At 71.6% G+C, this 43,966-nt stretch carries 40 protein-coding genes and 1 rRNA gene; 10 read left to right on the top strand and 31 right to left on the bottom strand.

The window, feature by feature from the left end; genetic code table 11:
- Positions 1–87: 87 nt before the first annotated feature.
- The 5 genes from der to aroH form a co-directional block, all read right to left on the bottom strand.
- Positions 88–1,566 carry a ribosome biogenesis GTPase Der gene (der, locus tag ABT254_RS45465; protein WP_351483604.1) on the bottom strand — a complete coding sequence of 493 codons (1,479 nt, stop codon included), beginning with the start codon at positions 1,564–1,566 and terminating at the stop codon, positions 88–90.
- Positions 1,567–1,645: 79 nt separating this feature from the next.
- Positions 1,646–2,338, bottom strand: coding sequence for a lysophospholipid acyltransferase family protein (locus ABT254_RS45470; protein WP_450753403.1), 693 nt, complete (start codon positions 2,336–2,338; stop codon positions 1,646–1,648).
- Positions 2,296–2,982 (bottom strand): (d)CMP kinase, encoded by a 687-nt coding sequence (cmk, locus tag ABT254_RS45475; RefSeq protein WP_351483606.1) that lies wholly within the window; start codon positions 2,980–2,982, stop codon positions 2,296–2,298. The genes ABT254_RS45470 and cmk overlap by 43 nt, the downstream gene beginning before the upstream one ends.
- Positions 2,983–3,132: 150 nt before the next feature.
- Positions 3,133–4,218: a prephenate dehydrogenase gene (locus ABT254_RS45480; protein WP_351483607.1), complete on the bottom strand. Its 1,086-nt coding sequence runs from the start codon at positions 4,216–4,218 to the stop codon at positions 3,133–3,135.
- A complete protein-coding gene (gene aroH / locus ABT254_RS45485; protein ID WP_099927817.1) occupies positions 4,215–4,577 on the bottom strand; it encodes a chorismate mutase in 363 nt (120 codons plus the stop codon). The genes ABT254_RS45480 and aroH overlap by 4 nt, the downstream gene beginning before the upstream one ends.
- A gap of 230 nt (positions 4,578–4,807) precedes the next feature.
- Here aroH and ABT254_RS45490 point away from each other — a divergent pair, with 230 nt between their 5' ends.
- Genes ABT254_RS45490 through ABT254_RS45505 form a run of 4 tightly spaced genes read left to right on the top strand, consistent with a single transcriptional unit; the run spans position 4,808 to position 7,241 of the window.
- Positions 4,808–5,467, top strand: a complete 660-nt coding sequence (locus ABT254_RS45490) for a hypothetical protein (RefSeq protein ID WP_351483608.1) — start codon at positions 4,808–4,810, stop codon at positions 5,465–5,467.
- A 25-nt stretch (positions 5,468–5,492) separates the two neighbouring features.
- The gene (locus ABT254_RS45495) at positions 5,493–6,077 is read left to right on the top strand and encodes a DUF6529 family protein (protein WP_351483609.1); all 585 of its coding nucleotides are present in this window, start codon (positions 5,493–5,495) and stop codon (positions 6,075–6,077) included.
- A complete protein-coding gene (locus ABT254_RS45500; protein WP_351483610.1) occupies positions 6,074–6,481 on the top strand; it encodes a Rieske (2Fe-2S) protein in 408 nt (135 codons plus the stop codon). The genes ABT254_RS45495 and ABT254_RS45500 overlap by 4 nt, the downstream gene beginning before the upstream one ends.
- A 22-nt stretch (positions 6,482–6,503) precedes the next feature.
- Entirely contained in the window at positions 6,504–7,241 is a 738-nt protein-coding gene (locus ABT254_RS45505; protein ID WP_351483611.1) for a nucleotidyltransferase domain-containing protein, read from the top strand.
- Here ABT254_RS45505 and ABT254_RS45510 read toward each other — a convergent pair.
- From ABT254_RS45510 to ABT254_RS45520, 3 genes are read right to left on the bottom strand one after another with little or no spacing between them, the layout of a single operon-like run.
- Positions 7,173–7,922, bottom strand: a complete 750-nt coding sequence (locus ABT254_RS45510; protein ID WP_351483612.1) for a nucleotidyltransferase domain-containing protein — start codon at positions 7,920–7,922, stop codon at positions 7,173–7,175. The two genes, ABT254_RS45505 and ABT254_RS45510, sit on opposite strands and share 69 nt — an antisense overlap.
- Positions 7,923–7,925: 3 nt before the next feature.
- A complete protein-coding gene (locus ABT254_RS45515; protein ID WP_351483613.1) occupies positions 7,926–8,948 on the bottom strand; it encodes an ADP-ribosylglycohydrolase family protein in 1,023 nt (340 codons plus the stop codon).
- Positions 8,945–9,661, bottom strand: a complete 717-nt coding sequence (locus ABT254_RS45520) for an NUDIX hydrolase (protein ID WP_351483614.1) — start codon at positions 9,659–9,661, stop codon at positions 8,945–8,947. The genes ABT254_RS45515 and ABT254_RS45520 overlap by 4 nt, the downstream gene beginning before the upstream one ends.
- A 133-nt stretch (positions 9,662–9,794) precedes the next feature.
- Here ABT254_RS45520 and ABT254_RS45525 point away from each other — a divergent pair, with 133 nt between their 5' ends.
- Positions 9,795–10,766, top strand: coding sequence for a DUF72 domain-containing protein (locus tag ABT254_RS45525; RefSeq protein ID WP_351483615.1), 972 nt, complete (start codon positions 9,795–9,797; stop codon positions 10,764–10,766).
- Here ABT254_RS45525 and ABT254_RS45530 read toward each other — a convergent pair.
- The 12 genes from ABT254_RS45530 to pyrG form a co-directional block, all read right to left on the bottom strand.
- Positions 10,649–12,064, bottom strand: coding sequence for an MFS transporter (locus tag ABT254_RS45530; RefSeq protein WP_351483616.1), 1,416 nt, complete (start codon positions 12,062–12,064; stop codon positions 10,649–10,651). The two genes, ABT254_RS45525 and ABT254_RS45530, sit on opposite strands and share 118 nt — an antisense overlap.
- A gap of 54 nt (positions 12,065–12,118) precedes the next feature.
- Positions 12,119–12,673: a TIGR03086 family metal-binding protein gene (locus tag ABT254_RS45535; protein WP_351483617.1), complete on the bottom strand. Its 555-nt coding sequence runs from the start codon at positions 12,671–12,673 to the stop codon at positions 12,119–12,121.
- Positions 12,670–13,632 (bottom strand): sigma-70 family RNA polymerase sigma factor, encoded by a 963-nt coding sequence (locus tag ABT254_RS45540; RefSeq protein ID WP_351483618.1) that lies wholly within the window; start codon positions 13,630–13,632, stop codon positions 12,670–12,672. Before ABT254_RS45540 ends, ABT254_RS45535 begins: the two co-directional genes overlap by 4 nt.
- Positions 13,633–13,732: 100 nt before the next feature.
- Positions 13,733–14,854, bottom strand: coding sequence for a pseudouridine synthase (locus ABT254_RS45545; protein ID WP_351483619.1), 1,122 nt, complete (start codon positions 14,852–14,854; stop codon positions 13,733–13,735).
- Complete coding sequence (gene scpB / locus ABT254_RS45550; protein WP_099927829.1) at positions 14,854–15,507, bottom strand: SMC-Scp complex subunit ScpB; 654 nt, start codon at positions 15,505–15,507, stop codon at positions 14,854–14,856. Before scpB ends, ABT254_RS45545 begins: the two co-directional genes overlap by 1 nt.
- On the bottom strand, positions 15,504–16,457 hold the full coding sequence (locus ABT254_RS45555) for a segregation and condensation protein A (protein WP_450753404.1): 954 nt from the start codon (positions 16,455–16,457) through the stop codon (positions 15,504–15,506). Before ABT254_RS45555 ends, scpB begins: the two co-directional genes overlap by 4 nt.
- 672 nt (positions 16,458–17,129) lie before the next feature.
- On the bottom strand, positions 17,130–17,711 hold the full coding sequence (locus ABT254_RS45560; protein WP_351483620.1) for a hypothetical protein: 582 nt from the start codon (positions 17,709–17,711) through the stop codon (positions 17,130–17,132).
- Positions 17,696–18,871, bottom strand: coding sequence for a ParA family protein (locus ABT254_RS45565; protein ID WP_351483621.1), 1,176 nt, complete (start codon positions 18,869–18,871; stop codon positions 17,696–17,698). The genes ABT254_RS45560 and ABT254_RS45565 overlap by 16 nt, the downstream gene beginning before the upstream one ends.
- A gap of 404 nt (positions 18,872–19,275) precedes the next feature.
- Entirely contained in the window at positions 19,276–20,391 is a 1,116-nt protein-coding gene (gene ald, locus ABT254_RS45570; RefSeq protein ID WP_351483636.1) for an alanine dehydrogenase, read from the bottom strand.
- 144 nt (positions 20,392–20,535) lie between these two features.
- On the bottom strand, positions 20,536–22,608 hold the full coding sequence (locus ABT254_RS45575) for a tetratricopeptide repeat protein (protein ID WP_351483622.1): 2,073 nt from the start codon (positions 22,606–22,608) through the stop codon (positions 20,536–20,538).
- 165 nt (positions 22,609–22,773) lie between these two features.
- Entirely contained in the window at positions 22,774–23,400 is a 627-nt protein-coding gene (locus tag ABT254_RS45580) for an NUDIX domain-containing protein (protein ID WP_351483623.1), read from the bottom strand.
- Positions 23,401–23,495: 95 nt separating this feature from the next.
- Positions 23,496–25,145 carry a CTP synthase gene (gene pyrG, locus ABT254_RS45585; RefSeq protein ID WP_351483624.1) on the bottom strand — a complete coding sequence of 550 codons (1,650 nt, stop codon included), beginning with the start codon at positions 25,143–25,145 and terminating at the stop codon, positions 23,496–23,498.
- A 469-nt stretch (positions 25,146–25,614) separates the two neighbouring features.
- On the opposite strand from pyrG, the gene ABT254_RS45590 reads away from it, so the two are divergent.
- From ABT254_RS45590 to ABT254_RS45600, 3 genes are all read left to right on the top strand, one after another.
- Positions 25,615–27,417, top strand: coding sequence for a glycoside hydrolase family 15 protein (locus tag ABT254_RS45590; RefSeq protein ID WP_351483637.1), 1,803 nt, complete (start codon positions 25,615–25,617; stop codon positions 27,415–27,417).
- A 66-nt stretch (positions 27,418–27,483) separates the two neighbouring features.
- Positions 27,484–28,866 carry an FAD-binding oxidoreductase gene (locus ABT254_RS45595; protein ID WP_351483625.1) on the top strand — a complete coding sequence of 461 codons (1,383 nt, stop codon included), beginning with the start codon at positions 27,484–27,486 and terminating at the stop codon, positions 28,864–28,866.
- A 150-nt stretch (positions 28,867–29,016) separates the two neighbouring features.
- Positions 29,017–30,660 (top strand): PucR family transcriptional regulator, encoded by a 1,644-nt coding sequence (locus ABT254_RS45600; RefSeq protein ID WP_351483626.1) that lies wholly within the window; start codon positions 29,017–29,019, stop codon positions 30,658–30,660.
- 10 nt (positions 30,661–30,670) lie between these two features.
- On the opposite strand, the gene ABT254_RS45605 is transcribed toward ABT254_RS45600, so the two are convergent.
- The 5 genes from ABT254_RS45605 to ABT254_RS45625 all read right to left on the bottom strand — a co-directional run bounded on the left by ABT254_RS45605 (position 30,671) and on the right by ABT254_RS45625 (position 36,087).
- The gene (locus tag ABT254_RS45605) at positions 30,671–31,807 is read right to left on the bottom strand and encodes a glycosyltransferase family 4 protein (RefSeq protein ID WP_351483627.1); all 1,137 of its coding nucleotides are present in this window, start codon (positions 31,805–31,807) and stop codon (positions 30,671–30,673) included.
- 364 nt (positions 31,808–32,171) lie between these two features.
- Positions 32,172–33,890 carry a DNA repair protein RecN gene (gene recN / locus ABT254_RS45610; RefSeq protein WP_351483638.1) on the bottom strand — a complete coding sequence of 573 codons (1,719 nt, stop codon included), beginning with the start codon at positions 33,888–33,890 and terminating at the stop codon, positions 32,172–32,174.
- Between the two features lie 148 nt (positions 33,891–34,038).
- Positions 34,039–34,944, bottom strand: a complete 906-nt coding sequence (locus ABT254_RS45615; RefSeq protein WP_099927840.1) for an NAD kinase — start codon at positions 34,942–34,944, stop codon at positions 34,039–34,041.
- On the bottom strand, positions 34,941–35,756 hold the full coding sequence (locus ABT254_RS45620) for a TlyA family RNA methyltransferase (protein ID WP_351483628.1): 816 nt from the start codon (positions 35,754–35,756) through the stop codon (positions 34,941–34,943). The genes ABT254_RS45615 and ABT254_RS45620 overlap by 4 nt, the downstream gene beginning before the upstream one ends.
- Before the next feature lie 7 nt (positions 35,757–35,763).
- A complete protein-coding gene (locus ABT254_RS45625; protein ID WP_351483629.1) occupies positions 35,764–36,087 on the bottom strand; it encodes a hypothetical protein in 324 nt (107 codons plus the stop codon).
- Between the two features lie 42 nt (positions 36,088–36,129).
- Here ABT254_RS45625 and ABT254_RS45630 point away from each other — a divergent pair, with 42 nt between their 5' ends.
- Entirely contained in the window at positions 36,130–36,477 is a 348-nt protein-coding gene (locus ABT254_RS45630) for an SCP2 sterol-binding domain-containing protein (RefSeq protein ID WP_351483630.1), read from the top strand.
- On the opposite strand, the gene ABT254_RS45635 is transcribed toward ABT254_RS45630, so the two are convergent.
- From ABT254_RS45635 to ABT254_RS45650, 4 genes are all read right to left on the bottom strand, one after another.
- Positions 36,461–37,339, bottom strand: a complete 879-nt coding sequence (locus ABT254_RS45635) for an ABC transporter ATP-binding protein (RefSeq protein WP_450753397.1) — start codon at positions 37,337–37,339, stop codon at positions 36,461–36,463. The two genes, ABT254_RS45630 and ABT254_RS45635, sit on opposite strands and share 17 nt — an antisense overlap.
- Positions 37,336–38,373 carry a FecCD family ABC transporter permease gene (locus ABT254_RS45640; protein WP_351483631.1) on the bottom strand — a complete coding sequence of 346 codons (1,038 nt, stop codon included), beginning with the start codon at positions 38,371–38,373 and terminating at the stop codon, positions 37,336–37,338. Before ABT254_RS45640 ends, ABT254_RS45635 begins: the two co-directional genes overlap by 4 nt.
- A complete protein-coding gene (locus tag ABT254_RS45645; RefSeq protein ID WP_351483632.1) occupies positions 38,370–39,413 on the bottom strand; it encodes a FecCD family ABC transporter permease in 1,044 nt (347 codons plus the stop codon). Before ABT254_RS45645 ends, ABT254_RS45640 begins: the two co-directional genes overlap by 4 nt.
- Positions 39,414–39,511: 98 nt before the next feature.
- A complete protein-coding gene (locus ABT254_RS45650) occupies positions 39,512–40,540 on the bottom strand; it encodes an HAD hydrolase-like protein (RefSeq protein ID WP_351483633.1) in 1,029 nt (342 codons plus the stop codon).
- A gap of 73 nt (positions 40,541–40,613) precedes the next feature.
- Between ABT254_RS45650 and ABT254_RS45655 the strand changes: the two genes are divergently transcribed.
- Positions 40,614–41,906 (top strand): DUF1015 domain-containing protein, encoded by a 1,293-nt coding sequence (locus tag ABT254_RS45655; RefSeq protein ID WP_351483634.1) that lies wholly within the window; start codon positions 40,614–40,616, stop codon positions 41,904–41,906.
- Positions 41,907–41,974: 68 nt separating this feature from the next.
- Here ABT254_RS45655 and ABT254_RS45660 read toward each other — a convergent pair whose 3' ends face one another.
- Complete coding sequence (locus tag ABT254_RS45660) at positions 41,975–42,715, bottom strand: hypothetical protein (RefSeq protein ID WP_351483640.1); 741 nt, start codon at positions 42,713–42,715, stop codon at positions 41,975–41,977.
- Positions 42,716–43,874: 1,159 nt separating this feature from the next.
- Positions 43,875–43,966 (bottom strand): 5S ribosomal RNA (gene rrf, locus ABT254_RS45665); the annotation flags it as partial.

A 43,966-nucleotide genomic window follows, 5' to 3' on the forward strand; every position in this document is an offset into this window, starting at 1 on the left:
GTTTTACTTCTCCTCTGTGGTCCCTCCCCCCCCGCCCGGGGGGGGGGGGGGCCCCCCCCCCCCCCCCCCCCCTCCCCCATGTGCCGTCTACTTCTTCTTGCTGCCGCGCTTCTCGCGCACCCGCACCGAGATGTGGATCGGCGTCCCCTCGAAGCCGAACTCCTCGCGCAGCCGGCGCTCGATGAAGCGCCGGTAGCCCGCCTCGATGAACCCGGAGGCGAACAGCACGAACCGCGGGGGCTTGGTGCCGGCCTGGGTGCCGAAGAGGATGCGGGGCTGCTTGCCGCCGCGGATCGGGTGCGGGTGGGCGGCGACCAGCTCGCCGAGGAAGGCGTTCAGACGGCCCGTCGGGACGCGGGTCTCCCAGCCGGCCAGCGCGGTCTCGATCGCCGGGACCAGCTTCTCCATGTGACGCCCGGTGCGCGCCGACACGTTCACCCGCGGCGCCCACGAGACCTGGCCGAACTCGGTCTCGATCTCCCGCTCCAGGTAGTAGCGGCGCTCCTCGTCGAGGGTGTCCCACTTGTTGTACGCGATGACCATCGCACGGCCCGCCTCGACGGCCATCGTCACGATCCGCTGGTCCTGCACCGAGATGGACTCGGAGGCATCGATCAGGATGACCGCGACCTCGGCCTTCTCGACCGCGGCCGCGGTGCGCAGGGAGGCGTAGTAGTCGGCGCCCTGCTGGAGGTGGACACGCTTGCGGATGCCGGCGGTGTCGACGAACTTCCAGGTGACGCCGCCGAGTTCGATGAGCTCGTCGACCGGGTCACGGGTGGTGCCCGCGAGCTCGTTGACGACGACGCGCTCCTCGCCCGCCACCTTGTTCAGCAGCGAGGACTTGCCGACGTTCGGGCGGCCGATCAGGGCGATGCGGCGCGGGCCGCCGATCGCGGTGCCGAAGGTCTGCTCGGGTGCGTCCGGCAGGACCTCGAGCACGGCGTCCAGCATGTCGCCGGTGCCGCGGCCGTGCAGCGCGGAGACGGGGTGCGGCTCACCGAGGCCCAGCGACCACAGATAGGCCGCGTCCGCCTCACCGCTCTGCCCGTCGACCTTGTTGGCCGCCAGCACCACGGGCTTGCCGGCCTTGCGCAGCAGCCGTACGACCGCCTCGTCGGTGTCGGTCGCGCCGACCTTGGCGTCGACGACGAACACGACGGCGTCGGCGGCCTCGATCGCGTACTCGGCCTGCGCGGCCACGGAGGCGTCGATGCCGAGGACGTCCTGCTCCCAGCCGCCGGTGTCGACGACCTTGAAGCGGCGGCCCGACCACTCGGCCTCGTAGGTGACGCGGTCGCGGGTGACACCGGGCTTGTCCTCGACGACCGCCTCGCGCCGCCCGATGATGCGGTTCACGAGAGTCGACTTGCCGACATTCGGCCGGCCGACGACGGCGAGGACGGGCAGCGGGCCGTGACCGGCCTCCTCGATGGCGCCCTCGACGTCCTCGAGGTCGAAGCCCTCTTCCGCGGCGAGCTCCATGAAGTCCGCGTACTCGGCGTCGCCAAGCGCTCCGTGGTCGTGCTGCTCGCCCGAGCCGTCGGAGTGGATGTGGTCGTTCATGAAGTCCGTACCTCGTCGTTCATCGTGGTGATCGGTGGACCATCCGGTTTCTCCGGGCTGATCCACTACTCAGTGTCGCCTAGCGACCGGTCAGTCGCCTGGCGTTTTCCAGGTGCGCGGTGAGCTGCTTCTGGATGCGTTCGGTCGCCTCGTCGAGCGCCTTGCGCGTGCGCCGTCCGCTGCCGTCGCCCGCCTCGAAGGGGTCGCCGAAGACGACGTCGATACGGCTGCGCAGCGGAGGCAGCCCCTTTATCAACCGTCCCCGCCGCTCGGAACTTCCCAGTACGGCGACCGGGACGACCGGTGCCCCACTGCGTACGGCGAAGTAGGCGAGGCCGGCGCGCAGCGAGGCGAAGTCGCCCTCGCCGCGGGTGCCCTCCGGGAAGATGCCGAGGACTCCGCCGGCCGACAGGACGTCCAGGGCCTGGGTGATCGCGCCGCGGTCGGCGACCGAGCGGTCCACCTTCAGCTGGCCGATGCCCAGCAGGAACGGGTCCAGCGGGCCGATGAACGCCTCCTTCTTGATCAGGAAGTGCGTCGGCCGGGGCGCCACGCCCATGACCATCGGTCCGTCGATGTTGTGGGAGTGGTTGACGGCGAATATCACCGGGCCGGTGGCGGGCACCTTCCAGGAGCCCAGCACCCGCGGCTTCCACAGCCCGTACATCAGTCCGACGCCGATCCGCCGCCCGACCTCGGCGCCTTTCTCGGAGGGGACGGAGGGTGCGGTCACTTTCCGGCCCGCTTCTCCTCGACGAGGGTGACGACGCACTCGATGACCTGCGCGAGGGTGAGGTCGGTGGTGTCCACCTCGACCGCGTCGTCCGCCTTGGCGAGCGGCGAGGTCTTGCGGGAGGAGTCGGCCGCGTCGCGCTTGATCAGCGCCTCGCGGGTGGCGTGCACGTCGGCGCCCTTCAGCTCGCCGCTGCGGCGGGCGGCACGCGCCTCCGGCGAAGCGGTGAGGAAGATCTTCAGGTCGGCGTCGGGCAGCACGGTCGTACCGATGTCACGGCCCTCGACGACGATGCCGTGCTCCGCGGAGGTGGCCAGCGAGCGCTGCAGCTCGGTGATCCGGGCGCGCACCTCGGGCACCGCGCTGACCGCGCTGACCTTGGAGGACACCTCCTGGGTACGGATCGGGGCGGCCACGTCGGTGCCGTCGACCGTGATCGTCGGATTGGCCGGGTCGGTGCCGGACACGATCTCGGCCTTGCCCGCCACGGCGGCGATCGCGGACGGGTCGTCGATGTCGATCCCGTTGTTCACCATCCACCAGGTGATCGCCCGGTACTGGGCGCCGGTGTCCAGGTAGCTCAGGCCGAGCTGCGCGGCGACGGCCTTCGACGTGCTCGACTTGCCGGTGCCGGCCGGACCGTCGATGGCGACAATCACGGGCTTGGCGACGCCGTTTTCCACGGGGGGACACCTTCCTGGTGCGGTGCGGTGGTGTGCGGGGCCGCGATGGTGCCCTGCACAAGGTTACTGGGTGCGGACCACCCGTCCGGACGAGTGGTCACTGGTCGCCGCCGGTCACTGCACTCCAGCCCGTCCGGCGTTTGAGGAGAACTACTGCCGGATCGCCCAGCCCCGCTCCCGCAGCGCCGCCGTGAGGACCGGCGCCGCCTGCGGCTCCACCATCAGCTGCACCAGCCCCGCCTGCTGCCCGGTCGCGTGCTCGATCCGTACGTCCTCGATGTTGACCCCGGCCCGACCCGCGTCGGCGAAGATCCGCGCCAGCTGCCCCGGCTGGTCGTCGATGAGAACCGCCACGACCTCGTACGCCCGCGGAGCGGACCCGTGCTTGCCCGGCACCCGCACCTGCCCGGCGTTCCCGCGCCGCAGCACGTCCTCGATGCCCAGGACACCCTCACCGCGCTTGGCCTCGTCGGAGGACTGCAGGGACCGCAGCGCCTGCACCGTCTCCTCCAGGTCGGCGGCGACGTCGGACAGCAGGTCGGCCACCGGCCCGGGGTTCGCGGACAGGATGTCGATCCACATCCGGGGGTCGGAGGCGGCGATCCGGGTCACGTCCCGGATGCCCTGCCCGCACAGCCGTACGGCCGCCTCCTCGGCGTTCTCCAGCCGCGCGGCGACCATGCAGGAGACCAGGTGGGGCATGTGGGAGACCAGCGCCACCGCGCGGTCGTGGGCGTCGGCGTCCATGACGACCGGGACGGCCCGGCAGTGAGAGACCAGCTCCAGGGCGAGGTTGAGCACCTCGGTGTCGGTGTCCCTCGTCGGCGTCAGCACCCAGGGGCGGCCCTCGAAGAGGTCACCGGTGGCCGCCAGAGGCCCGGACTTCTCGCGGCCCGACATGGGGTGCGTGCCGATGTACGCGGACAGGTCCAGGCCCAGCGCCTCCAGCTCGCGACGCGGTCCGCCCTTGACGCTGGCCACGTCGAGGTAGCCGCGGGCCGCGCCCCGGCGGATGGCGTCGGCCAGCACTCCGGCCACATGGGCGGGTGGCGCGGCGATGATCGCGAGGTCGACCGGTCCGTCGGGGGCCTCGTCGGTGCCGGCGCCGAGCGCGGCGGCCGTACGGGCCTGCTCGGGATCGTGGTCGGCGAGGTGGACGACGACGCCCCGCTGGGTCAGGGCGATCGCGGCGGACGTACCGATGAGCCCGGTGCCGATGACGAGCGCGGTTCTCACTGGGCGATGTCCTTGCGCAGGGCGGCCGCGGCGCCGAGGTAGACATGGGCGATGTCGGCGCGGGAGCGGTCGGACTCGATGTGCGCCAGGACGCGCACGACGCGCGGCATGGCGCCCTCGATGTCCAGCTCCTGGGCGCAGATCAGCGGTACGTCGACGATGCCCAGCTTGCGTGCGGCGGCCGCCGGGAAGTCGCTGTGCAGGTCGGGCGTGGCCGTGAACCAGATGCTGATCAGGTCGTCGGCGCTCAGGGCGTTCCGCTCGAGGATGGCGGTGAGCAGGGCCCCGACCTGCTCGTCCATGTGCCCGGCCTCGTCCCGTTCCAGTTGGACGGCTCCCCGGACCGCTCGTACCGCCACGGCTGCACTCCTCGCTGATGTACGGATCGGCTTTCGACCCTCCAGCCTAGTCAGGCCGCGGCGGACGGGTGCGCGACGCCCGCCCGCTGAGACGGCGGCTCCGATGCCCTGTCAATGTCACTGAATCGCCCCAATTTCGCTACTTGGGGCGGCTCGCCCCTGTGCGCCTCTTTACGTTGGGGCCGCCGGTCCGCTCTGATGGCAGGACACTCGCCTCGGGGGAGGCCCGAATGAAGCGCCCTGGACCGCTGCTCACCCTGCTCGCGGGACTGCTGCTCGGCCTGTTCATGTTGTCGCTCAACGCGACGACGGGGACGAAGAGCGCGTCGTCCACGTACAAGGAGAAGTCGCCCGCCGTCACGGCGTCACCGACTCCCTCGAAGACCACCGCGTCACCGAGCCCCTCGCCGTCGCGGGCGGCCGCGGCCCAGGGTGTCTACACCGGCCGTACCGACGACGACTCGTCCGCGGTGGCGGTCTCGCTGCGCGGCGGCAAGGCGATCGCGTACTTCTGCGACGGCCACAACATCGAGTCCTGGCTGAAGGGCGCGGTGAAGGACGACGGCAGCCTGAGCCTGACCGGTGACCACGGTGCGAAGCTGACCGGCACGCTGAAGGGCGGCAAGCAGATCCGGGGCACGGCCGAGGTCGGCGGCGGGCACTACGCCTTCACCATCGACAAGGCGAAAAAGCCGTCCGGGCTCTACCGGGCGAACAGCCAGGTCGCCGGCGCCCGGATCGTCGGCGGCTGGATCGTCCTGCCGGGCGGCAAGCAGGTCGGCATCGTCACCCGCGATGGAGAGCCCTCGGCCGCACCGGCCATCGATCCGGCGACGGGCGCGGTGACGGTCGGCGGACAGCGGCTGACGGCACACCCCGTAACTCCTTGATCCTCCTGACCTGGGAGACGACACCATGACCGTCGACCCGAACGCCGCGACCCAGAGTTTCCCGCCCTCCGAACCCGCCCATCGCGCCCCGAGCCCGGCCCGCTATCTCGTCCCGGCCCTCGTCGCCGCCGCGGTGGCCGTCGGTCTCGGGGTGTACGGCAAGGTCCACGATCCCGCCGGCACGGCCTTCAACCTGGCGGGGTTCAGCAGCACGGGCGCGGTGAAGTCGTGGCTGGCGTCGACCGCGTTCTTCTTCGCGCTCGTCCAGCTGGTCAGCGCGTTCATGGTGTACGGCAAGCTGCCGGGGCCGCGCTGGGCGTCGACGCTGCACCGCTGGTCGGGACGGATCGCGTTCCTGGTGGCGGTCCCGGTCGCCGTGCACTGCCTGTACGCGCTGGGCTACCAGACCTACGAGACGCGCGTGATGTGGCACTCCGCCCTGGGTTGCTTCTTCTTCGGTGCCTTCAGTGCCAAGATGCTGCTGCTTCGCTCCCAGCGACTCCCCGGCTGGCTGCTGCCGCTCGTCGGCGGGCTGGTCTTCACCGTTCTCACGCTCATCTGGCTGACGTCCGCCCTCTGGTTCTTCCGCACGTTCGGAGTGACGACATGACCCACCGCTCGACGCGGCGCACGGTTCTCCTCGCGACGGGCGCGGCGACGCTCGCCGCGGGCTGCAGCAAGTACGGCGACAACAGCGACTCCGGGTCCTCCGCGAACGCCTCCGGCGGGCAGGAGCTGGCGAAGACCTCCGAGATCCCGGTGGGCGGCGGCAAGATCTTCAAGGACGAGAAGGTCGTGGTCACCCAGCCGAAGAAGGACGAGTTCAAGGCCTTCTCGGCGATCTGCACACACCAGGGCTGCACGGTGGGCAGCATCGCGGACGGCATCATCCACTGTCCGTGCCACAAGAGCGAGTTCCGCATCACCGACGGCTCGGTGGCCGGCGGCCCGGCGCCGAAACCGCTACCCGCGGAGCAGATCAAGGTGGAAGGAAATTCGATCCGCCTGGCGTGAGCCGCCGCGTACGCTCCCGTCCATGCTCTCCGAGACCCTGGTGCGCGACCACACGATCTACAGCTGCGTCATGGGTTCGCGCGCGTTCGGTCTGGCGACGGACGGCAGCGACACCGACCGCCGGGGTGTGTTCGTGGCCCCCACTCCGCTGTTCTGGCGCTTCGAGAAGCCGCCGACGCATGTCGAGGGTCCGGCCGAGGAACAGTTCGGCTGGGAGCTGGAGCGCTTCTGCGAGCTGGCCCTGCGCGCCAACCCGAACATCCTGGAGTGCCTGCACTCCCCGCTCGTGGAGTACGTCGACGACACCGGGCGCGAACTCCTCGCGCTGCGCGGCGCGTTCCTCTCCCGCCAGGCGCACGAGACGTTCACGCGCTACGCCCTGGGCCAGCGCAAGAAGCTGGAGGCGGACGTCCGCACGCACGGCGCCCCGCGCTGGAAGCACGCCATGCATCTGCTCCGTCTCCTGATGAGCTCCCGCGATCTGCTGCGTACGGGCACCCTCACCCTCGACGTGGGCGACCAGCGCGAGCCCCTCCTGGCCGTGAAACACGGCGAGGTCCCGTGGCGGGAGGTCGAGTCCTGGATGAACCGCCTGGCCGCGGAGGCCGACGAGGCAGCCCGCCACAGCCCCCTCCCCGAGGAGCCGGACCGGCACCGCGTGGAGGCCTTCCTCCTCCGCGTCCGCCGCGCCTCAGCGCTCCAGCCGGATGCGTACGACGAAGTCGTGCAGGGCGTCGTACACGGCCGGGGCGTCGGGTAGCGCCGACGCCTCCTGCGCCGCGTCCAGCACGCCGTGCAGCTGCTCGACGTCGGCTCGCACGCGCGCTTGGTCGACATCGGCACCCCCGTGCTCCCGCTCCGCCTTCGCCGCGATCAGCTCCGGCAGGTAGGCGGGGGCGTCCACCTCCCCCAGCAGCGTGGGCAGATGGGCCTGCACCTCGCCGCTGCGCATCAGGTGGATCCCGGTGAGCAGGACCCGGAAGGTGTAGAGCAGCGGCTTGAGCTCACCGGTCTTCTCGAAAAGCCGCCACTGGGTGTTGGCGAACCCTCTGTAGTGGTGGGCGTGATGGCTGGTGAGCACGCCGGGCGCGAGCGCGGCCAGTTCGCGGTGCGGATCGGTCGTATGCACGACCAGGGGCGACAGCAGTTGCTCCAGCACATAGCCGTTGCGGCGCAGCATCAGCCGTACGAACTTGCGCAGGTCGTGGGTGACCAGGTCCAGCTCGACGCCGTCCCGGTCCCACATCCGGGACCGGGTCTCGTCCGGCTCCCACAGGCCCAGGAGGTCCGCGGTCGGCAGCAGGTGCACGCCCCGCAGGTCCACGTCCGAGTCGCGGGACGGGAAGCCGTAGAGGTGGGCGCCGGAGACGGTCGCGAACAGCACAGGGTCGGGCTGTTCGGCGACCACCGGCGTCAGGTCGAGGTCCAGGGCGTCGATCATGACTCAAGCGTCCCAGAGGGCCCCGAGCGTCAGCAGGTCGGTGCGGTATTCGATGCGGTCGGCCCATTCGGTGGGCCAGGCGTCGGCGCCGAGGTGCGCGCCCGCGAAGGCGCCCGTCAGGCAGGCGATGGAGTCCGAGTCGCCGGAGGTGCAGGCGGCCCGCCGGATGGCCGTCACCGGTTCGTCGGCGAACTGCAGGAAGCACAACAGGCCGGTCGCCAGGGCTTCTTCGGCGATCCAGCCCGCGCCGGTGGCCAGGCACGGGTCGGTCTCGGTCGAGGATGTGCGTACGGCGTCCTGCAGCCGGCCGAGGACCTCCAGGCACTCGTCCCAGCCGCGGGCGATGAAGTGCTCGGGGCTCGGGTCCTGACCGCGCGTCCACAGGTCGCCGAGCCAGGTGTGGTGGTAGCGGCTGCGGTTCTCCAGGGCGTACGAGCGCAGCAGGCCGACGAGGCCGGTCGGCTCGGCGCCCTGTGCGAGCAGCCGTACCGCGCGGGCGGTGAGGTCGGATGCGGCGAGGGCCGTCGGATGTCCGTGGGTCAGGGCGGACTGCAACTGGGCGGCGCCCGCGCGCTGTTCGTCGCTCAGGCCGGGGACGAGCCCGACGGGCGCGACCCGCATGTTGGCACCGCAGCCCTTGGAGCCGATCTGGCTGGCGTCCTGCCAGGCGCGGTTCTCGTCCTTCAGCAGGTTGCACGCCCGCAGGCAGGTGTTCCCCGGCGCCCGGTTGTTCTCCGGGGACTGGTACCAGTCGACGAACTCCTCGCGCAGCGGCCGCTCCAGCCGCTTGGGGGCGAGCACACCGCGGTCCATGGCCGTGCGCAGGCCGCGGCCCACCGCGAGCGTCATCTGTGTGTCGTCGGTGACGATCGCGGGCGTGGGCAGCCGCATCTGCCGCCACGGCCCGAACTTGGCGAGGATCGACGGCACGTCGTTGAACTCGGTCGGGAAGCCGAGGGCGTCCCCGAGCGCGAGGCCGGTCAACGCCCCGGTGGCTGCTTGCTTGTCGACGATGGTCGCGGTCATGCGGGGCGTCCTTCCCGGGACGGTCGGAGGAGGGGCGGGTGCAGCGCGGTGGCCGGGCCCGCCCGATAGAGCGCGGCGGGTTTGCCCCGGCCGCCGGTGAGGCGGGCGGCGCCCGGCACGGCTTCGACGAAGCCGGGCGTGGCGAGCACCTTGCGGCGGAAGTTGGGCCGGTCGAGAGCCGTGCCCCAGACCGTCTCGTAGACGTGCTGAAGCTCGCCGAGCGTGAACTCGGGCGGGCAGAAGGCGGTGGCGAGACAGGTGTACTCCAGCTTGGCGCCGACCCGTTCGTGGGCGTCGGCGAGGATCGTGTCGTGGTCGAAGGCGAGAGGACGGGCCGAGTCGTACGGCAGCCAGCTCGCCCGCGCCGCGTCGCTGCCGGCCTGCGGCTCGGGCGCGTCGGGCAGCAGTGCGGTGAAGGCGACGGACACGACCCGCATCCGGGGGTCGCGGTCGGGTTCGCTGTAGGTCCGCAGCTGCTCCAGATGCAGCCCGGTGACGTCCGCGAGGCCGGTCTCCTCGGCCAGTTCGCGCCGGGCTGCCGTCTCCGCCGACTCCCGTGGCTCCACGAAGCCGCCGGGCAGTGCCCAGTGACCGGCGTAGGGGTCCTGGCCACGCTCCACGAGGAGGACGTGCAGGGCGCCGTCACGGATCGTCAGGACGGCGAGGTCGACGGTGACGGCGAAGGGTTCGTAGGCGTACTTGTCGTACTCCATGGCACCGGACCTCCAACCCCCGGATCTTTAATGGTCATGTCGACTATAAACACGGGGTGGGTGCTTCCACAACCCCGAGGCACTTCCACAACTCGCGGGCTTCCGCGCCCCCGAGAGGGGTAACCGGCACCGCATGGGCGAGATCCTCGTGGGCACGTGCTCGTGGACGGACCGGGCACTGGTCGGCAGCGGCTGGTATCCGGCAGGGCGCAAGGACGCGGAGGGACGGCTGAGGCACTACGCCGAACGGTTCCCGGTCGTCGAGGTCGACTCGGCGTACTACGCACTGCCGAGCGCCCGCAACAGCCTCCTGTGGGCCGAACGGACCCCGGACGGCTTCGTCTTCGACGTGAAGGCGTTCTCACTGCTCACCGGCCACCCGACGCGGGATGCGGTGATGCCGGACGGGCTTCGGGCCGACCACCGGGATCCGAAGGTGCTCGACCAGGTGTGGGCACGCTTCACCGAGGGGATCGAGCCGCTGCGGGCGGCCGGGCGGCTCGGCAGCGTGCTGTTCCAGATGCCGCCGTGGTTCTCCCCCGGGAAGCGGGGCGGTGAGTTCCTGCGGGAGTGCGCCGAGCGGACCGAAGGGTGGCCGGTCTCCGTGGAGTTCCGGCATCCCGGATGGTGGCGGCCGGAGTGGGCGGAGGCCACGCGCGCGTTGCTGACCCGGTACGACATGACCGCCGTGGCGGTGGACATGACGCAGTCGCTTCCCTTGTCGATCCCGCCCGTCACGCCGGTCGCCGCGCCACGGCTGTCCGTCGTCCGGTTCCACGGGCGGAGCGCGGCCTGGGGGTCGGGGAGCAAGGAGGACCGGTTCCGGTACGACTACGGGGAGGACGAACTCATCGACTGGCTGCCCCGGTTGCGGTCGCTGGCCGGGCGGACGGAGCAGCTCCACGTGCTGTTCAACAACTGCTGCGGTGCCGCCGCGGTCCGCGCCGCCGAGACCATGAAGGGGCTGCTCGGCGGCGCGGAGTGGGCTCACACCCGCGTGTGTGACGGCGCGAACGCCGCCACCACCGCCCCCACTCCGGCCGCGCCGGCCGACACCCACAGGGCCGGTGCGCAGCCGTCCAGGAAGGACGACGGTGAACCGTAGCCGCCGTACTGCGTGAAGACCAGGGCGGCGACGGCGATGCCGAAGACACCGCCCAGTTCACGCAGGGCGTTGTTGACGCCGGCCGCGACGCCCGCGTCACCGAGGGGGACGGCGGAGGTCACCGCGTTGGCGACGCTCGGGAAGACCATGGAGATGCCGATGCCCGCGATGATCAGCGGGAGGACCAACTGCCCGTAGTGGACCCCGGGTTCGACCTGCCGGGCCAGCAGCGCGAGGCCCAGCGCCTGCAGGGCGAGGCCGCCGAACATGAAGGGCCGGGTGCCGAAGCGGTCCGCGAGGGCGCCCGCGACCGGGGCGACCAGCAGCGGCATCGCGTTCCAGACGAGGATGCGCACGCCCGCCTGGAGCGGGGAGTAGCCGAGCCCGGTCTGGAAGAGCTGCGTGATCATGAAGAGGGCGCCCAGCAGGGACCCGAAGACCAGGAAGGCGGCCGCGTTGGCGACGGAGAAGCCGCGGTTGCGGAAGTGCGCGAGCGGCAGCATCGGGTAGCGGGCTCCCCTGCGCTCCCAGAGGAGGAACGCGGCCACGGACACGATCCCGGCGGCCAGCGCGGTCAGCACCTCGGCGCTCCCCCAGCCCGCCTGCGGTGCCCGCACCGGCGCCCAGGCAAGCCCCGTCACCCCGACGGCCGCCAGCACCAGCCCCACGAGGTCGAGTTGGGGCCGCGTGCCGTAGCTCTCGCGGAGCCTGGTCGCGGCGAAGGGCAGCATCGCAAGGCCGATGGGCACATTCAGCCAGAAGATCCACTGCCAGGACAGGCCCTCGGTGACGGCCCCGCCGAGCACCGGTCCGGCCGCCACCCCGAGCCCGGTCACCCCGCCCCAGACGCCGATGGCGACACCCCGCTTCTCGGCCGGGAACGCCTCGCTGATCAGGGTCAGGGTGAGGGGAAGCAGTACGGCGGCACCGGCGCCCTGCACGACGCGCGCGCCGATGAGCTGGCCCGGGCCGCCCGCCAGCGCGGAGGCGGCCGAGCCCAGGGTGAAGACGGCGAGCCCGGCGAGGTACATCCGCCGCCGCCCGAACCGGTCGCCGAGCGCGGCGCCGGTCAGGGTCAGACAGGCGAAGACCAGGTTGTAGGCGTTGATCGTCCACTCCAGGTCGGACAGGCTCGCCCCGAAGTCGGCGCGCAGGGCGGGCAGCGCGGTGGCGACGACCACGACGTCCAGGGAGCACAGCAGCGCGCCGAGCCCGGCGAGGACGACGGTCCACACGGGTCGGTGCGGGGCCTGCTCTGCGGGTGGTTTGCGTACGGAGACACTCAGCGTGTCGGTCATGACGGGAGTTCCTTCCATGAGCTCTTGAGGTCGCTCACGGAAGGCAGACCACCCTCACCCCGGAAAGGAATCGCACCGCCCCAGAAAGGCCAGCAGGCGCGCCTCCGGCCCCGCCTCCAGCGGTACGGCCACGGGCGCGCCGAAGCGCACGCCCCGGTCCTCCGGCGCCACCACGCACCGCGCCACCGGCAGCAGCTCGGCCGCCAGCGGGCCGGGGATGGGCCGGGGCCGCCCGCAGGCCTGCGCCACGTCCCATCCGTGCACGGCGATCTCCACCGCTCCCACGGCGGCCATCACCCCTACGTCCAGCGGCAGTCCGCCCACCACCACTTGCTCCCCGGGTCCGGCCGCCCAGGCGCCGAGCACGGCGCACGCGCGCGTGCGGAAGGCACAGGCGAGGTCTCCCCCGGGGCGCATCGGCGTCAGCCCGATCCGCCCGCCCGTCAGCCCCTCGTGCAGGGCGTCCAGCGAATCGTCGAGATGCCCGAGCAGCTCTCCCAGGTCCCACGCGGCGCACGGGGTGCCCCGCTCCAGACTCCCGGACCCGACCGCGGCGACACTCCCCAGCGCGTAGGCGAGCGAACGCTCCAGCAGCTCACCGCAGTTCATGACAGCACCCTGGGGAACCCGAAGCGGTCGACCTGCGCGAGGTCGATGAAGGCCGTGATGCGGGCCAGTGAGCCGCCCGCCACGCTGAGCACCTGCACCGAGTGCGCCCGCAGCACGCCGTCCACCCCGCGCACGTACATGACGACGGCCGGCTGCCCGTTCGCACGCGTGGGCAGCATCCGGTAGCGGCCCTCTCCATGCCCCCTGGCCCGCAGGAACAGCAGCACGTCCTTCTTGCCGTGGAACCACTCCAGGTTGGGCGGCATCTCCAGCTCGACGCCGTCCTGGAGGAGGTCGAGCAGCGCGTCCATGTCGGCCCGCTCGAAGGCGGCCACGTACCGGTCGAGCACCTCGCGGTCCGCCGAGCCCTCGGGCTCGACGACGAGGTCCTCGTCGGGAGCGACCTCGTCGAGCCGGGCACGCGCGCGTCGGAGGCTGCTCTTGACGGCGGCCGTCGAGGTCCCGAGCAGCGAGGCGACCTCGGACGCACGCCAGGCCAGCACGTCCCGCAGGATGAGCACGGCCCGCTGCCGGGCGGGAAGATTCTGCAGCGCGGCGACCAGTGCGAGCCGCAGGCTGCCGCGGGCGGCCACCACGGTCGCCGGGTCGACCAGCGCGTCGGGCAGCGGCTGGAGCCACGGAACATCCGTCGCAGGGGTCCTCAGCGGCTCCTCAGGCGCCTGTGACGGCTCTCCGAGCCCCGCGGGCAGCGGACGCCTCGCGCGGCTCTCCAGGGCCGTCAGGCACGTGTTGGTGGCGATGCGGTGCAGCCAGGTCCGCAGGGACGCACGGCCCTCGTAGCCCTCGTAGGATCGCCAGGCCCGCAGATACGTCTCCTGCACCAGGTCCTCGGCCTCGTCGACCGAGCCCAGCATCCGGTAGCAGTGCGCGAGCAGCTCCCGCCGGTACGGGTCCGTCAGCCGGACGAACTCGTCGCGGTCCGTCGTCGTAGCAGGCATGGCCATTCCTCTCGCCGGTCACGAGTACAGACCGGCGGGGAACCGAAAACGAATCGGCCGGTCCCGGAGAGAGTCCGGAACCGGCCGTCGCACAGGGCTGCTAGAGATCGACTTCCTGCATCAGCATGCCGACCTCGGTGTTGGACAGCCTCCGCAGCCAACCCGACTTCTGGTCGCCCAGGGTGATCGGGCCGAACGAGGTGCGCACCAGCTTCTCGACGGGGAAGCCGGCCTCCGCGAGCATGCGGCGGACGATGTGCTTGCGGCCCTCGTGCAGGGTCACCTCGACCAGGTAGTTCTTGCCGGTCTGCTCGACCACCCGGAAGTGGTCCGCGCGCGCGTACCCGTCCTCCAGCTGGATGCCGTCCTTGAGCTTCTTGCCCAGGTCGCGCGGGATCGGGCCGACGATCGCGGCGAGATAGGTCTTCTTCACGCCGTACTTGGGGTGGGTCAGGCGGTGCGCCAGCTCGCCGTGGTTGGTGAGCAGGATGACGCCCTCGGTCTCGGTGTCGAGTCGCCCCACGTGGAAGAGCCGGGTCTCGCGGTTGGTGACGTAGTCGCCGAGGCACTGCCGGCCCTCGGGGTCCTCCATCGTGGAAACCACGCCCGCCGGCTTGTTCAGCGAGAAGAACTGGTACGACTGCGTGGCGACCGTCAGCCCGTCGACCTTGACCTCGTCCTTCTCCGGGTCGACGCGCTTGCCCTGCTCCAGGACGATCTCGCCGTTGACCTCGACGCGGGCCTGCTCGATCAGCTCCTCGCAGGCGCGCCGGGAGCCGTAGCCCGCGCGCGCGAGCACCTTCTGCAGCCGCTCGCCCTCCTGCTCGGCGCCCGGGAAGGTCTTGGGCAGCTTGACGTCCTTCTTGCCCGCGTACCGCTCGCGGTTGCGCTCCTCGGCCCGGGCGTCGTACTCACGGGAGCTCGCCGGAGCCGTACGGCCGCGCCCCGTGCCCTGGCCCTGCCTGGGGCCGCCCTTGGCGCCGCCGCGCGCCGAGGCACCGCGCCCCGACTTCGGGCCGTCCTGGGTGGCGCCGGGGCCCACGTCGTAGCGCCGCTCCTCCGGGCGGGGCTTCTTCGGCCGACCGCCCTGCTTGTCGTCGCGGTTGTTACCGGCGCCGCGGTAATTACCGCGGCCACCGCTGCTCCCGCCGCGGCCGCCGCTGTTGCCACCACGGCTCCCGCCGTTGTTTCCGCTGCTGTTCCTGCCGCTGCTGCTTCGCATCAAAGTTCCGTCTTGTCGTCTGCGTCCTCGGAATCCGGAGCGTCCGGATCGAACGACGGAACCCCTTCCAGTGTCTCGGCCTCGATCGCCTCCGCCTCCGGGAGGAAGGGCGCGAGCTCCGGGAGCTCGTCCAGGCCGCGCAGGCCCATCCGCTCCAGGAAGTAGTTCGTCGTCGTGTACAGGATCGCACCTGTTTCGGGTTCCGTGCCCGCCTCCTGGACCAGACCCCTCTGGAGCAGGGTGCGCATGACCCCGTCGCAGTTGACTCCTCGTACGGCCGAGACGCGGCTGCGGCTGACGGGCTGGCGGTAGGCGACGACGGCGAGGGTCTCCAGGGCGGCCTGGGTGAGCCGGGCCTGCTGGCCGTCCAGGACGAAGCCCTCGACGGCCGCCGCGTACTCGGGCCGGCTGTAGAAACGCCAGCCGCCGGCGATCAGCCGCAGCTCGAATCCGCGGCCCTGCACGGCGTATTCGTCGGCCAGCTCCCGCAGTGCGTCCCCGACCTGCCGCTTCGGCCGCTGGAGGATCTTCGCGAGGTGCTCCTCGGTCGCGGGCTCGTCCACGACCATGAGGACGGCCTCCAGGGCGGGCTTGAGGTCGAGGTCGGCGACGGTGCGCAGCCCTGCCGGGAGGCCGGTGGTGTCCTCGCTCACGCCTTGTCCTCCTTGGGTGGCTCGGGCGGTCGGTCGAATTCGTCGGTCACCATGGGCTGGGCCTCGCCCTCGCCGCCGGTCCAGCGCACGATCAGCTCGCCGAGCGCCGTCTCCTGGTCGAGGGCCACGGCCTTCTCCCGGTAGAGCTCCAGCAGGGCGAGGAACCGTGCGACGACGGTGAGGGTGTCGTCGGTGTCCTCGACCAGCGCCCGGAAGCTGGCCTCGCCGAGCTCCTTGAGTCGCGCGACCACGATGCCGGCCTGCTCCTGCACGCTGACCAGCGGTGCGTGGATGTGGTCGACGTACACCTGGGGCTTCGGCTTCGGCTGCATCGCTTTGACGGCGAGTTTCGCGAAGCCCTCCGCCCCGATGCTGATGACGACCTCGGGCAGCAGCTCGGCGTGATGGGGTTCGAGTCCGACGGTACGGGGATAACGCCGGGCCTCCTCGTCCAGCCGCTGGTTGAAGATGTCGGCGATCTGTTTGTAGGCGCGGTACTGCAGCAGCCGCGCGAACAGCAGGTCCCGCGCCTCCAGGAGCGCGAGATCGGCCTCGTCCTCGACCTCGGCGGAGGGCAGCAGCCGGGCGGCCTTGAGGTCGAGCAAGGTGGCCGCGACCACGAGAAACTCGGTCGTCTGGTCCAGATCCCAGTCCGGCCCCATCGCCCGGATGTGCGCCATGAACTCGTCGGTCACCTTGGAGAGCGCGACCTCGGTGACGTCCAGCTTGTGCTTGGAGATCAACTGAAGCAGCAGATCGAAGGGCCCCTCGAAGTTGGAGAGCCGAACCTTGAAGACACCGTCCCCGTCGGCCTCACCGGGGACGGCCTCCGCCCCCACACCCATTTCCTGGGACGCACCACCGGCCCCGTCCAGAGACCCGGGCGCCACGACTTCCGTCCGAGACTCGGATCCCGCCCCTGGAATCAGGACTTCCGGCTCGCGCACCATCTCCGGAGCCGCGACCTCCGCCTCTCGCACCACCTCGGGAGCCGCGGCCTCCGTCCAAGGCCCGGAACCCGGCCCCCGAACCACGACTTCCGGCTCGCGCACCATCTCCGGAGCTACGGCCTCCGCCGAACGCGCAGAGACCGCCTCCGGCCCCGCAGCGCCCGGCTCTGGGCCCGGCTCAACGTCCACGGACCGCCTCCCGGCGGCATCCTCCTCCAGCGGCTCGGAACCCGACCCCGGAATCGCTTCCGGCTCTCGTACCACCCCCGCGGCCACGGCCTCCGCCGAAGGCGCCGCCTCCGGCGCCACGGCGCCCGGCTCCGCGACCGGCTCAACGGCCACGGACCGCTGCCCGGCGACCGGCACCGGAGCCGCGGGATCCCGCCCTGGCTCACGAAACGGCGCCTCTGGCTCCGGGCCCGCGCCTCGCCGCTCGGCGACCGGCACCGGAGTCACGGGATTCGGGTGTTCGGACTCGGCCTCCGGGCTCGGATCCGGCTCGGGGGCGGCTGCCTCGGGGGTCGTCTCCGCAGGGGCCGGGTCCCCGGGAGGAGCCATCGGCTCGACCCGTGGAGCGCCCGGGCCCCGCCCCAGTGCACGCCGACGACCGCCGGAGGCACCGGCGCCGGGGGCGGGAACGTCGTTCGAGGTCATGGCCCCCGCAGGCTACCGCTACCGCCCGCGCAGTCGGCGTACGAGGATGCTCGCGTCCCCGCGGGACTCGAGGTCGGCCAGCACCACGGCGACCGCCTCGCGGACGATCCGCCCGCGGTCGACCGCAAGGCCGTGCTCACCGCGGAGCACCAGGCGGGCGTGCTCCAGGTCCATGAGCTCCTCGGCAGACACGTACACGGTGATCTTCTCGTCGTGCCGCTCGCGGCCACTGGGCCGGCGCGAGGCCGACGACCGGCCGCGCTTACGGGACTGGGCGCCGGCGGCGGCAGAACCTTCCTGCGCCCCCTGACGTCGCCCGGAGCGCTCCTGGCCCGCGGCACGGCTGCGGGACTCACCGGCATCGGCCGGCTCCGGCTCCGCCGCCACATGCTCGGGTCCCTCGCCGTCTCCGCCCTGCGCGGGCACCGACTGCGGTGCGTCCTCCGGCGACACGGCCGCGGCCGGGTCGCTCTCCCCCGCGGGCGCGGGCACACGGGCTTCGCCGTTGGCCCCCCGCCGCGGAGTCGACGGCTGGAGCGCCATTCCCCCTGTCGTACGGAAGAGTTCGTCGGCCCCCGGCAGACTCACTCGGCGTGACACCGGGCGAGCACCTCCCTGGCGAGCTGACGGTAGGCGGCGGCACCGACGGAGTTGGAGGCGTACGTGGTGATCGGCTCACCGGCGACCGTGGTCTCCGGGAAGCGGACCGTGCGTCCGATGACGGTGTGGTAGACGTGATCGTCGAAGGCCTCGACCACACGGGCCAGCACCTCGCGGCTGTGGACCGTGCGCGAGTCGTACATCGTGGCCAGGATCCCGTCGAGCTCCAGCTCGGGGTTGAGCCGCTCCTGGACCTTCTCGATCGTCTCCGTCAGCAGCGCGACACCGCGCAGCGCGAAGAACTCGCACTCGAGCGGCACGATCACCTTGTGCGCGGCAGTCAGCGCGTTCACCGTCAGAAGGCCCAGTGAGGGCTGACAGTCGATCACGATGTAGTCGTAGTCGGCCATCAGCGGCTTCAGGGCCCGCTGGAGCGTGGACTCGCGCGCGACCTCCGAGACCAGCTGCACCTCGGCGGCGGACAGGTCGATGTTGCTGGGCAGCAGGTCCATGTTCGGGACCGCCGTCTTCAGGAGCACCTCGTCGGCCGCCATGCCCCGCTCCATGAGCAGGTTGTAGACGGTGAGGTCGAGCTCCATCGGATTGACGCCGAGGCCCACCGACAGCGCGCCCTGCGGGTCGAAGTCAACGAGCAGCACGCGGCGTCCGTACTCCGCGAGCGCGGCACCCAGGTTGATGGTCGACGTCGTCTTGCCGACGCCGCCCTTCTGGTTGCACATCGCGATGATCTTCGCGGGCCCGTGGTCGGTCAGCGGGCCCGGGATGGGGAAGTACGGGAGCGGACGCCCGGTCGGGCCGATGCGCTCACGGCGCTGGCGGGCAGCGTCGGGCGCGAGCGTGGCCGCGTACTCCGGGTCGGGCTCGTACTCCGCGTCGGGGTCGTAGAAGTGCCCTTCGGGCAGTTCGTCGTAGTCGGCGAAGTGGTTGTGGGGCGCGCCACTTCCGTCGCCGGCCATGGCGTTCACGTGATGGCCATCCATGCTCTGGTGTGCAGTCCGGATCACCTGCGGATCCGGACTCTGGTGGGCTGCGAAGGTGCGCACAGCTACGGAGCCGACAGCCTCGAACCCCGCGGGACCCTGGTCCCGTACAGGCGCTCCTGGTTGACCACCCCCGGGAGAAAATGTCGACTCATTCACAAGTCGTCTTACCTCCTTGGTGACCAGGAAACTTCTAGACAGGTCAGCGTGGCACCATGCCGACGGTTGGCGACTCTATGGCGTGTCGGGCGTCCGCAGCAACACAATCCGCCGGACCCGGCAGGATGTGTCGGCAATGAAACATCCCTCTGTCAAGGGCGTACGGCCGTCGCACGGCAGGTTTCGCGGGTGTGCGAATCGGTCGAAGGGTTACGTTCGAGGCGAGTTGACCTAGAGCCGCAAAGTGACCATACACACATCCGGCCGGACCTTGTCGGGCAAGGTCCGGCCGGATGTGCGCTGTTGACGACCTGTGTTGACGTATCGCCTTTTACCCAATGGTGACTTAACAGTCGGCCGAATGGTGACTTACCGGCTCGACGACTCTCCGCCCGCCGGGCAGGTCAGCCGAGCAGGCTCTCGAGCTCCACGTGCTCCAGTCCGTGCGCCTCCGCGACCTCGCGGTAAACGACCTTGCCGTCATGGGTGTTGAGCCCCTTGGCGAGCGCCGGGTCGCGGCGCAGCGCCTCCACCCAGCCGTGGTCGGCGAGTTCGACGATGTAGGGCAGGGTCGCGTTGGTGAGCGCGTAGGTGGAGGTGTTGGGCACCGCGCCCGGCATGTTGGCGACGCAGTAGAAGACCGAGTTGTGCACCTGGAAGGTCGGCTCGGCGTGCGTGGTCGGGCGGGAGTCCTCGAAGCAGCCGCCCTGGTCGATCGCGATGTCGACGAGGACACTGCCGGGCTTCATGCGGGAGACGAGCTCGTTGGTGACCAGCTTGGGGGCCTTGGCGCCGGGGATGAGGACCGCGCCGACGACGAGGTCGGCGTCCAGGACGGCCTTCTCCAGCTCGAAGGAGTTGGACATGATCGCCCGGACCTTGGTGCCGAAGACCTTGTCCGCCTCGCGCAGCTTGTTGATGTCGCGGTCGAGCAGCGTGACATGGAAGCCCAGGCCGACCGCGATCTGCGTCGCGTTCCAGCCGGAGACGCCACCGCCGATGACGACGGCCTTCGCGGGCTGGGTGCCGGGGACGCCGCCGGGGAGCACGCCACGGCCGCCGGCCGAGCGCATCAGGTGGTAGGCGCCGACCTGCGGGGCCAGCCGGCCCGCGACCTCGGACATGGGGGCGAGCAGCGGCAGCGCGCGGCCCGGCAGCTCGACCGTCTCGTAGGCGATCGCCGTGGTGCCGGACTCGATGAGCGCGTCGGTGCACTCCTTGGAGGCGGCCAGGTGCAGGTAGGTGAAGAGCGTCTGATCCTTGCGCAGGCGGTGGTACTCCTCGGCGACGGGCTCCTTGACCTTCAGCAGCAGGTCGGCGGTGGCCCACACCTCGTCGGCGGTCGGCAGGATCTGCGCACCGGCGGCAACGTACTCGCTGTCCGGGATCGACGATCCGACACCGGCGTCGTGCTCGATGACGACCTGGTGGCCGTGGCGCACGAGCTCGTGCACACCGGCGGGGGTGATGGCCACCCGGAACTCGTTGTTCTTGACCTCGCGGGGGATGCCGACCTTCACGTCGATCACGGTCCTTGGCTCAGTGGATGTGGGGCAATACAACACATACCCAGGCATGCATGAGCACACCGGGAGACACCGCAGGAGAAGGTGCGGCAGAGCCAGTCTAATGAAGGCGTTCTCTCTGTCTAGCCTTTCATTGCATCAATCTTCGTCGGATGTACTACGGATTTCGCAGGTGTCATCGTCCTGTTTCAAGGGATCAAGGGGTTTCGGCTCCTGCGCACCGCCCTCGTGCTCCTGTCCCAGCAGCCGCTCGGCCGTGCCCCGGTGCAGCTGAGCGGATGCGGGATCGCCCAGGCGTTCCAGCGTGTCGGCGAGCCGCAGCTGCAGCGCCGCCTGCAGCCGTACGTCCTCCGCGCGCCGGGCCCACTCCACCGCCTCATGGCAGGTGCGCAGCGATTCCTCGGGCCGTCCCGCGTACTCCTGGACCCGCGCGAGCTCGCTCAACGCCCGTGCGTGGGAGGCGATGTCGCCGTTCTTGCGGTGCCGGGCGATCGCGGTGCGCCAGCCGCGCTGGGCCTCGCCGTAGCGGCCCGCATAGGTGTGGGCCGCGGCGATACGGCCGTAGAGCCGGGCGGCGGCCGCACGCTCGTCCCGGGCCAGGCGCTCGGCGAGGGCGCGGCCGAACCAGTCGGCGGCCCGGTCGTAGTCCCCGAGCTCCAGATGGGCACCGCCTACGGATTCCATTGCGCGGCCGCTCGCATACGGGTCGTTCGCCTCCCGTCCGGCGTCCAGCGCGGCCCGGTAGCGGGCCAGCGCCTCCGTCGTGCGGCCCGTCTGGGCGTCCAGGTCGCCGAGGTTGAGCAGTGCGGCGGCCTTCTCGCGGGGCAGGTCCCGCCGCTCGGCCACGTCCAGGACGAGCCGGTGGATGCCGTACAGGTCGGGGGCGGCGGCCCGGGTCCCGAAGTGCGCGACCATGGCCTTGACCAGCTGGGACATCAGCCGGCGGGCGAGGGTGTCCAGCTCCCCGTCCGCGACGGCAAGCCGGGCCGCGGCCAGCAGCGCGGGCCTGCGCAGACGCAGCCACTCCTCGGCGGCCCGGGGGCTCGGGAAACGCAGGGAGCGGGGCATGCCCTGGAGCTTCTCGCGCGCCTCGGGGCTGTCCGTCTCGGTGATCACCCGGCAGGACTGCAGCAGCCGTACCGTCCGCTCCAGCATGCGGGCGCGGGCCAGCTGCACCTCCCCGGGGCGGTCCTGGCTCTGGGTGAGCGTCTTCAGCAGGGGGTGCAGACAGCCCGGCACCTCGTACTGCGGCAACGGCGAGTCCGCGGCGCGCAGCAGACCGAGGGCGACGAACTCGTCCAGCGCGGCGTGGGCGTCGCCGACCGAGCAGCCGGCGAGCGCGGCCGCGGTGTGCGGGTCGACCAGTCCGGCGGGGGCGAGGGAGAGCAGGCGCAGCATCCGGGCGGACGGGGCGGGCAGTGAGGTGTAGACCAGCCCGAAGACCCGGCTGAGGGGTGTGCCCTCACCCTCCGTGTGCAGATGCTTGGCCAGGTCGGCGACGGCCGCCTTGGGGCGGGCGGCGAGCCAGCCGCCCGCCAGCGTCAGCGCGGCGGGGTGGCCCTGGCACTCCTCGACCAGGCCCTCGGCGGCACGGGGGTCGACGGTGATGCGGACCGAGCCGGTGTACCGGGTGAGCAGCTCCAGGGCGGACTTGGTGTCGAGGCCGCCGAGAGTGCAGGGGCGGACGTCGGAGATACCGGTGAGGGGACCGCCCGACACGGCCACGACCAGGCAGTCCGGCGTGTCCGGCAGCAGGGCGTCGACCTGCTCGGCGTCCGGCGCGTCGTCGAGCAGCACCAGGGCCCGGCGGTCGGCGAGGGCGGTGCGCAGCGCCTCGGCCAGGTCGTCCGCGGCGGCTCCGGCGGGAGTGGGCAGCCTCAGCGCGGCGAGCAGTTCCCGGGCGGTCTGCGCGAGGGGGACGGGCGTGCCGTCGGGCTCGCTCAGCCGGGCCCGGAGCACCCCGTCGTCGTAACGGTCCGCAACCTGCCGTACGAGCTCCTCGGCGAGGGCGGTGCGTCCGGAACCGGGCCTGCCCGCGATGAGCAGTACGCGCGCGCGGGGTGCCTTGCGGCCGGAGAGGGTGTCCAGGCCCGCGCGCTCGATGTCGGCGCGGAGTTCCTTCAACTCCCTTGTACGGCCCAGGAACCGGCTCTCGTCAGCAGCGTGCCCCGACAGCCGTACACCGTCTGTGTTGACCGTCTGATCCGTCACGGGCCACACTCCCGTCCCACCGCACGCGCAAGCCCGCCGGGACTCCGGTACCGGGCATCAACAGAGCCTAGTTCACGCTCTGCAACGATCCCGGCGGAGCACGGCGGGCGCATCCCCCGATCGGATCAGCAGATCGTCACACCGGCACGGACGGGGAAGCGGCGTTCAGGACTCGAAGGGACGAGCGGGCCATGGCGCCTCGGCCGGGCGCAGTGCGTCGAGCCCGTCCCCCTGCCGCGCGGCGATCAGCGAAAGGACGCCCACGACAAGGCAGTTGTTGTGCAGCTCGCCCGCGAGGACGCCTCGTACGAGGTCCTCCAGGGGCACCCGGGCGATCTCCATGTCGGCCTCTTCGTGCTCGACCTCGAAGCGGTCGCCCTCGGCCTCGGACAGGTCGCGGGCGAGGAAGAGGCGTACGGCCTCGTCGCAGCCGCCGGGGGTGGTGTAGACGTCGGTCAGCACACGCCAGTCCTCTGCCTTGACGTGCGCCTCCTCGTAGAGCTCGCGCTGAGCGGCGTGCAGCGGGTTCTCGCCGGGCACGTCGAGCAGACCGGCCGGGATCTCCCAGAGCTTGTGGCGCACGGGGTGGCGGTACTGGCGCACCAGCAGGACCCGGCCGTCGTCGTCGAGGGCGAGGACCGCGACCGAACCGGGGTGGACCTGGTAGTCGCGGCGGGCCACATGTCCGTCGGGCATGACCACGTCATCCGTGCGCACAGAGGTCTTGTTGCCCACGAAGGGGGTCTCCGTCGCCCGGATCTCCCACTCCTCGGGGGTGTCCTTGATCGTCATGCCTGTCCTTCCGCACGCTTTCGCCGCACACGCCGAGTGAAACGGGGCGCTCACCTTTTGAATGCGAGCGCCCCGGCCACCGTACAACTGGTGTGCTACTTGGAATTCTTCCGCTCGACCGAGGCCTTCACCAGACCCGCGAACAGCGGGTGCGGCCGGGTCGGGCGGGAGCGCAGCTCGGGGTGCGCCTGGGTCGCCACCAGGTAAGGGTGCGTCTCGCGCGGGTACTCGACGTACTCCACCAGCTTGCCGTCGGGCGAAGTGCCGGAGAACAGGATGCCGGCCTTCTTCTCCAGCTCCGCGCGGTAGGCGTTGTTCACCTCGTAGCGGTGCCGGTGGCGCTCCTCGACGTACTCCTTGCCGTCGTAGACCTCGCGCACGATCGAGCCCTCGGCCAGCTTCGCCGGGTACATGCCCAGCCGCATCGTGCCGCCCATGTCGCCCTCGCCGGCGACGATGTCCAGCTGCTCGGCCATGGTGGAGATGACCGGGTGGCCGGTGGCGGAGTCGAACTCGGTGGAGTTGGCGTCGGTGATGCCGGCCAGGTTGCGCGCGGCCTCGATCACGATGCACTGCAGGCCCAGGCAGAGGCCGAGCAGCGGGATCTTGTTCTCGCGGGCGTACTTGATCGCGCCGACCTTGCCGAGCACACCGCGGTCGCCGAAGCCGCCGGGGATGCAGATGCCGTCGACGTCGGCGAGCTGAGCCGCGGCGCCGGCCGGGGTCTTGCAGTCGTCGGAGGTGACCCACTTGATCTTCACTCGGGCCCGGTTGGCGAAGCCGCCGGCGCGCAGCGCCTCGGTGACCGAGAGATAGGCGTCGGGCAGGTCGATGTACTTGCCGACCAGCGCGAGGGTGATCTCGTGGTCGGGGTTGTGGACGCGGTCGAGCAGGTCGTCCCAGGTCCGCCAGTCCACATCGCGGAACGGCAGGTCCAGCTTGCGGACGACGTAGGCGTCCAGGCCCTCGCCGTGCACGGTCTTGGGGATGTCGTAGATCGAGCGGGCGTCGGGGCAGGCGACCACGGCGGCCTCGTCGACGTCGCACATCAGGGAGATCTTGCGCTTGATCGCGGTGGGGACCTCGCGGTCGCAGCGCAGCACGATCGCATCTGGCTGAATACCGATGTTCCGCAGGGCCGCAACCGAGTGCTGGGTCGGCTTCGTCTTCAGTTCTCCCGACGGGCCGATGTAGGGCAGGAGGGAGATGTGGACGACGAAGACGTTGTCACGCCCGACCTCGTGGCGGACCTGGCGGACCGTCTCCAGGAAGGGCAGCGACTCGATGTCGCCGACCGTGCCGCCGACCTCCGTGATGACGACGTCGACCTCGTCGGTCGCCATGCGCCGGATGCGGTGCTTGATCTCGTTGGTGATGTGCGGGATGACCTGCACGGTGTCGCCGAGGTACTCGCCGCGCCGCTCCTTGGCGATCACCGTCGAGTACACCTGGCCGGTGGTGACGTTCGCCGAGCCGTCCAGGTCACGGTCGAGGAAGCGCTCGTAGTGGCCGATGTCCAGGTCCGTCTCGGCGCCGTCGTTGGTGACGAACACCTCACCGTGCTGGAAGGGGTTCATCGTGCCCGGGTCGACGTTCAGGTACGGGTCCAGCTTCTGCATCACGACCCGCAGGCCCCGCGCCTTGAGGAGCATGCCCAGGCTGGAGGCCGTGAGGCCCTTGCCCAGCGAGGAGGCGACACCCCCGGTGACGAAGATGTGCTTGGTCGTCGTAGATTTCGGCGGCATGGCCAAGAGGGGGCTCCCGTGGTCGCGGTTCGAGGTGCGGTTCCGGGGATTTCTCGCCCACCGGTCCACGGGCTACCAGGGTATCAGCGCCCGGAGGAGATGGCTTCCGGCCACGCACCGCACACGAGTCACCACAGACCCGCACTGTCCTTCGCGTTTCTCACCCGTTGCTCACCCGTTCGGCCTATTCGGGTTGCCCGGAGCGGCACGCAGATCATCTACGTGCGTCGTATCCTGCTCGGACACTCGCTGCCGAGCCCGGCCGGGTACACGTCACCACCCCCGCACGTGATGACCGGAACAACGAGAGCTCGTCAGTTCGTTGAGCATCAATTGTCGTTTTGCCACACGGCCAGGACGACTGCTTTGCTTCACCGCTCAACGACGCATTACAACGACCCCTTGACCGCAATAAGCGACAGCCCCCTACTTCCACGGGGGTGACGTGGCCGTTCGACTGGAGTTGCACGTGGCCGGGCGCATCGAAGACTACGCACTCATCGGAGACATGCAGACCGCAGCCCTGGTCTGCCGGGACGGCACGGTGGACTGGCTGTGCCTGCCCCGCTTCGACTCGCATGCCATCTTCGCCGGCCTGCTGGGCACCGAGGAACACGGCTTCTGGCGCCTCGGCCCCGCCCACGCGTCCGAGGCGCAGCCCCCGACGGCGGCCCGGCGCAGCTACCGCGGCGACTCCCTGATCCTGGAATCCGAATGGGACACCCCGCGCGGCACGGTCCGAGTGACCGATTTCATGCCCCCGCGTGACGGCGCCCCCCAGCTGATCCGCATCGTCGAGGGCGTCTCCGGCCGCGTTCCGATGCGCTCGGCCCTCAGGATGCGTTTCTCGTACGGCCGGGTCGTGCCGTGGGTGCACAAGCACGACGGCCGCACGGTCGCCGTGGCCGGCCCGGACTCGGTCTGGTATGACACCGAGTGCGAGACCTACGGCAAGTCGCTGACCACGTACTCGGACTTCACGGTCGCTCCCGGTGACCGCATCGCCTTCACCATCTCCTGGCAGCCCTCGCACAAGGAGCCCCCGCCACTGCCGGAGCCGGAGGCCTCCCTGGAGGCGACCGAGGAGTTCTGGCGCGAGTGGGTGGAGCACTGCACGTACCACGGCCCGTACCGCGAGGCCGTGATCCGCTCGCTCATCACGCTCAAGGCCCTCACGTACGCCCCCACGGGTGGCATCGTCGCGGCGCCCACGACCTCCCTGCCCGAGGACATCGGCGGCGTCCGCAACTGGGACTACCGCTACACCTGGCTCCGTGACGCGGCCATCACCCTGTCCTCGCTGCTGCGCACCGGTTACCGCGAGGAGGCCCGCGCCTGGCGCGAGTGGCTGCTGCGGGCCGTCGCCGGCGACCCCGAGAACCTGCAGATCATGTACGGCATCGCGGGCGAGCGCGAGCTCGGCGAGGCGGAGCTGGACTGGCTGCCGGGTTACGAGAACTCGGCGCCGGTGCGCGTCGGCAACGGCGCCGCACACCAGCTCCAGCTGGACGTCTACGGCGAGGTCACCGAGGCCCTGCACCTCGGCCACATGACCGGCCTGGCCCGCAGCGACTACGCCTCGCTGCTCCAGCTCAAGCTGATCCGCTACCTGGAGCAGCACTGGGACGAGCCGGACGAGGGCATCTGGGAGGTGCGCGGCCCGCGCCGCCACTTCGTGCACTCCAAGGTCATGGCCTGGGTCGCCGTCGACCGCACCATCAAGCTCATCGAGTCCGGCGACGCGGACGGCCCGCTGGAGCGCTGGCGCGAGCTGCGCGACGACATCCACCGGGACGTGTGCGAGAAGGGCTACGACAAGGAGCGCAACACCTTCACCCAGTCGTACGGCTCGAAGGAGCTGGACGCCTCGCTGCTGCTCATCCCGCAGATGGGCTTCCTGCCGCCCGACGACAAGCGCGTCATCGGCACCATCGAGGCGATCCAGCGCGAGCTGTCCACACCGGACGGCTTCATCCTGCGCTACCCGACGGAGGGTTCCAGCGAGGGTGTCGACGGCCTGCCCGGCGACGAAGGGGCGTTCCTGGCCTGCTCGTTCTGGATGGCGGACGACCTGGCGATGATCGGCCGCGTGGACGAGGCCCGCAAGCTGTTCGAGAAGCTGCTCGCGCTCCGCAACGACCTCGGTCTGCTCGCCGAGGAGTGGGACCCGCGCCTCCAGCGCCAGGTCGGCAACTTCCCGCAGGCCTTCAGCCACGTCCCGCTCATCGACACGGCACTGCGTCTGACGGCCTCGGGGGCGTACGGCGGCTGAACAGGACCGTCGAGCCGGGCCCGCCTACGCTGGAACCAACAGCCCCTGTACGGAAGGGGGCGCCCCATGGCTTCCCCATCGAAGGCGGGCGCGGCCCTCGCCGCGCTGCGTGAGGATCTGGTCGGCGATGTGTTCGCCCCGGGGGATGTCGGCTACGACGAGGCCCGGGCGGTCTTCAACGCGATGATCGACCGGCGGCCGGCAGTGATCGCGCAGTGCGTGGACGCGGACGACGTCGTGCGGGCCGTGCGCTTCGGCCGGGAGCTGGATCTGAAGATCGCCGTGCGCGGCGGCGGGCACAGCGTGGCGGGCATGGCGGTGAACGACGGCGGGCTGGTCGTCGACCTGCGGCACATGCGCGCCGTCACCGTCGACCCAGCGGCCGAGGCGGTACGGATCGCGGGCGGCGCCACCATGAGCGACCTGGACCGCGCGACCGAGACCTACGGCCTGGCGACCACCGGCGGCAGGGCCTCCACCACCGGCGTGGGCGGCTTCGTCCTCGGGGGCGGCACCGGCTGGCTGGACCGCTGGTGCGGACTGGCCGTCGACAATCTGCTCGGCGTCGAGCTGGTCACCGCCGACGCCGAGCGGGTGCACGCCAACGCCGACGAGAACCCGGAGCTGTTCTGGGGCCTGCACGGCGGGGGCGGCAACTTCGGCGTCGTCACCGCGCTGACCCTGAAGCTGCACGAACTGCCCGCGTTCTCCATCGCGTTCGTGATGTACCTGCCGGCCTTCGGCCGCGAGGTGGTGCGCACCTACCGCGAGATCATCACGGCCGCCCCGGTCGAGGCGTCCGGGATGGTCGTCCACGTCACCGGCCCGCCGGCCGACTTCGTGCCGCCCCAGCTGGTCGGCCATCTGATGTGCGGCGCGCTGGTGACGTACGCGGGTGGCGAGGAGGACCTGCGCAAGCTGGCCGAGCCGCTGCTGGCGCTGCCGCACGAGGCCGAGGTCGTCGGTGCGATGCCGTACGCCGAGGTGCAGTGCCTGCTCGACGATCCGCCCGGGCTGCGGAACTACTGGTCGGCGGAGTACCTGACGGGCCTGCCCGACGACCTCGTGGACGTCTACTGCGCCCGCAGCGAGGCGATACCCGTACCGACGGGCGTCCAGTACGTGCTGCTTCCGCAGGGCGGCGCGATCGCGGACGGTCCGCACGAGTACCCCGTGCCCTATCGGGACGCGCCGTGGGCGGTGCACCCCTTCGGCATCTGGACGGACCCGGCGGACGACGAGCGGTGCCTGCAGTGGGTGCGGGACGTGCGCGCCGACGTCCGGCCGTGGAGCACCGGCGCGGTCTACCTCAACTTCATCGGCGACGAGGGCCCCGAGCGGGTGGTGGCCGGTCTGGGCGCGGAGAACACGGCCCTGCTGGCGGCGCTGAAGCGGCGCTACGACCCGGACAACGTCTTCCGCTTCAACCACAACATCAGGCCGGCCTGAGCACCTCCAGCGGGAACACCGGCCAGGCGGCGGGCGTAACCGGCGTACGGCGTGTCTTCTCGGTCGGCGTGCGCGATCAGCGCGGCTCGCAGGGGAACCCCGACCGCCCGGAGATGTCCCGGAGGCGCACGCGCGGGTAGCGTCCGGCTCATGGACAGCAGTACGAGCAGCAGATTCGACACGCACGGGGCCGGGATCACCGTACAGCGGGCGCTGGAGCTGCCGGGTCTGCGCAGCGGGCTTCCGGAGGTCCTCGCGGGCGCCGACCGGCTGCAGCGCACCGTGCGCTGGGTGCACGCGGGCGAGGTCCCGCACATCGCCTCGCTGCTGAAGGGCGGCGAGCTGCTGCTGACCACCGGCTACGGCCTCGGCACCCGGCCGGCCGAGCAGCGGGCGTTCGTGCGCACCCTGGCCGAGCGCGGCATCGCGGCCCTCGTCGTGGAACTCGGCCCGCGCTTCGCCCGCCTGCCCGCCGCGCTCGTCGACACCGCGCGCGCGGCCGGGCTGCCGCTGGTCCAGCTGCACCGCGAAGTGCCCTTCGTGACGGTCACGGAGGAGATCCACACCGAGATCGTCAACGGCCACTACGCACTGCTGCAGCGGGCCGAGGAGGTGCACCGCCGCTGCACCGAGGCCCTGCTGGGCGGCGGCGGGGTGCCCCAGGTGCTGGGCATCCTGGCCGACTTCAGCGGCAACCCGGTCTTCCTGGAGACGACGGACGGACAGCTGCTGTACGCCGCCGGGGCCGGCCCCGAGGGCGCGGACCCGCTCCAGGTGTGGGAGGGGCTGCGCGGCCACCACAAGGACGCCCCGCCGCCGTCGGGGTCGGTCCTCGTGGACGTGCCCGGAGGCGGCCCGGGAACAGGGTCGGTTCGGGCCCGCCTGGTCCTCCTCCCCGTACGGGCCCCGCTGGCCCCCGTGCACCGCATCGCGGCCGAGCGGGCGGCCGGCATCCTGGCCGTCGTCCTGATGCAGGCCCGGCAGGAGGAGGAACTGGCGGCGCGCGGCCGCGGGGACTTCCTCACCGATCTCGCCGAGGGCCGTATCGCCGCGGAGGACGCGCCCGCGCAGGCGCGCGTGCTGGGCTTCAAGCCCGGCAACAGCCCGCTGCTGCCGGTCGTGATGCGGCTGGGGGACACGCTGTCGCCGGGCGGGGGCTGGGCGGTGCTGGCACGAGCGGTCGCCGAGGAGCTGGCCTCGGTGGGGGTTCCGGTCCTGTTGGGCGTACGGCCTGTCGAGGGCCGGGTGCCGTTGCTGCTGGGCCTGCGTGCGGAGTCGGAGCGGCCGGCGGTCGCGGACCGGGTCGCGGCGGCGCTGCGCGCGGGCGTGGAGCGGGCCGGGATGCAGCGGCCGGGGGCGCAGCCGCCGGTGGTGGTCGTCGGCGTGGCGGGCGGCTGGGCGGCGGCGTCGGCGGGCCTCAGGCACGCGGCCGAGACGGCGACGGCGGCGCAGGGCCTCTCGGACCGCCCCTGGTACGACGCCCGCCGCCTCGACATCGACCTGCTGCTGTGGCGGCTGCGCGACCACCCGGACCTGGCGGCCTTCGTGGACCGTGCCATCGGCCCGCTCCGCGACCACGACAACCGCTCCAAGCCGCCCCTGCTGCCCACCCTGGAGACGTATCTGGCGCACGCGGGCCGCAAGGCGGAGACGGCCCGTGAACTCCACCTCAACCGGCAGACCCTCTACAACCGCCTGGCCCGGATCGGCGAGTTGCTCGGCACGGACCTCGACGACCCGCAGACCGTACTGGCGTTGAGCCTGGCCCTGCGAGCCCGTCGGCACACCCCGTAGGGCCAGTCCCTCAGGCGAGCGGCCGGTGCTGGGTCAACTCGTCGTAGACGCTGAGCACTTGGGCGACGGTCTCGTCCTCGGTCGGCCAGGTGGCGGCCTGCCGGCTGCCCTTCTCCTTGAGCAGCTCACGGCGCTCCGGGTCGCCGAGGAGCCCGGTGACGGCGTCGGCGAGGGCCTCCGCGTCCCCGTACGGGACGAGTTCGGCCGCGTCGCCGACGAGTTCGGGGATGCCGCCGACACGGGTCGCGACGAGCGGCACGCGCGCGTGGAGCGCCTCCTGGGCGAGCACGGAACGCGATTCCCAGCTGCTGGGCAGCAGTGCGAGATCGGCGGCGGAGAGCAGCGCCCGCACGTCGTCGCGCCGCCCGATGAGCCGGACGGGCAGCCCTTCGTCCTCGATGCGGCGCTGCAGCACGGTCCGCAGCGGCCCCTCCCCCGCGATCACGACGAGCGGCAAGGGGTCCAGCCGCCGCCACGCGCGTGTGGCGTCCAGCAGGGTGTCGTAACCGCGGTGCCGGTCGAGGGAGCCGACGGCCATCAGCAACGGGCGCCCGGTGGCGCCCAGTTCGGCCCGGATCTTGGGGCTCGGGCGGTCGGGGTCCTCCGGCTCCGCGCCCGGCGGCGGCCCGGGCAGTGCCACGGCGGCCAGCCGCGCGTCCCGCGCCCCGGTCCGGCGGGCCCGGTCCACGAGGTCCGAGGAGGTGCCGAGCACCACGGTGGCGGCCTTCACGACCCGCCGCTCCAGGAGACGCAGCAGATGGGCGCGGGCCCCTTCGGCGTGCGCGCGGTTGTGCCAGGTGACCACGAGCGGGGTGCGCCGGCCGCTGAGGGCCAGCGCGGCCCGGAAGGAGGCGTGCAGCCCGTGCGCGTGCACCAGGTCGGCGTCCTTGCACGCCTCCCGCAGCGCGGTCACGGCTCCCGGGTCGCTGCTGCGCGGTACGTGCACGTGTTCGGCGCCGGTCCCCGTGAAGTCGTAGGCGCGATCGGCCTCGACAGGCGCGCACACGGTGACCCGCACGCCCCGCGCGACGAGCCCCGCCGCCAGCGAACGCACGTGCGCGCTGCTGCCGGCGCTGCCGCCGCCCAGCACCTGCACGGTACGCAGCGACGACTGACCGTGCGGAGAGTGGCTGCTCGCGGGGCTCACGTGGCCGGGGCTCCTGGTTCGGCGTCGGGCGGTCACGAAGAAAGTACAGAAGGATGGAGCGGAGGGGGTGTACCGCGCGGTTTCCTCCACGTACTGCGCCAAGGATGCCAGGACGTACGGGTGTTCCGACAACGAGAAGGTGACGAGGGTGCCGCACGGGGCCTGTGGGGCGGTGGGATTGGTCACTCGCACGAGTGAGAGAGGGGCACCCGGCCCCCGCCCCGTGACCGCGCGGTTCCTCCCCCACCTGGCGGCGACGGCAGCCTCCAGAGCCGCGCCCACCGCTTGCGCCCCTGTGTCGCCGAGCATCGAGCACTCGCCGAGTTCGTCGGGCAGTACGGCAGTTCCGGCGGCCCTGGGGCTCCTAGACGTCCGCCCGGGCCGTCGCGAGCAGCTCCTCCGCATGCGCCCGAGCGGTCTCGGAGTCCTCCTGGCCGGCGAGCATCCGGGACAGCTCCCGCACCCGCTCCTCGCCTTCGAGCACCTTCACCCCGGACCGTGTCACGGACCCGTCGTTGGTCTTCTCGACCAGCAATTGCCGGTCGGCGAAGGCGGCCACCTGCGGAAGGTGGGTCACGACCACGACCTGCGCGGTCTTCGCCAGCTTGGCCAGCCGCCGCCCGATCTCCACCGCCGCCTTGCCGCCGACACCGGCGTCGACCTCGTCGAAGAGATACGTCGGCACGGGATCCGTCCCCGCGAAGACGACCTCCACGGCGAGCATCACACGCGACAGCTCACCGCCGGACGCGCCCTTGGCGATGGGCCGGGGCGGCGCTCCCGGGTGCGGGGCCAGCAGCAGCTCGACCTCGTCGACGCCGGACGGCCCGTAGGCGACGGCGCGCCCGCCGACCTCCACGCCCTCGGGGTCCTCGGTCTGCCGGATGTCGAACGACACGCGCGCGTGCGGCATCGCGAGCGAGGCGAGCTCCGCCGTCACGGCGGCCGCGAACCGCTCCGCCGCCTCCGTCCGCGCATCCGTCAACGCCTGGGCAAGGCCGCCCAGTTCGGTCCGCAGCGCGTCCCGCTCGGCGGTCAGCTCGCCGATCCGCTCGTCGTCGCCGTCCAGCTCGGTCAGCCGCGCGGCACTCTGCTCGGCCCAGGCGAGCACGGAGTTGATGTCCTCGCCGTACTTCCGGGTCAGACCGGTGAGCGCCGCCCGCCGTTCCTCGACGGCCGCCAGCCGCAGGGGATCCGCGTCAAGATCGTCGGCGTACCCCGCCAGCTCCCCGGCGACATCGCCCAGCAGGATCCCGATCTCCCCGATCCGGTCGGCCAGCGCGGACAGCGCCGGATCGTGCGCCCGCACGGCGTCCAGGGCCCGCTGAGCCCCCGCGACGAGCGTGGCGGCGTCGATGCCCTCGGGATCCTCCGGATTGCCGGCCAGGGCGGCATGAGCGGCCGTGGCGGCGGACGACAGGGCCTCCGCGTGCCCGAGCCGCTCGGCCTCCTCCGCCAGCTCCACGTCCTCGCCGGCCCGCGGCTCCACACCCGCGATCTCGTCGAGCCCGTACCGCAGCATGTCGGCTTCCTGGGCCCGCTCACGCGCGCGCGTGGTGATCTCTTCCAGCTCCACGGAGACGGCCCGCAGCCGCCGGTACGCCTCGCCGTACTTGGCGAGCGGCCCCGCGACGGCGTCCCCGGCGTACCGGTCCAGCGCCTGCCGCTGCCGGGACAGCTTCAGCAGCCCCTGCTGGTCGGTCTGCCCGTGCACGGCCACGAGATCGTCGGCGAGGTCGGCGAGCAGCCCCACCGGCACACTGCGCCCGCCCACATGCGCCCGCGACCGCCCTTCGGCGGAAACGGTACGGCTGATCAGCAGCGCCCCGTCGTCGAGCTCGGCCCCGGCCTCCTCGGCGCGTACGACGGCAGAGGCGCCCGGGGGCACGGCGATCCGCCCCTCCACGACCGCCTTCTCGGCCCCGATCCGCACGAGCGCGGGGTCCGCCCGCCCGCCCAGCAACAGCCCGAGGCTGGTGACCACCATGGTCTTGCCCGCACCCGTCTCACCGGTGACGGCAGTGAACCCGGGCGACAGCTCGACGACGGCATCGTCGATGACTCCGAGCGACCGTATCCGCATCTCTTCCAGCACGGACACGACCTTACGAGGTCCGGGGCAGGGAGTGCGACGCCCCCTGTCCCGGTTGTGTGAAGGTGCAGGTGACGAATGCGCATCGGCTGCGCATTATCACCCGGCCGAGTGCAGGTCGGACACCCGCCACAGCCGGCTAGTGCGGCGCCCCTCGCCACCCGGACACCGGCAACGCGAACTTCGCCACAAGCCGGTCGGTGAAGGACGCATGGTGCAGCCGAGCCAGCCGCACCGGCACAGCCCCCCGCCGCACCTCAACCCTGGCCCCTGGTGGCAACTCGACCGTCCGCCGCCCGTCACACCACAACACGCCCGGCGGAATATGAGGCAGCACCTCGACCGCCAGCACCGAATCCGGCGACGTGACCAAGGGCTTGGCGAACAACGCATGCGCACTGATCGGCACCATCAGCAGCGCTTCCACTTCGGGCCACACCACGGGCCCGCCCGCGGAGAACGCATAAGCCGTGGAACCGGTGGGCGTCGACAGCACAATGCCGTCACACCCAAACCCCGTGACCGGCCGCCCGTCGATCTCCAGCACGACCTCGAGCAGCTTCTCGGCGCCGGCCTTCTGCACCGCCGCCTCGTTCAGCGCCCAGTCCGTGTGCACGATGTTCCCGTTCTGGTGAACGACGACATCGACGGTCATCCGCTCCTCGACCTCGTACGCCTTCGTCACCACCCGGTCGACGACCTTGTCGAGATCGTCCCGCTCGGCCTCCGCGAGGAACCCGACCCGCCCCAGGTTGACGCCGAGCATCGGCACCCCGGACGCCCGGGCGAACTCGGCGCCCCGCAGCAGCGTCCCGTCACCCCCGAGCACGATCAGCAGCTCGCACCCGTCCAGGCACTGCGGAGTGGCCTCCTTGACCAGCTGCACCTCCTCGGGCAGCGGCAGATCGGCCGCCTCGTACTCCAGGACGCGCACGCCGATGCCCTCGCGCAGCAGCCCCTTGACCACGAGTTCGGCGCTGCGAATGGCCGCGGGCCGCCCGGTGTGGGCCAGCAGGAAAACAGTACGAGCTCGGTTCTGGGTCAACGCGGCCCCTCCGCCACTGCACGGTCAACGTCGGCCGGGTCCAGTTCGGGTGCCCCGGTCCGCAGCCACAGAAAGTACTCGACATTCCCGGAAGGTCCGGGCAACGGACTGGCGGTGACACCCATCACCCCGAGCCCGAGTTCCCACGCCTTGTGGGCCACACCCCGCACGGCCTCCGCCCGCAGCTGCGCACTCCGTACGACTCCCCCACTGCCCAGCCGTTCCTTCCCCACCTCGAACTGCGGCTTGACCATCATCACCAGGTCGGCGTCCGGCTTCACGCACCGCACCAGGGCGGGCAGGACCAGCCCGAGCGGAATGAAGGACAGATCCCCCACGACAAGATCCACAGGCTCACCATCGATCTCTTCAAGCGTCAACTCGCGTACGTTCGTACGGTCCTTGACGGTGACGCGTTCATCGCTCTGAAGAGTCCAGGCAAGTTGTCCGTATCCGACGTCCACGGCGACGACGTGCGCGGCCCCCGAGCGCAGCAGCACATCGGTGAACCCGCCGGTGGAGGCGCCGGCGTCCAGCGCCCGCCGCCCTTTCACCTCGAGCCCCTGCGGCACGAACACCTGCAGCGCGCCCGCCAGCTTGTGCCCGCCCCGGGAGACGTACTCGGGATCGCTGTCGTCGGCCGTGACGACGATCGCCGCCGCGGTCTCCACCTGCGTGGCGGGCTTGGTCGCGACGGTCTTGCCGACGGTGACCCGCCCGGCGGCGATCAGCTGGCTGGCATGCTCACGCGAGCGCGCCAGCTTCCGGCGGACCAGCTCCGCGTCCAGACGGCGGCGTGCGACTCCTGCCACGTTCGGTTCAGCTCCTATGGCCGTACGAGGGTGAAGGCGTCCTCGTGTCGTACGACGGCGAAGGCGCCGGAGGTCCAGGGCGGGCGTCGAGCGCGGTGAGCGCGTCTCGCAAGCCCCGGTGTACATCCTCGTACACCTCGAGGTGGCCGTCGGTGGCGAGGTGGTCGGCGTCACCGAGGCGCTCCAGCTGCGCGTCCACGTCGGCGTTGCCGGTCGGGGTGCGGGGCACGTTCAACGGGGCGGGGGCGGCGGGGTCGTACTCGGGTTCCTGCTCGGGTTCGACTTCGACCGTTTCGTCCCCCACCGTGGCGTCGGGCACAGAGTCGCTCATGCCCAGACGCTACCCCGAACCGCTGGGGTACCGTCGATCGCGATGGCCACGATCGAGGAGTGCCGCGCCGCACTCGAGAAGCTCTCGGACAACATGCAGACCGCCGAGGGGGACGTCCGCACGGCCGCGTCCCTGGACCGCTCGGTGAGCTGCCGGATCACCGACCTCGACATCACGTTCGTCGGCAGGATGACGGGCGGCCGGATCGTGGTGCAGGACACGATCCAGGGCCCACCCCGGGAGAAGGCCGAGATCAGACTGACCATGAAGGGCGACGACCTGGTGGCCATGGTCGACGGCGAGCTGAACTTCGCCAAGGCCTGGGGCTCGGGCCGCGTCAAGCTGGAGGCAGGCCTGCGTGACCTGTTCCAGCTCAGGAAACTTCTGTAGCCGCTACGCGCGCGCGTGCCTTACGCGCCGCGGGCACCACCAGCGGGGTCCCCGTCTCCGGGTCGTCGACGACCTGGCAGCGCAGCCCGAAGACCTCCTCGACCAGTTCGGCCGTGACGATGTCACCGGGCGCGCCCTCGGCGACGACCTGCCCGTCACGCAGGGCGATCAGGTGGGTGGCGTACCGGGCGGCATGGTTGAGGTCGTGCAGTACGGCGACGAGCGTACGGCCCTGTTCCTCGTGCAGCTCGGCACAGAGGTCGAGGACGTCGATCTGGTGCTGGATGTCCAGATAGGTCGTCGGTTCGTCGAGCAGCAGCAGCGGGGTCTGCTGGGCGAGCGCCATGGCGATCCACACGCGCTGCCGCTGCCCGCCGGACAATTCGTCGACATAGCGATCTGCGAGTTCGGCGACCCCGGTCTGCGCCATCGCTTCCCGTACGACCCGCTCGTCCTCGGCCGACCACTGGCGCAGGAGGCCCTGGTGCGGATACCGGCCACGGCCGACGAGGTCGGCGACGGTGATGCCATCGGGCGCGATCGACGACTGGGGCAGCAGGCCGAGCGTCCGCGCGACCTTCTTCGCCGGCATCGACTGGATGACCTGCCCGTCCAGCAGCACCCGCCCCTGGCTCGGCTTCAGCATCCGCGACAGGGCGCGCAGCAGCGTGGACTTGCCGCACGCGTTCGGGCCGACGATCACCGTGAAGGATTGGTCGGGGATCTCCACCGAGAGCTGCTCGGCGATGACCCGCTGGTCGTAGGCGAGGGTGACGTTCTCGGCGGACAGGCGGTTCACTGCGCTCCTTGGGATGTACGGGTTCTTCGGGCCGCTCATGTCCGGCTTCGCGGGCTCGCTCATATCCGGCCGGCCCTGCGCTCGGTGACCAGCAACCACAGCAGATAGACACCGCCGAGGACGCCGGTGACCACGCCCACGGGCAGCTGGTCGGCGCCGAAGGCCCGCTGCGAGATCCAGTCGGCGCCGACCAGCAGGGCGGCGCCCATGCACAGGGACGACAGCAGGTTGGGGCCGGGCGAGCGGGTCAGACGGCGGGCGAGCTGGGGTGCGGTGAGCGCCACGAAGCTGACGGGTCCCGCGGCGGCGGTGGCGGTGGCGGTGAGCAGCACGGCGGCCACCATCAGCAGCGCCCGTACGCGCTCCACCCGCACCCCGAGGGCGTTCGAGACGTCGTCGCCCATCTCCATCATCCGCAGCCCGCGCGCGTTGGCGAGGACCAGCGGTACGAGTACGGCACACAGTCCGAGCAGCGGCCAGACCTGCTCCCAGTCCCGGCCGCTGAGGGATCCGGTCATCCAGACGACCGCGCGGGCCGCGTCGACGAGGTCGGACACCGTGAGCAGATAGCCGTTGACCGCCGTGACGATCGCGGACACTCCGATACCGACCAGAACCAGTCGATAACCGTGCACGCCCCGCTTCCAGGCGAGCAGATAGATGGCAAGCCCGGTCGCAAGCCCGCCCACGAGTGCCCCCATGGTGACCTGCGCCGCGCTCCCGGAGAACAGCACGATCATCACGAGCGCCCCGGCCGTCGCCCCCTGCCCGAGGCCGAGCACGTCCGGACTGCCCAGCGGATTGCGGGTGACGGCCTGGAACAGCGCCCCACCGAGCCCCAGCGAGGCCCCGACCAGCAGCCCGACCAGGACACGCGGCAGCCGCAGCTCATTGACGATGAACTCCTGCCCGGCGTTGCCGCCCCCGGCCAGAGTCCTCAGCACATCGCCGGCCGAGATCGGGAAGTCGCCGGTGCCGATCAGCAGGACGCTCGCGGCGAGCGTGGCGAGCAGCAGCAGGGCGACGACGGTGGCCGCCCGGACGTCCAGGCGCACGGAGAGCCCGCCCGGCGTCCTCAGCACACGGTTGCTCTTCACAGCTGCGCCGTCCTCCGTCGTCGTACCAGAAGGATGAAGACCGGCCCGCCGATGATCGCGGTGATGATGCCGACCTGGAGCTCCGAGGGACGGGCGACGACCCGGCCGATGACATCGGCACCGAGCAGCAGCACGGGCGACAGGATCGTGGCGTACGGCAGGATCCAGCGCAGATCGGGGCCGGTGAAGGACCGTACGACATGCGGGACCATCAGCCCCACGAACGCGATCGGCCCGCAGGCGGCGGTCGCCGCGCCGCACAGCACGACGGCGGCGAGCATGGACAGCGCACGCGTCCGGTTCAGATGGGCGCCGAGGGCCTTGGCGGTGTCGTCACCCATGGCCACGGCGTTGAGCGGCCGGGCGAGGCCGAGCGCGAGAAGCGTGCCGGCCGCGAGGAACGGCAGCACCTGCAAAATGGTCGAGTTGGTCGCCGAGGAGAGCGAACCAACCGTCCAGAAGCGCATTTTGTTCAGCGCCGCGTCATCCATGATCATCACGGCCTGCAGATAGCCGTACAGGGCGGCGCTGATGGCGGTGCCGGCGAGCGCGAGCCGCACCGGCGTGGCACCCCGGCTGCCGCCGAGGAACCAGACCAGCGCGCCCACGGCTGCCGCCCCGAAAAAGGCGAACCAGACATAGCCGCCCAGGCTCGTGACACCGAAGTACGTCATGGCGGTGACGACCGCGGCCGACGCGCCCGCGTTGATGCCGAGCAGTCCGGGGTCGGCCAGCGGATTGCGGGTGAGCGCCTGCAGCACTGCCCCGGACAGGCCGAGTGCCGCCCCGGCGAGCAGCCCGAGGACCGTCCGCGACAGCCGCTCGTCGACCACGACGTCGCCGTACGTCCCCGTGTCCTGGAACAGCCCGTGCCAGACCTGCTCCAGGGGCAGCTCTTTCGCACCGATGGCGATGCTCGCCAGCGCGACGAGCACCAGGAGGGCAATGGACGCAACGAACCCAAAGGCCCGTATCGCCCGGCGGGTCGGGGGCGCGGGGGCGGTCGCCGCGCGCTGTTCTGGAGGACTGTCGACCAACACGCAAGTTAGGTTAGCCTACCCTCGCATCAGTCCCCGATCCCCGGTCGCGACGGCCGGGCGATTCAGTGCCCCGTCCGCCTACCGCCCGGCGCGCCGCCTCACAACTCCAGCCGCGCCAGCGCCTTCCCCGCATCCAGCTCGCACACACCCTCGCCGGCCGCCGTCCAGGCCGCCGCGCACAAGGCCCGCAGGCCGTCCAAGGCCTCGCCGTCACCGTCCAGTTCGAGCCGGTCCGCGCCGGCCGTCGCCGTCCATCCGCCGCACCGGAAGCCGCCGTCCGCCTCGACGACCTGCGGCTGTCCCGTGAGCAGCCCGCGCAGATCCGCGTCGACATACGTCGGCCGGTGCTGCGGCGGCGCGGCCAGCAGCTGCGCGCCGTCGGTGACACCGGTCAGCACGAGCAGCGAGTCGACCTCACCGTTGAACGCGCCCTCGATGTCCGTGTCCAGCCGGTCCCCGACCACCAACGGCCGCCGCGCGCCCGTCCGCAGGATCGTCTCCCGATGCATGGGAGGCAACGGCTTGCCCGCGACCTGCGGTTCGGCACCGGTCGCTATGCGCACCACCTCCACCGCGGCGCCGTTGCCCGGTGCGATCCCGCGCGCACTTGGGATCGTCAGGTCGGTGTTGGACGCGTACCAGGGCACCCCCCGCGCGATGGCGTAGCAGGCCTCCGCGAACCGCGCCCACTGCAACTCGGGCCCGCCGTACCCCTGCACGACCGCCGCCGGTTCGTCCTCCGCCGACTCGACGGGCACGAGCCCACGCTCCCGCAGCGCGACCCGCAGCCCCTCGCCACCGATGACCAGCACGCGCGCGCCGGCCGGCACCTGCTCGCTGATCAGCCGTGCGACCGCCTGAGCGGAGGTGATGACGTCATCGGCCCCGGTCGGTATCCCAAGCTCGGTCAGATGGTCCGCCACCGTGTCCGGCGTCCGCAGTGCGTTGTTGGTGACGTACGCGAGATGCATCCCGCCCGCCCGAGCCGTGCCCAGCGACTCGACCGCGTACGCAATGGCATTGCCCCCCGCGTACACCACACCGTCGAGGTCGAGCAGCGCGGTGTCGTACGCCTCGCTCAGGGCCTGGCCACTGCCCTCGGGCCTCGTCCTGACGCTCTGGCTCATTCCACATCGCTCCTCGTTCGACGGCCTTTCCCCCGATCATCCCTCACACCACTGACACACGTACGATGCCGGGATGAACACAGCAGGTCACTCGGAAGCAACGGCGCGCCGAGGCCTGGAACTCACCCCGTTCCGAGGCCTTCGCTACGACCCCGACCGGGTCGGCAGCCTCGCCGCCGTGACGTCCCCGCCGTACGACGTCGTCGTACGCCCCGACGGCCTGCACCACCTCCAGTCCGCCGACCCGCACAACATCGTCCGCCTGATCCTCCCGCAGGCCACCACCCCCGCGGCCCGCAACGAACAGGCCGCCGACACCCTCCGCCACTGGCTCTCCGAGGGCGTCCTGACCACCGACCCCGAACCGGGCCTGTACGTCTACGAGCAGCGCGACGGCGACGGAATGCTCCAGCGCGGCATCATCGGCGCCCTGCGCGTCACGGACCCGTCGGAGGGCGTGGTCCTGCCGCACGAGGACGTCATGCCGCACGTGGTCGCCGACCGCGCGGCCCTGATGCGCGCCACCTCCGCGAACCTCGAGCCCCTGCTTCTCACCTACCGCGGCAACGGTTCGACCTCCTCGGCCATCGAGGTCGTGGAACGGGTCGCCGGCCACCCGCCCCTCCTGGCCACCACCACGGAGGACGGCTTCAGCCACCGCCTGTGGTCGATCACCGACCCGGACGACCTCGCCCGCGTCCAGTCCGACCTGTCCCAGCAACAGGCCCTGATCGCCGACGGCCACCACCGCTGGGCGACCTATCGCCGACTGCGCACCGAGCACACCTCGCCGAGCCCCTGGGACTACGGCCTCGTCCTCCTGGTCGACACGGCCCGCTACCCGCTGCGCGTCCGCGCCATCCACCGCCTCCTGCACGGCCTGCCGGTCGCCGACGCACTCGCCGCCCTGGACGGCCTGTTCCGCATACGGCACCTGCCCGGCCCCCTGCCGGAAGCCCTGGACGCCCTCGCGGACGCGGCCTGCGCCGGCAACGCCTTCCTGCTCGCCGGCGACGGCGCCTTCCACCTGATCGACCGCCCGGACCCGGACCTCCTGGCCCGTACGATCCCCGCCGACCGCCCGGCAGCCTGGCGCACCCTGGACGCCACGGTCCTGCACGCCACGCTCCTCGACCAGGTCTGGCACATCCCCGAGAACGACCCGTCCCGTGTCGCCTACATCCACGACACGGCGGCCACGGTCGAAAAGGCGGAACGCGACGGCGGTACGGCCGTGCTGATGCACCCGGTCCGCGAGGAGGTCGTCCGCGACCTGGCCCGCCAGGGCGTGACGATGCCCCGCAAGTCGACCTCGTTCGGCCCGAAGCCGGCATCGGGTCTGGTGCTGCGCGCCCTGGACCTCTGAGCCCCTCCCCCTATGCAAAAGGGCATGCAAAAGGGCGGGACCTCACGGTCCCGCCCTTCCTCACAGAGTCAGTCCTTGCCGTCCTCGGCCTCGGTCTCCGTGCCCTCTTCCTCGTCACCTTCGTCGCTCTCGTCGAAGGCGTCGACGAACTCCACACCGTCCAGCTCGGCGAGCCGGTCCGAGGCGTCCGTGCTGCCGTCCTTGTCGGCCTCGACGGCCTTGGCGAACCACTCCCGCGCCTCACCCTCGCGACCGGCGGCGAGCAGCGCGTCCGCGTACGCGTACCGCAGCCGGGCGGTCCACGGCTGCACGGAACTGGACGCCAGCTCGGGGCTCTGCAGCGTCACGATGGCCGCATCGAGCTGCCCCATGTCACGCCGGGCGCCGGCCGCGACGAGCCGCATCTCGACCTGCCCGGCCTTGTCCAGCTTCTGCACCTCGGGCGCCCCGGCCATGTCCAGCGCCTTCTCCGGCCGCCCGAGCCCACGCTCGCAGTCGGCCATGACGGGCCACAGCTCAGCACTGCCGGTCATCCGCCGCGCGGCCCGGAACTCGGCAAGCGCCTCCGCGTACTTCTGGTTGGCGTACGCGGCGAACCCGCCCGCCTCTCGTACGGCGGCGACGCGCGACGCCAGCCGCAGCGCGATCTTGGAGTAGGCGTAGGCGCGCTCGGGGTCCTCGTCGATGAGCCGGGCGACCATCACCAGGTTCTTCGCGACATCGTCCGCGAGCGTCTTCGGCAGGCTCAGCAGCTCCTGCCGTACGTCCTTGTCGATCTCATCGCCGGTGACGTCCTCGGGGATGGGCAGCCGCTTGATCGGCTCGCGATCCCTGTCACGGTCCCGCTCGTCGCGGAACCGGCTGCCACCACCGCGCCGGTCGTCACGCCCGCGGAAGCCTCCGGGACGGCCACCACGGTCGTCACGGCGGGGGCCGCCGCGTCCACCACGGTCATCGCGGCCGCGGAAGCCGCCGCGCTCGCCGCCCCGGCTGTCGTCCCGCCGGAAGCCACCGCGGTCGCCTTCCCTGCGCTCGCCACGGTCGTCACGCCGGAAGGGCGGACGCTCTCCGCGATCGCCACGGTCGTCACGGCGGAACGAGGGGCGGTCTCCGCGCTCTCCACGGTCTCCGCGCTCATCGCGGCGGAAGGACGGGCGGTCCCCACGGTCGTCGCGCCGGAAGCCACGGTCCCGGTCGTCGCCGCGGTAGCCGCGGTCCCGGTCGTCCCTGCGGTCGTCCCTGCGGTCGTCGCGGCGACCGTAGCCGCCGCGGTCGGAACCACCGCGGTTGTCGTCACGCCGGTCGTCCCGACGATCATCCCTGCGGAAACCGCCGCGGTCACCGCGCTCATCGCTCCGGCGGTCGTCCCGACGGCCGTACCCACCGCCGCGGTTGTCGTCCCGACGGAAGCCACCGCGGTCGTCCCGGCGGTCGTCACGCGGGCGGTCGTCACGGCGGAAGGAGGGGCGGTCCCCACGGTCTCCACGGTCGTCCCGACGGAAGCCACGGTCACGGTCCCGGTCGTCCCGGCGCGGCCCACGGTCGCGGTCATCGCGCTGGAAGGCCGGACGGGAGCCACGGTCACCCTCGCGCCGGTCGTCCCGACGGCCGTACCCGCCACCGCGGTTGTCGTCCCGACGGAAGCCACCGCGGTCGTCCCGGCGGTCGTCACGCGGGCGGTCGTCACGCCGGCCCTGTCCACCACGGTTGTCGTCGCGGCGACCGTAGCCACCGCGGTCGGAACCTCCGCGGTTGTCATCGCGCCGGTCGTCACGGCGGAAACCACCGCGGTAACCGCCACGGTCTCCGCGGTCCCCACTGTCCCGTCGCCGCTGGTCGCGCTCCGGTCGGTCGTCGGGAGAGTTGGTGGACATGGGTGACTCCTGTCTTCGGTACTGCAAGCATTGTAAAAACGAAAGGACCCCTGGCCCCAGCTGAACGCTGGGACCAGGGGTCCTTCCAAAGATTGTTCGGCGGCGTCCTACTCTCCCACAGGGTCCCCCCTGCAGTACCATCGGCGCTGTAAGGCTTAGCTTCCGGGTTCGGAATGTAACCGGGCG

Source organism: Streptomyces sp. NPDC001137 (assembly GCF_040298885.1).
Taxonomy (GTDB): Bacteria; Actinomycetota; Actinomycetes; order Streptomycetales; family Streptomycetaceae; genus Streptomyces.

Bases quoted from the DNA above. Each gene is read 5' to 3' on its own strand.
- der (WP_351483604.1), bottom strand. From the start codon at position 1,566: ATGAACGACCACATCCACTCCGACGGCTCGGGCGAGCAGCACGACCAC.
- ABT254_RS45490 (WP_351483608.1), top strand. From the start codon at position 4,808: ATGAAGCGCCCTGGACCGCTGCTCACCCTGCTCGCGGGACTGCTGCTC.
- ABT254_RS45495 (WP_351483609.1), top strand. From the start codon at position 5,493: ATGACCGTCGACCCGAACGCCGCGACCCAGAGTTTCCCGCCCTCCGAA.
- ABT254_RS45500 (WP_351483610.1), top strand. From the start codon at position 6,074: ATGACCCACCGCTCGACGCGGCGCACGGTTCTCCTCGCGACGGGCGCG.
- ABT254_RS45505 (WP_351483611.1), top strand. From the start codon at position 6,504: ATGCTCTCCGAGACCCTGGTGCGCGACCACACGATCTACAGCTGCGTC.
- ABT254_RS45510 (WP_351483612.1), bottom strand. From the start codon at position 7,922: ATGATCGACGCCCTGGACCTCGACCTGACGCCGGTGGTCGCCGAACAG.
- ABT254_RS45515 (WP_351483613.1), bottom strand. From the start codon at position 8,948: ATGACCGCGACCATCGTCGACAAGCAAGCAGCCACCGGGGCGTTGACC.
- ABT254_RS45520 (WP_351483614.1), bottom strand. From the start codon at position 9,661: ATGGAGTACGACAAGTACGCCTACGAACCCTTCGCCGTCACCGTCGAC.
- ABT254_RS45525 (WP_351483615.1), top strand. From the start codon at position 9,795: ATGGGCGAGATCCTCGTGGGCACGTGCTCGTGGACGGACCGGGCACTG.
- ABT254_RS45530 (WP_351483616.1), bottom strand. From the start codon at position 12,064: ATGACCGACACGCTGAGTGTCTCCGTACGCAAACCACCCGCAGAGCAG.
- ABT254_RS45535 (WP_351483617.1), bottom strand. From the start codon at position 12,673: ATGAACTGCGGTGAGCTGCTGGAGCGTTCGCTCGCCTACGCGCTGGGG.
- ABT254_RS45540 (WP_351483618.1), bottom strand. From the start codon at position 13,632: ATGCCTGCTACGACGACGGACCGCGACGAGTTCGTCCGGCTGACGGAC.
- ABT254_RS45545 (WP_351483619.1), bottom strand. From the start codon at position 14,854: ATGCGAAGCAGCAGCGGCAGGAACAGCAGCGGAAACAACGGCGGGAGC.
- ABT254_RS45555 (WP_450753404.1), bottom strand. From the start codon at position 16,457: ATGGTGCGCGAGCCGGAAGTCCTGATTCCAGGGGCGGGATCCGAGTCT.
- ABT254_RS45580 (WP_351483623.1), bottom strand. From the start codon at position 23,400: ATGACGATCAAGGACACCCCCGAGGAGTGGGAGATCCGGGCGACGGAG.
- pyrG (WP_351483624.1), bottom strand. From the start codon at position 25,145: ATGCCGCCGAAATCTACGACGACCAAGCACATCTTCGTCACCGGGGGT.
- ABT254_RS45595 (WP_351483625.1), top strand. From the start codon at position 27,484: ATGGCTTCCCCATCGAAGGCGGGCGCGGCCCTCGCCGCGCTGCGTGAG.
- ABT254_RS45600 (WP_351483626.1), top strand. From the start codon at position 29,017: ATGGACAGCAGTACGAGCAGCAGATTCGACACGCACGGGGCCGGGATC.
- recN (WP_351483638.1), bottom strand. From the start codon at position 33,890: ATGCGGATACGGTCGCTCGGAGTCATCGACGATGCCGTCGTCGAGCTG.
- ABT254_RS45625 (WP_351483629.1), bottom strand. From the start codon at position 36,087: ATGAGCGACTCTGTGCCCGACGCCACGGTGGGGGACGAAACGGTCGAA.
- ABT254_RS45630 (WP_351483630.1), top strand. From the start codon at position 36,130: ATGGCCACGATCGAGGAGTGCCGCGCCGCACTCGAGAAGCTCTCGGAC.
- ABT254_RS45635 (WP_450753397.1), bottom strand. From the start codon at position 37,339: ATGAGCGAGCCCGCGAAGCCGGACATGAGCGGCCCGAAGAACCCGTAC.
- ABT254_RS45650 (WP_351483633.1), bottom strand. From the start codon at position 40,540: ATGAGCCAGAGCGTCAGGACGAGGCCCGAGGGCAGTGGCCAGGCCCTG.
- ABT254_RS45655 (WP_351483634.1), top strand. From the start codon at position 40,614: ATGAACACAGCAGGTCACTCGGAAGCAACGGCGCGCCGAGGCCTGGAA.